66 protein-coding genes (2 of these 66 cut by a window edge) are annotated in these 53,268 nt (G+C 66.2%); 45 read left to right on the forward strand and 21 right to left on the reverse strand.

The window, feature by feature from the left end; all coding sequences use genetic code 11:
* The 3 genes in view from lnt to V473_RS04970 are tightly spaced (at most 11 nt apart) and all read right to left on the reverse strand, a layout consistent with a single transcriptional unit that may run on beyond the window.
* A protein-coding gene (gene lnt, locus V473_RS04960; RefSeq protein ID WP_201785473.1) for an apolipoprotein N-acyltransferase crosses the window boundary here: on the reverse strand, nucleotides 1-695 show its start. Its footprint begins 871 nt before the window's first position; only the first 695 of its 1,566 coding nucleotides appear in the window; its start codon is at nucleotides 693-695; the stop codon falls past the left edge of the window.
* 5 nt (nucleotides 696-700) lie between these two features.
* On the reverse strand, nucleotides 701-1,351 hold the full coding sequence (locus tag V473_RS04965) for a YqaA family protein (protein WP_066601168.1): 651 nt from the start codon (nucleotides 1,349-1,351) through the stop codon (nucleotides 701-703).
* 11 nt (nucleotides 1,352-1,362) lie between these two features.
* Entirely contained in the window at nucleotides 1,363-1,884 is a 522-nt protein-coding gene (locus V473_RS04970; protein WP_066605065.1) for a GNAT family N-acetyltransferase, read from the reverse strand.
* Nucleotides 1,885-1,974: 90 nt separating this feature from the next.
* Between V473_RS04970 and V473_RS04975 the strand changes: the two genes are divergently transcribed.
* The 7 genes from V473_RS04975 (at nucleotide 1,975) to V473_RS05005 (ending at nucleotide 6,293) form a co-directional block, all read left to right on the forward strand.
* Entirely contained in the window at nucleotides 1,975-2,217 is a 243-nt protein-coding gene (locus V473_RS04975; RefSeq protein ID WP_066601171.1) for a hypothetical protein, read from the forward strand.
* A 169-nt stretch (nucleotides 2,218-2,386) separates the two neighbouring features.
* Nucleotides 2,387-3,190 (forward strand): hypothetical protein, encoded by an 804-nt coding sequence (locus V473_RS04980; protein WP_244884407.1) that lies wholly within the window; start codon nucleotides 2,387-2,389, stop codon nucleotides 3,188-3,190.
* A 76-nt stretch (nucleotides 3,191-3,266) separates the two neighbouring features.
* Nucleotides 3,267-3,890 carry a DJ-1/PfpI family protein gene (locus V473_RS04985; RefSeq protein WP_066601173.1) on the forward strand — a complete coding sequence of 208 codons (624 nt, stop codon included), beginning with the start codon at nucleotides 3,267-3,269 and terminating at the stop codon, nucleotides 3,888-3,890.
* A 67-nt stretch (nucleotides 3,891-3,957) separates the two neighbouring features.
* Nucleotides 3,958-4,605: a glutathione S-transferase family protein gene (locus V473_RS04990; RefSeq protein WP_066601175.1), complete on the forward strand. Its 648-nt coding sequence runs from the start codon at nucleotides 3,958-3,960 to the stop codon at nucleotides 4,603-4,605.
* An 88-nt stretch (nucleotides 4,606-4,693) separates the two neighbouring features.
* The gene (locus V473_RS04995) at nucleotides 4,694-5,305 is read left to right on the forward strand and encodes a hypothetical protein (protein WP_244884339.1); all 612 of its coding nucleotides are present in this window, start codon (nucleotides 4,694-4,696) and stop codon (nucleotides 5,303-5,305) included.
* A gap of 229 nt (nucleotides 5,306-5,534) precedes the next feature.
* Nucleotides 5,535-5,822, forward strand: a complete 288-nt coding sequence (locus tag V473_RS05000) for a hypothetical protein (protein WP_066605074.1) — start codon at nucleotides 5,535-5,537, stop codon at nucleotides 5,820-5,822.
* 159 nt (nucleotides 5,823-5,981) lie between these two features.
* Nucleotides 5,982-6,293 (forward strand): hypothetical protein, encoded by a 312-nt coding sequence (locus V473_RS05005; protein ID WP_408021504.1) that lies wholly within the window; start codon nucleotides 5,982-5,984, stop codon nucleotides 6,291-6,293.
* Between the two features lie 126 nt (nucleotides 6,294-6,419).
* On the opposite strand, the gene V473_RS05010 is transcribed toward V473_RS05005, so the two are convergent.
* A complete protein-coding gene (locus tag V473_RS05010; protein ID WP_066601177.1) occupies nucleotides 6,420-7,097 on the reverse strand; it encodes a hypothetical protein in 678 nt (225 codons plus the stop codon).
* A 188-nt stretch (nucleotides 7,098-7,285) separates the two neighbouring features.
* On the opposite strand from V473_RS05010, the gene V473_RS05015 reads away from it, so the two are divergent.
* The 4 genes from V473_RS05015 to V473_RS05030 all read left to right on the forward strand — a co-directional run bounded on the left by V473_RS05015 (nucleotide 7,286) and on the right by V473_RS05030 (nucleotide 11,687).
* On the forward strand, nucleotides 7,286-8,611 hold the full coding sequence (locus V473_RS05015; protein ID WP_408021487.1) for a M28 family peptidase: 1,326 nt from the start codon (nucleotides 7,286-7,288) through the stop codon (nucleotides 8,609-8,611).
* Between the two features lie 99 nt (nucleotides 8,612-8,710).
* Complete coding sequence (locus tag V473_RS05020) at nucleotides 8,711-10,024, forward strand: DNA-packaging protein (protein WP_066601181.1); 1,314 nt, start codon at nucleotides 8,711-8,713, stop codon at nucleotides 10,022-10,024.
* 63 nt (nucleotides 10,025-10,087) lie between these two features.
* Nucleotides 10,088-10,426, forward strand: a complete 339-nt coding sequence (locus tag V473_RS05025) for a hypothetical protein (RefSeq protein ID WP_066601183.1) — start codon at nucleotides 10,088-10,090, stop codon at nucleotides 10,424-10,426.
* Nucleotides 10,427-10,550: 124 nt separating this feature from the next.
* Complete coding sequence (locus V473_RS05030; RefSeq protein WP_066601185.1) at nucleotides 10,551-11,687, forward strand: phage portal protein; 1,137 nt, start codon at nucleotides 10,551-10,553, stop codon at nucleotides 11,685-11,687.
* A 102-nt stretch (nucleotides 11,688-11,789) separates the two neighbouring features.
* On the opposite strand, the gene V473_RS23990 is transcribed toward V473_RS05030, so the two are convergent.
* Nucleotides 11,790-11,960, reverse strand: coding sequence for a hypothetical protein (locus tag V473_RS23990; RefSeq protein WP_169793910.1), 171 nt, complete (start codon nucleotides 11,958-11,960; stop codon nucleotides 11,790-11,792).
* 46 nt (nucleotides 11,961-12,006) lie between these two features.
* Between V473_RS23990 and V473_RS05035 the strand changes: the two genes are divergently transcribed.
* The 11 genes from V473_RS05035 (at nucleotide 12,007) to gp17 (ending at nucleotide 17,880) form a co-directional block, all read left to right on the forward strand.
* Nucleotides 12,007-12,321 (forward strand): DUF6127 family protein, encoded by a 315-nt coding sequence (locus V473_RS05035; protein WP_066605083.1) that lies wholly within the window; start codon nucleotides 12,007-12,009, stop codon nucleotides 12,319-12,321.
* Complete coding sequence (locus tag V473_RS05040; protein WP_066601188.1) at nucleotides 12,318-12,722, forward strand: HK97 family phage prohead protease; 405 nt, start codon at nucleotides 12,318-12,320, stop codon at nucleotides 12,720-12,722. The genes V473_RS05035 and V473_RS05040 overlap by 4 nt, the downstream gene beginning before the upstream one ends.
* Nucleotides 12,723-12,816: 94 nt before the next feature.
* Nucleotides 12,817-13,293, forward strand: coding sequence for a hypothetical protein (locus V473_RS05045; protein ID WP_148648325.1), 477 nt, complete (start codon nucleotides 12,817-12,819; stop codon nucleotides 13,291-13,293).
* The gene (locus V473_RS23995) at nucleotides 13,290-13,466 is read left to right on the forward strand and encodes a hypothetical protein (RefSeq protein ID WP_169793911.1); all 177 of its coding nucleotides are present in this window, start codon (nucleotides 13,290-13,292) and stop codon (nucleotides 13,464-13,466) included. The genes V473_RS05045 and V473_RS23995 overlap by 4 nt, the downstream gene beginning before the upstream one ends.
* Nucleotides 13,467-13,605: 139 nt before the next feature.
* Nucleotides 13,606-14,733: a phage major capsid protein gene (locus V473_RS05050; protein ID WP_066605086.1), complete on the forward strand. Its 1,128-nt coding sequence runs from the start codon at nucleotides 13,606-13,608 to the stop codon at nucleotides 14,731-14,733.
* Nucleotides 14,734-14,877: 144 nt separating this feature from the next.
* A complete protein-coding gene (locus tag V473_RS05055) occupies nucleotides 14,878-16,332 on the forward strand; it encodes a tail fiber domain-containing protein (RefSeq protein ID WP_066601192.1) in 1,455 nt (484 codons plus the stop codon).
* Nucleotides 16,319-16,480, forward strand: a complete 162-nt coding sequence (locus V473_RS24000) for a hypothetical protein (protein WP_165363645.1) — start codon at nucleotides 16,319-16,321, stop codon at nucleotides 16,478-16,480. Before V473_RS05055 ends, V473_RS24000 begins: the two co-directional genes overlap by 14 nt.
* Entirely contained in the window at nucleotides 16,477-16,755 is a 279-nt protein-coding gene (locus tag V473_RS05065; RefSeq protein WP_066601196.1) for a phage fiber-tail adaptor protein, read from the forward strand. Before V473_RS24000 ends, V473_RS05065 begins: the two co-directional genes overlap by 4 nt.
* A 2-nt stretch (nucleotides 16,756-16,757) precedes the next feature.
* Entirely contained in the window at nucleotides 16,758-17,291 is a 534-nt protein-coding gene (locus V473_RS05070) for a head-tail connector protein (RefSeq protein WP_066601198.1), read from the forward strand.
* Nucleotides 17,288-17,479, forward strand: a complete 192-nt coding sequence (locus V473_RS05075; RefSeq protein WP_066601199.1) for a hypothetical protein — start codon at nucleotides 17,288-17,290, stop codon at nucleotides 17,477-17,479. Before V473_RS05070 ends, V473_RS05075 begins: the two co-directional genes overlap by 4 nt.
* On the forward strand, nucleotides 17,476-17,880 hold the full coding sequence (gene gp17 / locus V473_RS05080; protein ID WP_066601200.1) for a tail completion protein gp17: 405 nt from the start codon (nucleotides 17,476-17,478) through the stop codon (nucleotides 17,878-17,880). Before V473_RS05075 ends, gp17 begins: the two co-directional genes overlap by 4 nt.
* Before the next feature lie 18 nt (nucleotides 17,881-17,898).
* Here the strand turns inward: gp17 and V473_RS05085 are convergent, their stop codons facing one another.
* Complete coding sequence (locus V473_RS05085) at nucleotides 17,899-18,222, reverse strand: hypothetical protein (protein WP_066601202.1); 324 nt, start codon at nucleotides 18,220-18,222, stop codon at nucleotides 17,899-17,901.
* Nucleotides 18,223-18,378: 156 nt separating this feature from the next.
* Here V473_RS05085 and V473_RS05090 point away from each other — a divergent pair, with 156 nt between their 5' ends.
* From V473_RS05090 to V473_RS05135, 10 genes are all read left to right on the forward strand, one after another.
* Nucleotides 18,379-18,786 carry a phage major tail protein, TP901-1 family gene (locus tag V473_RS05090; RefSeq protein WP_066601203.1) on the forward strand — a complete coding sequence of 136 codons (408 nt, stop codon included), beginning with the start codon at nucleotides 18,379-18,381 and terminating at the stop codon, nucleotides 18,784-18,786.
* Complete coding sequence (locus V473_RS05095) at nucleotides 18,783-19,109, forward strand: gene transfer agent family protein (protein WP_066601204.1); 327 nt, start codon at nucleotides 18,783-18,785, stop codon at nucleotides 19,107-19,109. Before V473_RS05090 ends, V473_RS05095 begins: the two co-directional genes overlap by 4 nt.
* Nucleotides 19,106-19,303 (forward strand): phage tail assembly chaperone, encoded by a 198-nt coding sequence (locus V473_RS05100; protein ID WP_066601205.1) that lies wholly within the window; start codon nucleotides 19,106-19,108, stop codon nucleotides 19,301-19,303. The genes V473_RS05095 and V473_RS05100 overlap by 4 nt, the downstream gene beginning before the upstream one ends.
* Nucleotides 19,304-19,386: 83 nt before the next feature.
* A complete protein-coding gene (locus V473_RS05105; RefSeq protein WP_066601207.1) occupies nucleotides 19,387-19,941 on the forward strand; it encodes a tail tape measure protein in 555 nt (184 codons plus the stop codon).
* Complete coding sequence (locus V473_RS05110) at nucleotides 19,941-22,271, forward strand: DUF2460 domain-containing protein (protein WP_066601209.1); 2,331 nt, start codon at nucleotides 19,941-19,943, stop codon at nucleotides 22,269-22,271. Before V473_RS05105 ends, V473_RS05110 begins: the two co-directional genes overlap by 1 nt.
* Nucleotides 22,268-23,098 carry a DUF2163 domain-containing protein gene (locus V473_RS05115; protein WP_066601210.1) on the forward strand — a complete coding sequence of 277 codons (831 nt, stop codon included), beginning with the start codon at nucleotides 22,268-22,270 and terminating at the stop codon, nucleotides 23,096-23,098. Before V473_RS05110 ends, V473_RS05115 begins: the two co-directional genes overlap by 4 nt.
* A complete protein-coding gene (locus V473_RS05120) occupies nucleotides 23,095-23,463 on the forward strand; it encodes an NlpC/P60 family protein (RefSeq protein WP_066601214.1) in 369 nt (122 codons plus the stop codon). Before V473_RS05115 ends, V473_RS05120 begins: the two co-directional genes overlap by 4 nt.
* Nucleotides 23,464-23,517: 54 nt before the next feature.
* Nucleotides 23,518-25,713, forward strand: a complete 2,196-nt coding sequence (locus V473_RS05125; protein WP_066601216.1) for a phage tail protein — start codon at nucleotides 23,518-23,520, stop codon at nucleotides 25,711-25,713.
* Between the two features lie 33 nt (nucleotides 25,714-25,746).
* Nucleotides 25,747-26,244, forward strand: coding sequence for a DUF2793 domain-containing protein (locus tag V473_RS05130; RefSeq protein ID WP_066605089.1), 498 nt, complete (start codon nucleotides 25,747-25,749; stop codon nucleotides 26,242-26,244).
* A gap of 200 nt (nucleotides 26,245-26,444) precedes the next feature.
* A complete protein-coding gene (locus V473_RS05135) occupies nucleotides 26,445-27,467 on the forward strand; it encodes an OmpA family protein (protein ID WP_066601219.1) in 1,023 nt (340 codons plus the stop codon).
* 201 nt (nucleotides 27,468-27,668) lie between these two features.
* Here V473_RS05135 and V473_RS24005 read toward each other — a convergent pair whose 3' ends face one another.
* Nucleotides 27,669-27,845, reverse strand: coding sequence for a hypothetical protein (locus tag V473_RS24005; protein WP_169793912.1), 177 nt, complete (start codon nucleotides 27,843-27,845; stop codon nucleotides 27,669-27,671).
* A 210-nt stretch (nucleotides 27,846-28,055) separates the two neighbouring features.
* Here V473_RS24005 and V473_RS05140 point away from each other — a divergent pair, with 210 nt between their 5' ends.
* Nucleotides 28,056-28,592, forward strand: a complete 537-nt coding sequence (locus V473_RS05140) for a superoxide dismutase family protein (RefSeq protein WP_066601220.1) — start codon at nucleotides 28,056-28,058, stop codon at nucleotides 28,590-28,592.
* Nucleotides 28,593-28,740: 148 nt separating this feature from the next.
* On the opposite strand, the gene thpR is transcribed toward V473_RS05140, so the two are convergent.
* On the reverse strand, nucleotides 28,741-29,298 hold the full coding sequence (gene thpR / locus V473_RS05145; protein ID WP_066601221.1) for an RNA 2',3'-cyclic phosphodiesterase: 558 nt from the start codon (nucleotides 29,296-29,298) through the stop codon (nucleotides 28,741-28,743).
* Nucleotides 29,299-29,421: 123 nt separating this feature from the next.
* Here thpR and V473_RS05150 point away from each other — a divergent pair, with 123 nt between their 5' ends.
* On the forward strand, nucleotides 29,422-30,156 hold the full coding sequence (locus V473_RS05150) for a Bax inhibitor-1/YccA family protein (protein WP_066605094.1): 735 nt from the start codon (nucleotides 29,422-29,424) through the stop codon (nucleotides 30,154-30,156).
* 155 nt (nucleotides 30,157-30,311) lie between these two features.
* On the opposite strand, the gene V473_RS05155 is transcribed toward V473_RS05150, so the two are convergent.
* From V473_RS05155 to V473_RS22770, 5 genes are all read right to left on the reverse strand, one after another.
* The gene (locus V473_RS05155; RefSeq protein ID WP_066601223.1) at nucleotides 30,312-30,941 is read right to left on the reverse strand and encodes a glutathione S-transferase family protein; all 630 of its coding nucleotides are present in this window, start codon (nucleotides 30,939-30,941) and stop codon (nucleotides 30,312-30,314) included.
* 67 nt (nucleotides 30,942-31,008) lie between these two features.
* Nucleotides 31,009-32,247 carry a hypothetical protein gene (locus tag V473_RS05160; RefSeq protein ID WP_066601224.1) on the reverse strand — a complete coding sequence of 413 codons (1,239 nt, stop codon included), beginning with the start codon at nucleotides 32,245-32,247 and terminating at the stop codon, nucleotides 31,009-31,011.
* Between the two features lie 70 nt (nucleotides 32,248-32,317).
* Complete coding sequence (locus V473_RS05165) at nucleotides 32,318-32,989, reverse strand: alpha/beta fold hydrolase (RefSeq protein WP_066601226.1); 672 nt, start codon at nucleotides 32,987-32,989, stop codon at nucleotides 32,318-32,320.
* A gap of 190 nt (nucleotides 32,990-33,179) precedes the next feature.
* Entirely contained in the window at nucleotides 33,180-35,498 is a 2,319-nt protein-coding gene (clpA, locus tag V473_RS05170; RefSeq protein ID WP_066601228.1) for an ATP-dependent Clp protease ATP-binding subunit ClpA, read from the reverse strand.
* A gap of 153 nt (nucleotides 35,499-35,651) precedes the next feature.
* Nucleotides 35,652-35,849, reverse strand: coding sequence for a DUF1192 domain-containing protein (locus V473_RS22770; RefSeq protein ID WP_082679100.1), 198 nt, complete (start codon nucleotides 35,847-35,849; stop codon nucleotides 35,652-35,654).
* A 103-nt stretch (nucleotides 35,850-35,952) separates the two neighbouring features.
* On the opposite strand from V473_RS22770, the gene V473_RS05180 reads away from it, so the two are divergent.
* The 7 genes from V473_RS05180 (at nucleotide 35,953) to V473_RS05210 (ending at nucleotide 42,907) form a co-directional block, all read left to right on the forward strand.
* Complete coding sequence (locus tag V473_RS05180) at nucleotides 35,953-36,957, forward strand: NAD(P)H-quinone oxidoreductase (RefSeq protein WP_066601232.1); 1,005 nt, start codon at nucleotides 35,953-35,955, stop codon at nucleotides 36,955-36,957.
* Between the two features lie 415 nt (nucleotides 36,958-37,372).
* Nucleotides 37,373-38,245, forward strand: a complete 873-nt coding sequence (locus tag V473_RS05185) for a UDP-2,3-diacylglucosamine diphosphatase (protein WP_066601239.1) — start codon at nucleotides 37,373-37,375, stop codon at nucleotides 38,243-38,245.
* Between the two features lie 57 nt (nucleotides 38,246-38,302).
* Complete coding sequence (locus tag V473_RS05190) at nucleotides 38,303-39,331, forward strand: glycosyltransferase family 4 protein (protein ID WP_066605097.1); 1,029 nt, start codon at nucleotides 38,303-38,305, stop codon at nucleotides 39,329-39,331.
* Nucleotides 39,332-39,445: 114 nt separating this feature from the next.
* A complete protein-coding gene (locus tag V473_RS05195; RefSeq protein WP_066601244.1) occupies nucleotides 39,446-40,129 on the forward strand; it encodes a DUF1013 domain-containing protein in 684 nt (227 codons plus the stop codon).
* A gap of 136 nt (nucleotides 40,130-40,265) precedes the next feature.
* The gene (locus tag V473_RS05200; protein ID WP_066601246.1) at nucleotides 40,266-41,972 is read left to right on the forward strand and encodes a long-chain-fatty-acid--CoA ligase; all 1,707 of its coding nucleotides are present in this window, start codon (nucleotides 40,266-40,268) and stop codon (nucleotides 41,970-41,972) included.
* Between the two features lie 41 nt (nucleotides 41,973-42,013).
* The gene (gene msrA, locus V473_RS05205; protein WP_066605100.1) at nucleotides 42,014-42,547 is read left to right on the forward strand and encodes a peptide-methionine (S)-S-oxide reductase MsrA; all 534 of its coding nucleotides are present in this window, start codon (nucleotides 42,014-42,016) and stop codon (nucleotides 42,545-42,547) included.
* Nucleotides 42,548-42,643: 96 nt separating this feature from the next.
* Nucleotides 42,644-42,907: a hypothetical protein gene (locus V473_RS05210; protein WP_066601248.1), complete on the forward strand. Its 264-nt coding sequence runs from the start codon at nucleotides 42,644-42,646 to the stop codon at nucleotides 42,905-42,907.
* 308 nt (nucleotides 42,908-43,215) lie between these two features.
* Here V473_RS05210 and V473_RS05215 read toward each other — a convergent pair whose 3' ends face one another.
* A complete protein-coding gene (locus V473_RS05215) occupies nucleotides 43,216-44,169 on the reverse strand; it encodes an L-threonylcarbamoyladenylate synthase (RefSeq protein ID WP_066601250.1) in 954 nt (317 codons plus the stop codon).
* Between the two features lie 123 nt (nucleotides 44,170-44,292).
* Between V473_RS05215 and V473_RS05220 the strand changes: the two genes are divergently transcribed.
* Nucleotides 44,293-45,111 carry an ATP-binding protein gene (locus V473_RS05220; protein ID WP_066601252.1) on the forward strand — a complete coding sequence of 273 codons (819 nt, stop codon included), beginning with the start codon at nucleotides 44,293-44,295 and terminating at the stop codon, nucleotides 45,109-45,111.
* A 40-nt stretch (nucleotides 45,112-45,151) separates the two neighbouring features.
* Here the strand turns inward: V473_RS05220 and V473_RS05225 are convergent, their stop codons facing one another.
* Nucleotides 45,152-46,477: a PQQ-dependent sugar dehydrogenase gene (locus tag V473_RS05225; protein WP_066601254.1), complete on the reverse strand. Its 1,326-nt coding sequence runs from the start codon at nucleotides 46,475-46,477 to the stop codon at nucleotides 45,152-45,154.
* A 51-nt stretch (nucleotides 46,478-46,528) separates the two neighbouring features.
* Nucleotides 46,529-46,702: a hypothetical protein gene (locus V473_RS24010; RefSeq protein WP_165363646.1), complete on the reverse strand. Its 174-nt coding sequence runs from the start codon at nucleotides 46,700-46,702 to the stop codon at nucleotides 46,529-46,531.
* A gap of 231 nt (nucleotides 46,703-46,933) precedes the next feature.
* On the opposite strand from V473_RS24010, the gene V473_RS05230 reads away from it, so the two are divergent.
* Nucleotides 46,934-47,143, forward strand: a complete 210-nt coding sequence (locus V473_RS05230) for a hypothetical protein (protein WP_201785474.1) — start codon at nucleotides 46,934-46,936, stop codon at nucleotides 47,141-47,143.
* Nucleotides 47,144-47,158: 15 nt separating this feature from the next.
* Here V473_RS05230 and argC read toward each other — a convergent pair whose 3' ends face one another.
* From argC to V473_RS05250, 4 genes are read right to left on the reverse strand one after another with little or no spacing between them, the layout of a single operon-like run.
* The gene (argC, locus tag V473_RS05235; protein ID WP_066601255.1) at nucleotides 47,159-48,103 is read right to left on the reverse strand and encodes an N-acetyl-gamma-glutamyl-phosphate reductase; all 945 of its coding nucleotides are present in this window, start codon (nucleotides 48,101-48,103) and stop codon (nucleotides 47,159-47,161) included.
* A complete protein-coding gene (locus tag V473_RS05240; RefSeq protein ID WP_066601256.1) occupies nucleotides 48,100-49,008 on the reverse strand; it encodes a C40 family peptidase in 909 nt (302 codons plus the stop codon). Before V473_RS05240 ends, argC begins: the two co-directional genes overlap by 4 nt.
* Nucleotides 48,968-49,363: a MarR family transcriptional regulator gene (locus V473_RS05245; protein WP_066601257.1), complete on the reverse strand. Its 396-nt coding sequence runs from the start codon at nucleotides 49,361-49,363 to the stop codon at nucleotides 48,968-48,970. Before V473_RS05245 ends, V473_RS05240 begins: the two co-directional genes overlap by 41 nt.
* A gap of 60 nt (nucleotides 49,364-49,423) precedes the next feature.
* Nucleotides 49,424-50,821, reverse strand: a complete 1,398-nt coding sequence (locus V473_RS05250) for a leucyl aminopeptidase family protein (protein WP_066601262.1) — start codon at nucleotides 50,819-50,821, stop codon at nucleotides 49,424-49,426.
* A gap of 140 nt (nucleotides 50,822-50,961) precedes the next feature.
* Here V473_RS05250 and V473_RS05255 point away from each other — a divergent pair, with 140 nt between their 5' ends.
* Nucleotides 50,962-51,162, forward strand: a complete 201-nt coding sequence (locus tag V473_RS05255; protein ID WP_066601263.1) for a hypothetical protein — start codon at nucleotides 50,962-50,964, stop codon at nucleotides 51,160-51,162.
* Complete coding sequence (locus tag V473_RS05260) at nucleotides 51,162-51,995, forward strand: DUF4163 domain-containing protein (protein ID WP_066601264.1); 834 nt, start codon at nucleotides 51,162-51,164, stop codon at nucleotides 51,993-51,995. Before V473_RS05255 ends, V473_RS05260 begins: the two co-directional genes overlap by 1 nt.
* Before the next feature lie 117 nt (nucleotides 51,996-52,112).
* On the opposite strand, the gene rimO is transcribed toward V473_RS05260, so the two are convergent.
* Nucleotides 52,113-53,268, reverse strand: partial view of a 30S ribosomal protein S12 methylthiotransferase RimO gene (gene rimO / locus V473_RS05265; protein WP_201785475.1) — the 3' portion only. 233 nt of this gene lie beyond the right edge of the window; 1,156 of the gene's 1,389 nt are visible here — the last part of the coding sequence; its start codon lies beyond the right edge, outside the window; its stop codon occupies nucleotides 52,113-52,115.

Raw genomic sequence — 53,268 nt, forward strand, 5'->3', positions numbered from 1 at the left:
TGGACCACGCGGACGCGGGGCGCGCCGGGGGGTGTGATCGGGGCGGGGGAGAGGAGGCCCCAGAGCGAGAAGCAGAAGAAGGGCAGGAGCAGCGCGATGGCGGGCCTTGCCTGCCGACGCCAGGCGAGCAGGCATCCGGCCGCCGTCAGGATGGTGACGGCGCCCAGGCCATAGGTGCCGATCACCGTCGCGCCGATCGCGGCGCGGGGCGCCAGCAGGACGGCGCCCAGCGGGTTCCAGGCGAAGCCGGTGAAGAGAGTCGCGCGCAGATATTCGGTGGCGAGCCAGGCGGCGGCGAGGAACAGGGGCGTAGCGTGTTCCCGCCTGCGCGGGAGCGCCGGGTTTTTGGACAGCCACCATGCGCCGAGCGTCGCAAAGCCGGGGAAGGCGGCGAGATAGAGCGACAGGAGGACCACCGCGCCATAGCCGAACCAGTGCGGCATCGAATCCTGGAAGGTGAAGGCGTGGGCGATCCAGTTGAGGCCACAGGTGAAATGGCCGACGCCGAACAGCCAGCCGCGGGTGAAGGCGGCGCGGCGGTCAGGCGCGCGTTCGATCAGGACGATCAGCGCCGCTAGGCAGGCGAGGGTGACGGGCCAGAGGTCGAGCGGCGCGAAGCCGGTGGCCGAGGCGAAACCGGCGAGCAGCGCGGCCAGTTTCGGCCGGGCGGCGACCATGGCAAGCAGCGCGCGCATGGGCGTTATCGGGCACCCGTCGCATTCAGCGTCGCCATGGTGGCGTGGCTGCACTTGTCGTCCTTCTTCACGCCGCCGGTCAGCATCGAGGCGGCGATGAAGCCGCCGACGATCAGGACGAGGAAAAGGGCGGAGAGGAGGGCGAGATATTTTTCGATGAACGCCTTGATCGGGCGGCCGAATTTCCAGAACAGGAAACCCACCAGCATGAACTGGAAAGCGCGGCTGACGATGCTGGCCCAGAGGAAGGTGAAGAGCGACAGGCCGACAAAGCCCGCCGTGATGGTGATGAGCTTGAACGGGATGGGCGTTGCGCCCTTGATCAGGATGATTTCCGCGCCGTAATCGCGCAGATAGCAGGCCGCGACCGGGAATTTGGCGGAGAGGCCCAGCGCGGTCAGGATCTGCTGGCCGAGGGCTTCGTACAGGAAATGGCCGATGCCATAGCCCAGCAGGCCGCCCAGCACCGAGGCCAGGGTGCAGATGAAACCGAAGCGCAGCGCCTTTTCCGGCCGGGCCAGGCACATGAGGCCGAGCAGCGGATGCGGCGGGATCGGGAAGAAGCTCGATTCCATGAAGCTGATGGCGAAAAGCCAGCGTTCGGCATGGCGGTGCGCCGCCTTCGCCAACGTCCATTGATAGAGCCTGGTAAGCATCGGTCGCGGGCCTAGCCGAGATCGTTTCGGGTCGCCAGCGCTTTTGCCAGCACCACCATCGCCAGCGGCGGATCGAGCGGAATGGGGAAGGGGCGCGTCTCGCCGGTCAGGGCATAGCCGCGGCGCTGATACCAGGCGATCAGTTCGGCGCGGCTGTCGATCACCGTCATTTCCATGAGGTGGGTGGCGAAGAGGCGGGCGGCGTGATCCTCCGCCGCGGCGATGAGGCGACGGCCAAGGCCGCCGGCCTGGCGCGCGGGATCGATGCAGAGCAGGCCGAGATAGGCGATGCCGCCGCCCCGGTCCGTAATCTGGACGCAGCCGATCGGCATTTCCCCCGCATCCAGCGCGACCACCAGCCGTTCGGCAGGGCTGGCGAGGATCGTGCGGAGTGTATCGAGGCTGGTGCGCGGGCCGGTGAGCAGGTCGGATTCGAAGGTCCAGCCGGCGCGGGCGGAGTCGCCGCGATAGGCGCGCTCTATCACCGGATGGAGCAGGGGCAGGTCGGCGGCGGTGGCGAGGCGGATGTCCATGGGCTTGCCCATAGCGATCCGGTGACGGCTTGGGCAAAGATATTGCGCCGGTTGATCGGGCGGATATTATGGCGGCGAAGGAGAGACGATATGCAGGGCATGGGCGAGGGCGGTTGTCCCTTCACCTTCAATACCGATCCCGCGACCTTCAAGGTCGGCGATCCGGTGAGTTACCGGGTGACGGGCAGCCTGGACGGTTTTCCGTTCGCCGGGGTCTTGCTGGAGGTGCATGACGACTATGTCGTGCTGACCAGCGACGAGGACGACAAGGCGAGCCGGATGCGGGCGACGCGGGAAAGCCGGCCGGTGGTGCGCGAAGAGGATGTGTGCTGATTAAGGGCTAAGGTAGCGCCGGCCGTTCGACCGACGGGGTTGATTGTCCGGCGTCGTCTGGGCATGGACTTACCCCATAGAGTCCTTTTGGTCGGCGCGTTTGACATTGCATTCCATTTTCAAGGTTCCCGCGATTCCGTGGGACAAGGTGCGGCAGCGCGCAGGCGGCATGGCGTTCGCGTTGGTGCTAAACCTGCTGCTGCTGCTCGCGCTGTTCACCTTGTCGCCGAACATGGAGCCGCCCAAGCAGGAGGATCGCTTGCCGGTGACGTTCGACGTAGAGACGGGGCAGAAGACCGAGCAGCAACAGGCCAAGGCCGAAAGGGCGGAAAAGCGCGAGCAGAACAACGCCGCGCCGCAGCAACAGGCCGATCCGGTGGTGCGCCCGCCCATCCCCGTCGAAAAGCCTGCGGAGCAGCCGCCATCGCCCTTCCCCTTCCTGACGCTTAGCCGCGAGCAGATGGCGTCGGCCGATATCGGCAACCTGCCCAAGGGCGCGCAGGGCGCGGGTCAGGGCAAGGGCGACAGCGCGGCGGTGGCCGGGCCAGGCGAAGGGCCGGGCGGGGTGCAGTTGTTCGAGGCCGAATGGTATCGGAGGCCGACCCATGCGGAATTGTCGTCCTACCTGCCCAATAATGCGCCGGCGCGGGGCTATGGCCTGGTGGCGTGCAAGACGATCGACCATTATCATGTCGAAAATTGCCAGACGCTGGGCGAGGCGCCGCTGGGATCGGGCTTCGCCAAGGCGGTCAGGCTGGCGGCCTGGCAATTCTTGGTGCGGCCGCCGCGGGTCAATGGCAAGGCGATGGTAGGCAGTTGGGTGCGTATACGGATCGACTATACGCGGACCATGGCGCCGGGCGGAGCGGAGCCGGACAGCAGCGCCGGGGCTGGGCCTGGATATGACGCCGGCTCTGAATCGCGGCCGGAGCCGAAGAGGCTTGCACCGGGAGTCGCCGGGCCGCAATTCTGAATGGTGCCAATTGCGCGCGAGCGGATCGCGCGGGCGCGTCGCCCTTCCCCTAGACAGAGGGAAAGGAGCCAAGGCGATGCGGGTTGCGGTTTTGACGTTTGACGGGTTCAACGAACTGGACAGTTTCGTGGCGTTGGCGCTGTTGAACCGGGTGCCGGGCTGGCGCGCGGAGATTTGCGGGCCGGGCGAGTCCGTCACGTCGATGAACGGCGTGCGGGTCGATGTGCAGCAGCCGCTGGAATATGCGGGGCAGGCCGATGTCGTGCTGGTCGGCAGCGGGGTCAGGACGCTGGAGATGGCGGCCGATGAGGCGCTGATGGCGCGGATCGCGCTGGACCCCGGCCGGCAGATCATCGGGGCGCAATGTTCGGGCGCGCTGATCCTGGCGCGGCTGGGGCTGATCGGCGACCTGCCCGCCTGCACCGACGTGACGAGCAAGCCCTGGGTGATCGCGGCGGGGGTGCGGGTGATCGATGCGCCGTTCGTGGCGCATGGGTCGGTCGCGACGGCAGGAGGTTGCATGGCGGCATATTATTTGAGCGCCTGGGCGATCGCCCGTCGTCTGGGCCTGGCGGGCGCTGGCGAGGCCGCGGCGCGGGATGTGATCGACTATGTCGCGCCGGTGGGCGAGAAGGCGGAGACGGTGGCGCGGGTGATGAGCGTGGTCGCGCCGTTCCTGCCGATCGCGACGGCAGCATAAAATAGTTGCATATTGATACTGAATCGGCAGGATGCGTGACCGACCCGATGACAGGAGGAGAGACGATATGATCATTCATGGCGCGCGGCCGTCGCCCTTTGTGCGCAAGGTGGTCGCCTTCGCCGCGGAGAAGGGCATCGCGGTCGAGGTGCAGACGGCCGGGTTCGGCCGGGGCGCTGAAGGCTTTATGAAGGGGTCGCCCTTTGGCAAGATTCCGGCGTTGGAGGATGGCGATTTCCTGTTGTGCGATTCGACCGCGATCATCACCTATATGGATGCCCTGCACCCCGGCGAGGAGATGATCCCGACTGAGCCGAAGGCGCGGGCGCGCACCATATGGTACGAGGAATTTGGCGATACGGTGGCGCAGGCCATCGGGCAGAAGATCTTCTTCAACCGGGTGGTCGCCAGGGCGTTGAAGCGCGAGCCGGACCTGGACGCGGCGGATGTGGCCGAGGCAGATGAGATGCCAACCATATATGATTATCTGGAGGGCGTTCTGCCGGAAAGCGGCTGGCTGGTGGAGGATCGCTTCACCCTGGCGGACCTGGCGGCGGCGTGTCCGATCATCAATGTGGGCTATTGTTCAGACGGGCTGACGGCGGATCGCTGGCCCAAGGTCGCGGCCTGGCTGGCGCGGGTGAAGGCGCGGCCGAGCGTCGCGGAGGCGATGGCGCTGGAAGCGGATACGGTTCAGGCGATGATCCAAAAATAACCTATATGGAACATTTTGATTGACATCGTCACGCTGATCTGGCAGAGATTGACACAGTGGAAAAATGTGAGTCGCCAAGGCGGCGAGAATGAAGGGGCTGGTCCGAAAGGATCGGCCCCTTTTGCTTGGCGGGCATGGCGACGGGGGATCGGGCATGGGAGCGGAGACAGGCGCGCGGGGCGGAATGGTGGCGCGACGGCAGCGCGTGGGCGGGACGGCGCGGGCGCAGAAGGGCAAGGCGCGCAAGGATGGCTGGACCAAGGTGAAGGAGCGGCGGTTCCTAGAGACGCTGGCCGAGACATGCAATGCCAGCGAGGCGGCGCGGGAAGCGGGCATGTGCCGGGCGAGCGCCTATCGCCGGCGGCAGAGCGACGCAGGGTTCGCCCGCGCATGGGAGGAGGCTTTGGACGTGGGCTATGCCGAGATCGAGGCGCTGCTGATGCGCGAAGTGCTGTTTGGCAGCGAGGTCGAGGAATTGACGCTGGATGGCGAGGGCGTGGTGAAGGGGCGCAAGGTGAAGCGGACGCGCAACCTGACCGTGGCGTTGCGGCTGCTGACGCTGCACCGCGACCGGGTGGACAGGCGGCGGGCCGAGGCGGGGCAGGGCGCGGCCGGGCGGCCCGACAGCCCCGACGCGATCGCGCGGGTAGAGGATGTGCTGGGTGCGATCGGACGCAGGCGCGTGGCGGTGGAGATGTGATGGGCGGTGTTCAACCAATGTCTCATCACCGGGACGCGGATAGGTCCGTTATGGAGGAGGGGGCCTGGTCCAGCCGTGCACCACCGCCAGGCCCCCACCGTTCAACCGGCATCTAAGCCCTGGGCCAGAGGGCGAAGTTGGGCTGGTCGGCCTGTTGCGAGTGTTTCTCAACCGGAACAAAGCGTTTCCAGGCCCGTTCGATGGCGCAGAATATGTGCAGGAGAGCAACATGGTTGACGTTCGTAACGATCCCTATGACGACCGCGTTGTCGTGAAGAAAAGCGGCGGCGGTCGCACGATCGCGATCATCCTGATCGTGGCACTGGCCGTGGTCGGCGTGCTGTTCGCCACCGGATTCTGGAAAGCCGATGTGAGCGGCGGCGACATGCCCGAAGTCAGCGTGAAGGGCGGCGACATGCCCAAGGTGGATGTCGATTCCAAGGCTGTCGTGGTCGGCACCAAGAAGGAAACGATCGAGGTTCCGACCGTGGGCGTGAAGGATAATGGGGAAGAATGATCGGCCCCAAAGCGCCGGACTGATAAAGATGCAATGATGAAAAGGCTCTTCCTGCGTGCAGGGGGAGCCTTTTCGCATGGATTGCTTTGCCCGACGCGCGGGCGCAGAGGATGGCGGATGATCGGACGGATGAAGGGAATGGCGATGCGGCGGTTGATAATGGTTGGTCTGTGCTGTGCGCTGGCCGCTTGCGGTGATGGCAGCGGCGACCGGGTGGTCGCCGACAACCGCCAAGAACCGGAAACCGGCGCGACGGCGGCGGTAGCGAAGCTGGACGACGGGCTGCGCAACGGCGTGTTCGAAAAGGCGATCCGGGCGAGCGGGGCGGCCTGCCCCAGCGTGACCGGATCGCAGCGCGCCGAGATCAGCCCCGGCGTGCGCGGATGGAAGGCGCAATGCGACAATGGCAGCGCGCATCTGATCCAGATATTGAGCGACGGCACGGCGAAGGTGACGAGCCGGACGCATTGAGTTGGAATTTTCGGGTGAGGGGTGGAGCGATCCGATGGGACGCTTCCGCCTCACCCGGCTTCGACCAGGCAGCAGACAGCCAAGTCTTCGCAGCCCTCTCCCCCGACGGGGAGAGGTTTTTTTGGTTCAGTTCGTCTTGATTTCGAGCGACGGATCGACCAGCGAGGTCTTGGTCGCTGCCGGGGTTGTCGCGGCCGGGGCGACAGCGGGCGTTGCGACCGGAACAGCAGCGGGCGCGGCGACGGGCGCGACGGCGGCGAAGGCGACGCTGACATCTTCATCGAGGAAGGCGGTGACCGGCGCGCCGAGCGGGATGCGGGCGCTGGTGCCGGTGGTGATGAAGCCGGCGATCGGCACGAAGGCGATGGCGGCGACGACGCCGGCGGTGCCGGTCGTGCCCTTGTCATCGAAGCTGCCGGTCAGGCGGATCTGGTTGCCATTGGCGCGGACATAGAGGATGCGGCCGTTGATGCGGCCGGACTTGCCCCACATGCCCTTGTTGCGGACGTCGGTGATTTCGCCGGTGACCGGGCTGCCGGCCGGGATCACGGTCTGGCCGTTCAGCGATACGGTTTCAGCGACTTCGAGCTGAACACGCTGGCCGATGCGCAGCTTCTTGCCCTCGGTCGTGAGCGCTTCGGACATTTTGAGCGGGATTTGCATACCGGCGCGCAGGACGTTGCCGCCGGGCGCGGCGACGATGGTGGCGACCGGCGCGGCGGGCGCCGTCGTGACCTGGGCCAGGACGGATGGCGCGCAGGCGCAGGCGATCACGCCCACAAGGGCGCTGGCAACGAACTTCATGTGTAAAACCCCCACGTATAAAGACTCAGTTCGCCCCCGAACTGAGGATGCACTGGTGCAGTCGGGCGGGGTCTATCGTCAAGGGGATAAATATTTGATCTATAGTGATGTCTATTGTGCGGGTGCGAGAATTTCGCTGAGCGCTTTACAGATGTGCAACAGGCGGTAGACCAGAGCGCATGACAAAGATGCTATTTTTGACCGCCGCCGCCGTGCTGGTTCCGATGCCGATCATGGCCCAGACTGTTGGCCAGACTGTTTCGGGGAGCCGGGCGCCCGATCCGGCGCGGATGAAGGCGACGGTGGAAACACTGGTCAGCTTTGGCACGCGGCACACGCTGTCGTCGGCGACCGACCCCAAACGCGGGATCGGCGCGGCGCGGCGGTGGGGCGCGGCGGAATTTGCGAAGATCGCCAAGGGTTGTGGCGGCTGTTTGACGGTGGAGACGATCGCGGATCGCTTTACCGGGCCGCGGGCGCCCGATGGGGTTGAGGTGGTCGACGTGCTGGCGATCCAGAAAGGAACGGGGAATCCGACCCAGGTCGTGATCGTCGCCGGGCATATCGACAGCCGCGTGACCGACGTGATGAACGTGACCAGCGATGCGCCGGGCGCGAACGACAATGCCTCCGGCACGGCGCTGGTGATCGAGGCGGCGCGGGTGCTGGCGGGCGAAAAGTTCGACGGGACGATCGTCTATGCGTTGCTGTCGGGCGAGGAGCAGGGGCTGTGGGGCGGCAAGTTGCTGGCGGCGACGGCCAAGGCGCGCGGCTGGCAGGTGCGGGCTATGCTGAACAACGATATTGTCGGCAATACGATCGGCCAGAACGGCAGGCAAGTGGCCGACCGGGTGCGGGTCTTTTCCGAGGGTATCCGCGCGGGCGACGACGCCAAGGCGAGCGCGACGCGGCGGGCGATCGGCGGCGAGGATGACGGGCCGTCGCGGGCGTTGGCGAAAAAGATCGACGGGATCGCGGAGGCCAATCCGCAGATCGGGCTGAACGTGTTCGCGGTGCGGCGCTTCGACCGGTTCGGGCGGGGCGGGGATCATTCGCCTTTCCTGGACCTGGGCTTTCCCGCGGTGCGATTTTCGGTGGGGATCGAAAATTATGACCGGCAGCATCAGGATCTGCGGACCGAGAATGGCCGCGACTATGGCGACACCGTCGCGGGGATGGATTTTCCCTATCTGGCGAAGGTGACGGCTTTGAACGTCGCGGCGCTGCGGCAACTGGCCGATGCGCCGGCGGCGCCGGCGAGCGTGTCGCTGGACGGGGCGCTGTCGATGGATACGCGGGTGTTTTGGGACGCGGTGCCGGGGGCGGCGGGCTATAGGCTCTATTGGCGGCGGGCCGATGCGCAGGACTGGACCGACAGCCGTGTCGTGACGGGCGCGACCGAGACGGTGCTGAAGGATATCGTCGTGGACGATCATTTCGTCGGCGTGGCGGCAGTGGCCAAGGACGGGGCGGAAAGTTTGGTGACGTTCGGCGGGATGGCGCCGCGGAAATAATCGGGTTCGCGAAAATATCTTTGGAAGGCCGCTTTCGGGCGGCCTTTTTTGTGTCTGCGGATTGCATGTTTGTGGACTGGCGGTTGGCAGGGGAGCGCGATGCAGGTTTCGGATCAGGTTTTTCTGGCCGGTGACGATCGGCGGGCCAGGGCGGCGATATTGAAGCGGCTGGACGCGGCGTCGGCCGAGCGGCTGGAGCGGGAATGGCTGTATCTGGCGCGGCCGGCGCAACTGCCGCCGCCGGGTGACTGGCGCATCTGGCTGATGATGGCGGGGCGGGGGTTCGGCAAGACGCGGGCCGGGGCGGAATGGGTGCGCGGGATCGCCGAGGCTGATCCGCAGGCGCGGATCGCGCTGGTCGGCGCGACGCTGGGCGAGGCGCGCAGCGTGATGGTGGAAGGGGCGTCGGGCCTGCTGGCGATCGCGCCCTGGTGGAACCGGCCTGCCTATGCGCCCGCGCTGCGCAAGCTGACCTGGCCCAATGGCGCGGTGGCGAGCCTGTTTGGCGCGGCCGAGCCGGAAGGGTTGCGCGGGCCGCAGTTCAGCCATGGCTGGGCCGACGAGATCGCCAAATGGGCGGGCGGCGAGGCGGCCTGGGATAATCTGATGATGGGATTGCGGCTGGGGACAAGGCCGCGGGTGCTGGCGACGACGACGCCGCGGCCGGTGCCGCTGGTGCGGGCGCTGGTGGCGCGCGATGGCGATGACCTTGTGGTGACGCGGGGGCGGACGGCGGAGAATGCGGCGCATCTGGCCGACGGCTTTGTTGACGCCATGACGGCCAGCTATGGCGGCACGCGGCTGGGGCGGCAGGAACTGGACGGCGAACTGATCGAGGAGGTGGAGGGCGCTTTGTGGTCGCGCGACCTGATCGAGCGGTGCCGGGTGGCGCATGTGCCGGGCGCGCTCAGCCGGGTGGTGGTGGCGGTCGATCCGCCGGCGTCGGCGGGCGGGGACGCCTGCGGCATCGTGGTGGCGGGGGTCGGCGGGGACGGGCGCGCCTATGTGATCGCCGACGCCAGCGTTGCGGGCCAGTCGCCCGAAGGCTGGGCGCGGGCGGTGGCGGCGGCCGCTTTGGTCCATGACGCGGATCGGGTGGTGGCCGAGGCGAATAATGGCGGGGCGATGGTGGAAAGCGTGCTGCGCGCGGCGGAGGCGGCGATGCCGGTGAAGCTGGTCCATGCGAGCCGGGGCAAGGTGGCGCGCGCCGAGCCGGTGGCGGCGCTCTATGAAGCCGGGCGGGTGATGCATCGCGGCGCTTTCCCCGCGCTGGAGGACGAGATGTGCGGGCTGATCGCGGGGGGCGGCTATGTCGGGCCGGGGCGGTCGCCCGATCGCGCCGATGCGCTGGTGTGGGCGCTGAGCGAGTTGATGCTGGGGAAGCGGGGCGAGGCGCGGGTGCGGGGGATTTGAGGGGAACCGGCGCAGGGCCGCCTACGTTTTTCCATCGATCATGATTGCAATGGAGTAAGTGCGATGAAGATGGCCAAGATATTGGCGGCCGTCCTGGGCGTGTCGGTGGCGGCGTCTCCGGTGCTGGCGGCGAGTTTGAACAGCAAGGACCGGGCGCGGGTGGCGCGGGCCGCGCCGCGCGATCGGGATGATGTGCGCTATTGTTTGTTGAAAGGCAAGCAGGGGCGCGACAAGGGTACGGTGATCGGCGCGGCCGGTGGCGCAGGCGTTGGCTTGCTGGCGGGCGGCAGTCTGGGCGAGACGCTGCTGGGTGCGGGCGCGGGTGCGCTGGCGGGGCGCGTGATTGGCAAGAGCGAGGGCACAAACAGCGTTTGCGACCGGGTGCTGGCGCGGAATCCATAGAAGATCGGGCGTTAAAGGGCGGGTTAAGCCCCCTTTCCCAGTTTCGGTAGGCGGCTGAGGCCGCTGACCTTCACTAACCCTCTCCCCTGTTGGGGAGGGGGTTTTTGCGTTTGGGGACATATCCATGAAATGGTTCGGGACGAAAGCTGCGTCTGGTGCGGTTGGGCCGGTGGATGCGCGGCCTGTGCTGGCGCGCGCCTGGGGATCGGGGGCGGTGGCGCTGGGCGAGTGGCCGGCGAGTTACGAGGCGCAGTTGCGGGCCGGGGTGATGGGCAATCCGATCGCGCAGCGGGCGATGCGGCTGGTGTCGGAAGGGGCGGGCGCGTGCGCGTTGAAGGTGCGCGGCGTCGAGGATGGCGCGCGCGTGCTGGCGCTGGTCGGGCGCGCGTCGGCTGGGCAGGGGCTGGTCGAAACGCTGGCCTGTCATTTGTTGCTGCACGGCAATGCCTATGTGCAGGTGATCGCCGGCGCGGAGGGCAAGCCGGCCGAGCTGTTCGCGCTGCGGCCCGAACGGGTGAGCGTGGAGGCCGATGCGCGCGGATGGCCGGCGGCATATCTGTATCGGGTCGGGGAGAGCGTGACCCGGCTGACGCCCGAAGATGGCGCGGGGCGGACCAATATGCTGCATATCAAGGCGCTGCATCCGCTGGACGATCATTATGGGCTGGGATGCGTGGGCGCGGCGGCGGGGGCGGTGGCGATCCATAATGCGGCGAGCGTGTGGAACAAGGCGCTGCTGGACAATGCGGCGCGGCCGAGCGGGGCGATGGTCTATGATCCGGGCGACGGATCGGTGCTGTCGCCCGACCAGTTCGAGCGGGTGAAGCGCGAGATGGAGCTGGCCTTTGCCGGGGCGGCCAATGCGGGACGCCCGATGCTGCTGGAGGGAGGCCTCAGCTGGAAGGCGATGAGCCTGACCCCGGCGGAGATGGATTTTGTGGGGCTGAAAGCGGCGGCGGCGCGGGAAATCGCTTTGGCTTTCGGGGTGCCGCCGATGCTGATGGGGCTGCCCGGCGACAATAGCTACGCCAATTATCGCGAGGCGAACAAGGCGTTGTGGCGGCAGGCGATCCTGCCGCTGGTGGCGAAGATTGGCGGGGCGCTGGCCCAAGGGCTGGGCGATTGGTGGCCGGGGCTGGGGATAGAGGCGGATCTGGACGCGGTGCCGGCTTTGTCCGACGAGCGGGCGGCGCTTTGGGAGCGGGTGGCGGGGGCGGATTTCCTCTCTGCGGACGAGAAGAAGGCGATGCTGGGGATTTGAGCGTCGCGCAGAGGCGCGGAGGGCGCGAGGAAGGAAGAGAGACTGGTCGCCCTTGGCGGCTTTCTCTTTGCTCTGCGGCCTCTGCGCCTCTGCGCGAAAAATCTATTCTGCCGGGCGGGCGAGGCTGTCGAGGCGGCAGAAGCCGGCGTCGCCGTTCCAGCGGCCGCCCTGGATCAGGCAGTCGCCGGCGCGGAAGAGGCCGAAATGCCAGGCGACGGCGCCGAGCGCGAGCAGGACGAGCAGAATCAGGATTTTGCGAGGCGTGCGTTTCATGCGCGCCCCAATAGGCATGGGCGGTCCCCATGGGAAGGCGGGATATATGAAACAGGACATGCTGGCGCGGTTGGTGGCGCAGGCGGAAACCGCGCCGGGCGGGGCGGACATGGTGATGATCCGCGCGCTGATCGAGGAGGCGAGCGAATTGGGCGCGGGGCGCGCCCTGGAGCGGCTGGGGCTGGCCGACCGGCGGGCGGAGGGCGACATGCGCGAACTGCGCGAATTGCTGTCCGCCTGGCGCGACGCGAAGAAGGCGGCGCGCGGGGCGGTGATCGGCTGGGCGGTGCGGATCATGATGGCGCTGGTGGTGCTGGGGATTGCGGTGAAGGTGGGGTTGCTGGGGCTGGTCAAGGCATGAGCGCGGGCGACATACGCTTTGCCGGCTATGCGGCGATTTTCGATCGGGTGGACCGGGGCGGGGATGTGGTGCGGGCGGGCGCTTTCGGGGCGATCGATGCGGCGGGCGTGCCGCTGTTGTGGCAGCATGGGCCGGCCAGCGTGATCGGTGTGGTCGAGACGGCGCGGGAAGATGGGCGCGGGCTGCGGGTGATCGGGCGCGTGTCGCAGCGGACCGCAGCGGGGCGCGAGGCGGCGGCGGCGCTGAAGGCCGGGGCGCTGGACGGGCTGTCGTTCGGATATCGGGTGCGCGAGGCGCGGGGCGCACGGCCGCGCGAACTGCTGGGGCTGGAACTGGTGGAAGTGAGTTTGGTGACGCATCCGATGCAGGATCTGGCGCGGGTGGTGGCGGTGGAGGGGTAGGGGTAGGGGAAAGCGCGCAGATGAGCGTCGACATCCCTACACTAATGCTCTCAAGCTATTGGCAAATGGCTGCCCACCTGCCTAAATGCGTATTATGAGCGAACTTCACGCACCATATATCGTCCAATGGGTCGCGAAAACGCTGTGGACGATACCTGCGCCGACCAAATCTTGGGCAGATATTGTTGGGCACTTGGTGTGGCCTTGTGTGACATTATTCTTGGTTTTACGATTCCGTATTTCCATAAGAAGGATGTTGAACATCCTCATCGAGCGATTAAAAACGGATCATGTCAAAACGCCTCTGTTCGAATTGACGCCTAACTCGCAGGTTATTGTTCTCGATCCTGAGGATGTCGCGGAGTCCACCGATCACTATGATTCAGATGACGTTCAACGGATTGAAGCCATATTCTCGTTCATCGCAGCCGACGATGGATGGGAAAAAATTTCAGATTGGGTCAACCAAAATTATGGCGAAGCGTTAGATATAGAGGATTTCGTAACCGACCCCGATCATGCTAAAGACCGCGAGCGAGCCTTCAGAGAAATTGAAGGATTAGAGATATGAACAAGAAGTTTTTCACCAAAGTTTCCCCCAAGGCTGTGGGCGGTATTCGCCGCCTATATGAAGCGCAGGGCGGTGAAGTCCACGCCAAGCTACAAGGCGATGGCTCGGCCATTGTGGTTGTGACGTTGGCGGAAAGTAAGGAAAAGCGGCGTAAAGCGCCAATCGCCGCATAATCGACCTAGCACCGACCCCGTGTCGGTATTCTGGCGGTTTATGAGAGGGCCGCGAGCGGTCCAGTAAAAAAGCACGACTTATTCAAGGGCGGTCCCATCCGGGGCCGCCTTTTTCGTTTCTGCAAGCGGGAGAATGTACATGACGGATCAGGTGACGGACGCACTGGAAGCGCGGTTCGATGCGGTGGTGCAGGGGGAGCGGATCGATGGACTGGAGGGGGAGATTGCGGCGCTGAAAGGGGCTTTGCTGGCCGCGCAGCGACCGGCGCTCGATGGCGTGAAAGGGGGCGCGGTCGATCCGGCGCGGGCGGCGTTTGTCGATCGCTATCTGCGGCAGGGGCATGAAGCGGGCGTGGAGCTGAAGAGCTTTTCCGGGGCTTCCGGCGCGGCGGGTGGTTATGCGGTGCCGCGGGAGATCGACCAGTTGATCGGATCGACGCTCAAGGCCATTTCGCCGATCCGCGGCATCGCCAATGTGGTGCGCACCGGGACGGCGGGGTATCGCAAGCTGGTGACGTCGGGCGGCATCGTGTCGGGCTGGGCGAGCGAGACGGGCGCGCGGGCCGAGACGGGGACGCCCGTCTTTAACGAGATCGCGCCGCCCAGCGGCGAGCTGTTCGCCAATCCGGCGGCGAGTCAGGCGATGCTGGACGATGCGCAGTTCGATGTCGAAGCCTGGCTGGCGAGCGAGATCGCGCGCGAATTTGCGGCAGCGGAGGGCGCGGCCTTCGTCAACGGCAACGGGACGAACAAGCCCAAGGGTTTCCTGACCTATACCACGACCAATGAGGTCGACGGCGTGCGCGCCTTTGGCTCGCTGCAATATCTGGCGTCGGGCGCGGCGGGCGCCTTTGCCGCGTCGAACCCGCAGGACAAGCTGATCGACCTGGTCCAGAGCCTGCGCGCGCCCTATCGCCAGGGGGCGAGCTTCGTGATGAACAGCGCCACGCTGGCGGCGGTGCGCAAGATGAAGACGAGCGACGGCGCGTTCATCTGGCAGCCGGGGCTGAGCGGCGGACAGCCCGCAACCTTGCTGGGCTATCCGGTGGTCGAGGCGGAGGACATGCCCGATATCGCCGCCAACAGCCTGTCGATCGCTTTCGGCAATTTCCAGGCCGGCTATGTCATCGCCGAACGCAGCGAGACGAGCATCCTGCGCGATCCGTTCAGCAACAAGCCGTTCGTGCATTTCTACGCCGTCAAGCGGATCGGCGGCGCGGTGGCCAATAGCGAGGCGATCAAGTTGATGAAGTTCGCCGCTTCGTGATGGGATGGGGGGAGGCTGCGTGTCCTTCCCCCTCTTCCAACTGCGCCTGAGCCCTGCGGGCTAAGGCTTCGTATCTTTCTCCGCTGGGGGAGAAGGTTCTGGGGGAGCGTCCTTGCGCTCCCCCTTTTTTGTGAGGGGGCGGGCGTGGCGATCACGGAACTGGAGATGGCGGACCTGGTGCGCGAGACGTGCCATGCGGGGGGCGCGGGGCCGCTGGCGCTGGGCGGGCCGTTGCCGGGCTATCGCGGCTTTGCCGCGGCGACTGGTCCTGGCGCGACCTTTCCCTATGTCATTCAGGGCGTAGCCGATCCCGGCCAATGGGAGGCGGGGACGGGCGGAATCGATGACGAAGGCCGCCTGGTGCGGGCGCCGCAAGCCTCTTCGGCGGGCGGCGGCGCGGTGGATTTCGTTGTAGGCGAGAAGCATGTCGGGCTGGCGCTGCACGCGGGTTGGGTCGCACAGGTCAACGATCATGGCCATGGGTTGGATGAGATTGCGGGGCTGGATACGGCGCTGGCGGGCAAGCAGGCGGCAAGCGACGAATTGAGCGCGATCGCGGCGCTGGCGACTAGCGGGTTCGGACGGGGATTGTTGACGCAGGCCGACGGCGCGGCGGTGCGATCCTATGTCGGGGCGCTGGGGGGCAGCGGCGAGGCGCAGATATCGGCCGGTACGCTGACGGTCAATGCCAGCGGCGCAGCCTTCACCCCGATCGCGAGCGAGACGATCACCGCCTATCGCAATGAAGGGACCGCCATCATGGCGGTGCGCGGCGATGGGATCGGCGCGTCGATGCGGGCCTATGCCCATGGCGCCAGTTCCGCGTCGATGCGGCTCTATCGGGCGCTGGGATCGCAGGCGTCGCCGGCCAATCTGGAGAGCGGCGCGGTGATCGGCGACGTCGCTTCCTTCGCCTATATCGGCGGCGCGTTCGAGGAAGTGACGCGAATGCGCGCGACGCTGATATCGGCGTCGCCGGGCGCGTCGAACAAGCAGGTCATGTTTTCCTGGCACGCGACCCGCGACGGGACGAGCGGGGGGCCGGCCAGCCTGATGCGGTTGCAATATGGCATGGTCGATTTCGCCGGCCATGTCGCGCCGTTGACCGACAATATCTATGCGCTGGGCGGCGCTACGACGCGCTGGAGCCAGGTATATGCGGCGAGCGGGACGATCAACACGTCCGACGCGCGGACCAAATGCGATGTCGGAACGGTCGACGATGCCCTGATCGACGCCTGGGGCGCGGTCGGCTGGCGCCGCTATCGCTTCGTCGAGGCGGTGGCCGAGAAGGGCGACGCGGCGCGCTGGCATCTGGGGCTGGCGGCGCAGCAGGTGCGCGATGTGATCGATGCGCGATTGGGCGAAGGCGCGGCGATCCGCTGGGGGCTGTTGTGCCACGATAGATGGGACGCGGAGCCGGAATTGCGGAGCGAGGACGGCGCGATCGTGCGGGCGGCGCGGGATGCGGGAGAGCGGTGGGGCCTGCGCTATGACGAATGTTTCGCGCTGGAGGCGCTGTGGCAGCGGCGCGCGATCGCGGCGCTGGCGGCGCGTCTGGATGCGCTGGAAACAGGAGGCGGCGATGCTGGCGGGTGAGGCGATCGGCGCGGGCGCGCTGGGCGCGGTGCGGGTGGCGACGCCGGGGCCGTGGGACTGGGGCGTCCGGCCGGGGCAGGGCGCGCGGGTGGCCGCGCGCGAGGGGGCGATGCGGCCCGATCAACATGAGGGGAGCAAGGTCCGATGAGCCTTTTTGTCAAAGACCCGCAGGCGCGGGTCGATCATGCGATCGACTGGTCCGCCTATCTGGCCGGGCAGAGCCTGGTCGCCAGCCTGTGGACGGTTAGCCCGGTCGAGACGGGCGGGCTGGTGGTGGAAGCGAACGCCTTTGAGGCGCAGCGCAGCAGCGTGCGGCTGAATGGGGGCGTGGCGGGGCGCATCTATCGGCTGACCAACCGCGTCACCCTGTCCGACGGGCAGGTGGACGAGCGGTCGGTGACGATGCGGGTGGAGGAGCGCTGAAGATGGTGGAGCAACCGGAGAGCGGGGCGCTGGCGGCATCGCTGGCGGAGTTGAAGGCCTATTTGCGGATCGAGACGGGGGCGCAGGATGCGGTGCTGGCCGGGTTGCTGCGTAGCGCGGCGGCGCTGTGCGAGCAATTTATCGGCCAGTGGCTGATCGCGCGGGCGGCGCGCGAGACGGTGGCGGGCGACGGCGGCTGGCAAAGGCTGTCGGCGCGGCCGGTGGCGGCGATCGAGACGGTCGAGGCGGTGGATGCCGACGGGGTGGCGGAGATGCTGCCGATCGACGCCTATGCGATCGATATTGATGCGGCGGGCGATGGGTGGGTGCGATCGACCCGCGCGGGCGACGGGCGGCGGCTGGCGGTGCGATACCAGGCGGGGCTGGCGGCGGAGTTGAACGGCCTGCCCGAAGCGCTGCGTCAGGGGATCGTGCGCCTGGCGGCGGAGCATTTCGTGGCGCGGGGCGGCGAAAGCGCGCCGCCGGCGGTGGTGAGCGCGCTGTGGCGGCCGTTCCGGCGGATGCGGCTGGCATGAGGGCGCGGCTGGTGGCGCTGGTCGAGGCGCGGGCGGCGCGGCGGCGAGCGCGGATCGTCGCGGCGCTGGAGGCGGCCGGGGTGGCGGCGGTTGTGGAGGGCGCGGCGGTGCGGGCGTCCGCGCCGGGGCTGGCGGCGCGCTGGTGGCGCGATCTGGCGGTGCGGGACGCCGGGAGGAATGGGCTATGAGTGCGGAAGTGGCGGCGCGGGCGGCGGTGATCGCCGCATTGCGGGCGGACGGGGCGCTGATGGACGGGCTGAACGACCTATATGATAGCGAGCCGGGGCGGGCGAGCGCGCCCTATGGCCATGTGGGCGAATGTATCGGCGCGGACTGGGGCGGCAAGGATGTCGAGGGGCGCGAGGTGCGGCTGACCATCGGTCTGCGGAGCGCGGACGAGACGCCGGCGCGGCTGGCGGGGATGATCGCGCGGATCGATCCGGCGATCGGCCAGGCGCAGGCGCGCGATGGATGGCGGATCGTCACCGCGCGGCTGGTGCGGTCGCGGGTGGCGCGGGATGGCGCGGGCGCGGCCTTGGAGTGGCGGGCGGTGATCGACTATCGGTTGCGGGTGGTGCGGGAGGGGTAATGCCCCTCCCGATGGAAGTCAGCCCGACTGGCTGTTTTCCTCATATTCGCTAGTGATCTTGTCGACATATTCCGCGATCTGTTCGTCGGCGTCGCTGTTGGCGGCGGCGTCGGGCATCTTGTCGGCCTTGTTCTGGGCGACGATCGCGGCGCGGAAGGCGGCTTCCTTGTCGGCGCAGGCTTTTTTCATTGCGGACTGGAAATCGCCGACCGGCAATTTCTTTTCCAGCGCGGGCTGAACCTGGGCGCTGAGGCATTTGGAAAACTCCTTGCGCCCGGCGCCGACAGCGTCAGCGGACGGGGCGGCGGCCAGCATCATCACGAGCGAAGCGGCAACAATCATAGAAACCTCTCCATAGCGGCGTCTTCACGTCGATGGCGGCGTGTCCACGCTGCGACCGGATGGTCGAATGCCATCCGAGTCTTTTATTTTTTCGCGATTTTCCGGGCGGCAGCAGGGTGCTTGTCGCGTCGGGGTCGCTTGGCTGGAGAATGCGCCATGGGCGTCGAAAAGGGAAGTGCGTTTCTGCTCAAAGTGAGCGACGGAAACATGCCTGCAACATATGCGACGGTGGCCGGGATGCGGACCACCCAGTTGTCGGTGAATGGCGAGGCGGTGAACATCACCAGCAAGGATTCGGGCGGCTGGCGCGAATTGCTGTCGGGCGCGGGGGTGCGATCGGTCAGCGTGTCGGCGGCGGGGCTGTTCACTGGCTCTGCGGCGGAGGTGCGCATCCGCAACCATGCGCTGTCGGGCACGATCGAGGATTATGAGCTGAGCTTCGAAAGCGGCGAGCGGATGCGCGGGCGATTTCTGGTGACGCGGCTGGACTATGCCGGGGACTATAATGGCGAGCGCAATTATGCGCTGAGCCTGGAAAGCAGCGGCGCGGTGGTGAGCGAATGAGCGGGGCGGCGAACCGGGAGCGGCCCAATGCAGAAAGGGGCGAGGCGGCGCTGGCGCTGGGCGGGGAGGTGCTGACGCTCCGGCCGAGCTTTGCCGCGCTGGTGGCGGCGGAGGCGGAATTGGGGCCGCTGTTCGATCTGGTCGAGCGGGCGGCGGAGGGCAAGCTGTCGCTGGCCGATCTGGTGGCGTTGTTCTGGCATTGTCTGGTGGATCGCGAGGCGGTGAGCCGCGAGGCGCTGGGCGAGGCGGTGGTGGCGGTCGGGCTGGCGAAGGTGACGCCGGTGCTGAAAGCCGTTTTGCAGCAGATATTGGCGGGGAAGTGACGCGCTTTGCGCAGGCCGCGGGGCGGCTGGCGGGGGTGGCCGGGTGGCTGCTGGGCTGGCGGCCGGACGAGTTCTGGCGCGCGACCCCGGCGGAACTGGCGGCGGTGTTGAAGGCGGCGCGGGGGGACGAGGCGCCGGGGGATGGCGTGGATGGCAGGGAGTTGGCGCGGTTGATGGGGGCGATGCCGGATTAAGCATGAAGGTAGGTGTGTGGGGCGCGCCCCCACCCCAACCCCTCCCCTGAAGGGGAGGGGCTTTTTAGGTTGGGAGGCGGGCTGTGGACGAGGAAATCGAGACGCTGGTGGTGCGGGTGCGGGCCGACACGCAGGGGTTGAACCGCGATGTCGAGGCGATGCGGGCGGGGCTGGAAGGGTCGCTGGGCGATGGGGCGGACCGGGCCGGGCGGCGGATCGAGCAGGGGCTGATGCGCGCGGTGCGGACCGGCAAGTTCGGGTTCGAGGATCTGCGCCGGATCGCGGTCAGTGTGCTGGACGAGATTGCAGCGAGCGCTTTGCGGTCGGCCGTGGGCGGCGGGAGCAGCGGGGGTGGGCTGGCGAGCCTGGGCGCGTCGCTGCTGACGTCGGCGCTCGGCCTGCCGGGGCGGGCGACTGGCGGGCCGGTGGCGCCGGGGCGGGCCTATATGGTCGGCGAGCGCGGGCCGGAAATGTTCGTGCCGACGAGCAGCGGGCAGGTAGTCGCGCATGGCGGCGGCGGGGCGCGCGACGTGCGGGTGAGCATCGCGATCAATGGGCGCGGTGGGGAGAGCGAGCCGCGGTTGCTGGCGCGCAGCGCGCGGCAGGTGGCGCGGGCGGTGAAGGGGGCGCTGGGCTGATGGGCAGGATCGAATATTGGCTGGCGGATACGCGGCGGGGACAGGAGACGCGCTGGATCAAGCGGTTCGCGGCGACGCACTGGACCGTCAATTTCCCGCGGCCGATGATGGCGAGCGTGGTGACGAGCGCGCCCGACGCATTGCGGGTGGACACGGTGTTTTACGGGTCGGGCGATCTGGCGGGGCTGATCTGGGACGCGGCGGACCAGTGGAGCCATCCCTTGCTGGCCTATGACACGGATCGGGATTTTAGGGACTGTGTGCTGTCGTTCCGCTGGCGCAGCGGCGGCGTGCGGACATTGGACGAGACGCATGGACCGACGCTGACGATCGAGGGGCGGGATCAGGACGGCAATCCGCGCGCCTGGTATGTGCGGTTGTGGAATTATGCCAATGGCGTGCCGGAAGATGCTGTCATTACGCTGGATTTTTCCGTCATCATGGGCGGTTACGACCTGCCGGACGACGATGATCCGGTGTGGGCGGGCGATGTCGATCGGATGTTTATTTCGCTGGTGCCGCCCGGTTATGACGAGGGCGACACGCCCTTTGCCGGGCCGCAAGAGGGATGGGCGGAACTGAGCGAGATCGCCTGTGACGGGGCGGGGTCCATGCTGACGATCGGCGACGCGATGCTGCCCGAACATGGGCTGTCCATGGCGACCGGCTATGACGATTGTTTCAACCAGACGCCGGAGCGGGTGGTCGGCGCGATCCACGCGCTGGGCTATCGCGGCGCGATCAACCATTATGTCGGGATGAGCCATTATTTCCGGCTCGAACGCTTGGGCGAGGGGCTTTACGTCAGTCTGACGGGCGGGGTGCTCAATGCGCCCTGCGCGGCCTGGCATCGGGATTTTGCGGCGCGGGCCAAGGCATTGGGGTTCGGCGTCATCTGGTCGCTATCCTATGAACTGTTCGATGCGCATTGCTGGAACGACTGGAAGCAGCGGGCCGAGAATGGCGATCCGGCGCTTACCGGATGGTCGCCGCCATCGACATTGTTGTCGCCGGCCCATGGCGGGGCGATGGGTTATGTGCAGCAGGTAGCCGGGGCCTTTGTTTCCATTGGGTTGGAAGCGAATTTGCCGATTCTGTTTCAGGTCGGTGAACCCTGGTGGTGGGTGATGCCGGGCGACGGGCGGATATGCCTGTATGACGATGCGGCGCGGGCGGCGCTGGGCGGCAGTCCGGTGTCGATCCCGGATGCGCGCGGCGCGCTGGACGGCGCGCAATGCGCGTTGCTGGATGCGGCGGGGGCCTTGCTGGCGGCGTCGACCGCAGCGCTCTGTGCGGCGGTGAAGGCGGTCGCACCGGGGGCGGTGACGCATTTGCTGGCCTATCTGCCGACCATATTGGACCCGCGCGCGCCGGAGGCCAAGCGGGCCAATATGCCTGTCGGCTGGGCATCGCCGGCTTTCGATGTGCTGCAACTGGAGGATTATGACTGGGTGACCGAGGGGCGGCCGGGGCTGACCGCGCGGGGCGTGGAGATGGCGACGGCGCGGCTGGGCTATCCGATCGAAGAGCAGCATTATTTGTCGGGCTTCGTGCTGTTGCCGCAGCAGGCGGGGCAATGGCGGGAGATAGCCGCAGCGGCGCAGGCGTCGGTGGCGCGGGGGACGGCGCAGACATTCGTCTGGGCGCTGCCGCAGGTGTGCCGCGACGGCTTTACCTGCTTCAGCATCGATGGGGAGGATGATATGCAAGCCTTTGATGATATTATCTTTCCGATCGCTATCGGGCGGGAGGCGAGCCTCTCGCCGGCCTTTTCCACGCAGATTGTCGAAAGCCCGTCGGGCCATGAGCGGCGCAGCAGCGACTGGGCGGATGCGCGGCTGTCCTTCGACGCCGGGCCGGGGGTGCGGTCCGAAGCGGACATTGCGACGCTGATCGCTTTCTTTCGCGCGCGCAGGGGCGCGGCGCGCGGGTTCCGCTTCACCGACCCGTATGACGATCGCAGCGGCGCGCCGGGCGTGGCGCCTTCGCCGATCGACCAGCGGCTGGGGATTGGCGACGGGGTGCGGGCGACGTTCCAGTTGATGCGCTATTATGGGGTCGGCGAGGAGGCGCAGGGGCGGATAATCACCCGGCCGGTGGCGGGGAGCATCCGGGTAGCGGCTGATGGGGTCGAGATGACCGAGGGGTGGAGCCATGCGGGGTTGGGCGTGATCGCGTTCGACGAGGCGCCGGATGCGGGCGTGGTGCTGAGCGCCGGTTATCGGTTCGACGTGCCGGTGCGCTTCGCCGAGGACCGGCTGGACATCAACCGGGCGACCTTCGCCGCCGGAGAAGCGCCGTCGGTGCCGTTGGTGGAGATACGGGAATGACCGATGCGGAGAAGCTGGGCCAGCCGCTCAATACGCTGGCCTTTTGCTGGCGGATCGAGCGGCGGGACGGGGTGACGATCGGGCTGACCAGCCATGATCGGGATCTGGTCATAGGCGGGCTGACCCATCGCGCCGCGCCGGGGATGACGCCGTCGGCGGTGCGCGCGGGCATCGGCCTGGATGGCGAGGATAGCGACGTGGCGGGCGCACTGTCGAGCGATGCGATCCGCGAGGCGGACCTGATGGCAGGGCGGTGGGACGGGGCCGCGCTGGAATTGCGGCTGACCCAGTGGGAAGAACCGGGCGCGCTGTGGCTGTTGCTGGCGCGCGGCGAGATCGGCGCGGTGGCGCGCAAGGGCGGGGCGTTTACGGCGGAATTGCTGGGCGCGGCGGCGGTGCTGAACGGGCCGGTGGCGCCATCGACATCGCCCGATTGCCGGGCAAGGCTGGGTGACGGGGCGTGCCGGGTCGACATGGCCGCGCGGCGCAAGATCGTGACGGTGAGCGGGGTGGAGGATGGCGAGGTGGCGATGGTCGATGAGAGTGGAGGGGGGCTGGTGGCGGGGGATTACGCCTTCGGCACTTTGCGCTGGCTGAGCGGAGCCAATGCGGGGCTGACGCAGGCGGTGGTCGACAATGGCGCGGACAAGGTGGTGCTGGCCGATCCGCCGGCCTTTGCGGTGGCGGCGGGGACGTTGGCTTTGTTGACGCAGGGGTGTGACCGGCAATTGGCGACCTGTGCGGCGCGCTTTGGCAATGCGCGCAATTTTCGCGGGGAGCCCTATCTGCCGGGGATGGATTTGCTGACCCGCTATCCCGGCGCATGAGCGCGGTGGTGGCGCGGGCGCGCGCTTTGATGGGGGTGCCGTTTCGATTGCATGGGCGCAGCCGCGCGGGGCTGGATTGCGTGGGGCTGGCGGCGCTGGCGATGGGACGGGAGGCGCATGGCGCCTATGGCTTGCGGAGCGGGGATATCGAGCGGGCGGAGCGCTGGCTGGCGGCGGCGGGATTGCGGCCGGTGGCGCAAGGGCAGCCGGGCGATCTGGCGCTGGTGCGGCCGGGGCCGTTGCAACTGCATCTGATGATCGGGACGGGGGCGGGGTTTATTCACGCCCATGCGGGGATCGGGCGGGTGGTGGAGATGCCGGGCGCGTCGCCATGGCCGGTCTTGAGTTGGTGGCGTGCGGCATGAAGTCGCGCGCTCGTTGTTTCTCGACTGCGCTCGAAACGAACGGAGGATAATATTATGGCGACGGTGGTGCTGACGGCGGTGGGGACCGTGCTGGGCGGGCCGATCGGCGCTGCGATCGGCGCGGTGATCGGCAATGTCATCGACAATCAGATATTGTTCAAGCCCAAGGGGCGCGAGGGCGCGCGGCTGTCCGACCTGCAATTGCAGACGTCGAGCTATGGCACGCAGCTTCCCAGGCTGTTCGGGACGATGCGGGTGGCGGGGACGGTGATCTGGGCGACCGACCTGAAGGAGACGAAGAGCAAGAGCGGCGGCGGCAAGGGGCGGCCGAGCGTGACCAGCTATGCCTATTCGGCGAGTTTCGCGGTGGCGCTGTCGGCGCGGGCGATCGGGCAGATCCGGCGCATCTGGGCGGACGGCAATCTGCTGCGCGGGGCGGCGGGGGATTTCAAGACGGAGATTTCCGCCTTTCGCGTCCGTGCGGGCGACGAGGACCAGCCGGTCGATCCGCTGATCGCGGCGGCAGAGGGTGTGGGCCTGACCCCGGCGCATCGGGGGATCGCCTATGTCGTGTTCGAGGATCTGGCGCTGGCCGATTATGGCAATCGCATCCCGTCGCTGACGTTCGAGGTGGAGGCCGATGCTGCGCCGGTGCCGATCGGTGCAGTGGCGGCGGCGTTGAGCGCGGGGCGGCTGGAGGGCGACGGACTGGCTGCGGTGGATGGCTTTGCGGCAAGCGGGGCGGACGTCCGGGCCGCGATCGCGCCTTTGGTCGAGGCGCATGGGCTGGCGCTGCGGTCCGGCGCCGATGGTTTGCGATTAATGGCCATAGGCGTTGCGGACGGGGCGATCGGGGCGGATGGGCTGGTGCGGCGGGTAAACGGGCAGGCGATCGATGCGGTCGAGCGATCGGGCGCAGCAGCCGATGGCGTGCCGGTGGCGCTGAGCCTGCGCCACTATGATGCCGCGCGCGATTATCAGACCGGGGTGCAGCGGGTGACGCGGCCGGGGCCGGGGCGGCAGGAACTGGGGATCGAACTGCCCGCGGTGATGGCGGCGGACGCGGCGCGGGCGGTGGCGGCGGAGCGGCTGGGCGCGGGTTGGACCGGGCGGGCGACGATGACGCTGCGCTGCGACTGGCGGGCGCTGGCGCTGAACCCCGGCGCGGTGGTGACGGTCGCGGACGCGCCGGGGCTGTGGCGGATCGAGGAACGGGAATGGGAGGCGATGGCGGTGCGGCTGGCGCTGCGCCGGGTGCCAGGAGGGGGCGGGATGCTGCCGACCGGGGCGTCTTCGGGTGCGATCGTGCGGCAGGCGGATGCGCCCCACGGCGCGACGACGCTGATGCTGGCCGACCTGCCGCAGATACAGGACGGGGCGGCGAGCGCGCCTTTGCTGGTCGTGGCGGCGAGCGGCGGGGAGGGGTGGCGCAGCGCGGCGCTGTTCGTGATGGGCGAGAGCGGGGAGGCGGTGCCGATCGGGCGCAGCGCGTTGCGGGCGGTGATGGGGACGGCGGACGCCGCGCTGCCCGATGGGAGCGCGACGCTGGTTGATCGGCGGCACGACCTGCTGGTGACGTTGCTGGCGGCGGACATGGACTTGAGCGATGCGGATGAAGCGGGGTTGGCGCAGGGGCGGAACCTGTGCCTGATCGGGCGCGAGCTCGTGCAGTTCGAGACGGCGGTGCGAACCGGACCGGCCAGCTATCGGCTGGGTGGACTGCGCCGGGGGCTGCGCGGCACCGAATGGGCGATGGCCGGGCATGAGGCCGGCGAGCCGTTCCTGCTGATCGAGGAGGAGCGATTGGTTCAGCCGCTGGCGGCGCTGGGCACGGTGGGGGAGGTCGGGGCGACGCTGCGGCTGGCGGCGGTCGGACTGGGCGATGTCGAGCCGGTGGAGGCGGCGATCGCGATCAGCGGCGAGGCGCTGATGCCGCCATCGCCGGTGCACCTGAGGGTGCGGGGGCTGGATGGCGGGCAGGCGTTCGACTGGGTCCGGCGCAGTCGCGCCGGGTGGCGATGGAGCAATGGCGGCGACGTACCGCTGGGCGAGGAGGCGGAGCGTTATCGCGTCGCGGTGATGGACGGGGCGAGCGTGGTGCGCAGCGCGGAGAGCGGGGCGCCGGGCTGGACCTATTCCGCGGCGATGATCGCGGCGGACGGGACGGCGGGGCAGTCGCTGATGGCGGAGGTGCGCCAGTTGGGGACGCTGGCGCAGGGGCGGGCGGCGATGATCGGCTTTATCGCCTGACGCTTTTCACGGATGATCGAGGAGGAGACGAGCATGGACGAAACGCCGCGTTGGGCGTTGCCGCTGCTATTCGCAGGGCAGGCGCAGAAGGAAATCCAGCATAATGAAGCGCTGGTGGTGGTCGATGCGTTGTTGCACGGACGAGTGGAGAGCGCCGACCTGAGCGCGCCGCCGGGTGCGCCGATGGTCGGCCAGTGCTGGATCGTCGCGGCCGGCGCGTCGGGCGACTGGGCGGGGCAGGCGGATACGGTCGCGCTATGGACGGAGGGCGGTTGGCGTTTCGTCGCGCCGCGCGCCGGGCTTCGGGTCGCGGCGGCCGACCGCGATCATGCCCTTTTCTTCGACGGGACACTATGGCGGAGCGATGCGGTGCGTGGCGATGGCGTCTATCTGGACGAAGAACGAGTGGTGGGACCGCGGATGGCGGCTATCGCGGCGCCGAGCGGGGGCGGCGTGATTGACGCTGAGGCGCGCTCTACGCTGATGGACATTCTGGCCGCCTTGCGCACCCACGGCCTGATCGCGACCTAATATTACGGGCCTGCGCATTTCTTGTTGCAGGCCCGCGTCAATAGTCTAGGATTCCTCCACATTAGCTTGGTAAAGCTGTGAAAGCCGGGCTAGTGCGTTATTTTTGCAACGGTTTCACTAATTGTGGACTTGCCATGAAACCTTCTTGCGAATACAGGGTTTCAGCAGTCCTTCGTGACACTCTTGAAAGGGGAATTCAAATGCGGAAGCTTGCCCTCGCGGCTGCGCTTGCGACCACCGTCCTGGCCACCCCGGCCATGGCGCGTGACAATAGCTGGTATGTCGGCGTCGACGCCGGCGTCCTGCTCGTCGAAGACCAGGACCTCACCTTCTCGTCCATTCCTCCCGGCGGTTCGGTCGTTCCTTCGATCGACTACCATAAGGGCTATGATTTCGACGCCAACATCGGCTACGACTTCGGCGGCTTCCGCCTGGAGGCCGAAGCGGCCTACAAGCGCGCCAAGATCGATTTCGACAAGACCGGCGGCGGCTTCGGCGGCGCAGCTTCGGCTTTGTCGTTCATGCTGAACGGTTTGCTGGACTTCGGTCCCGATGACGGCCTGCAGGGCTTCGTCGGCGGCGGTGTCGGCGTATCGCGCGGCAAGCTGGCTTCGGACATCGTGAACGACAGCGACACCGGTTTCGCCTGGCAGGCGATTGCGGGCGTTCGTTACCCCGTCACCAACAATGTCGATGTCTCGCTGAAGTATCGCTTCTTCAACCAGGACGACATCAAGGTCATCCCGGCTTATCAGAGCATCTACGGCGAAGCGGGTTCGACCGGCGACACCAAGCTGCGCACGCACAGCCTGCTGCTCGGCCTGACCTACAACTTCGGTGGCGAAACGGCTCCGCCGCCGCCGGTTGCCGAATGCAACCCTGGCCCGTACATCGTGTTCTTCGAATGGGACAAGTCGGACATCACGCCTGATGCCGCCACCATCCTGGACAACGCGGTTTCGGCCTACAGCAGCTGCGGCAGCGCACAGGTCATGCTGGCCGGTCACGCTGACCGTTCGGGCGCTGCTTCCTACAACGTCGGCCTCTCGCAGCGCCGCGCTGACTCGACCAAGGCCTATCTGGCCTCGAAGGGTATCCCTGATGGTGTCATCACCACCCAGGCCTTCGGTGAATCGAAGCCGCGCGTCGATACCGCAGACGGCGTTCGCGAAGTCCAGAACCGTCGCGTGGAAATCAGCTACGGTCCCGGCGCGGGCATGTAAGCCGATTTCCATTCCTCGGAATGGAAATAGAATGGGGGGCTGGTCGCAGGACCAGCCCCTTTTTCTTTGCGCGGCGCCAAGAGAAGATTGTCTGGCCGGCATCGATTGCTCAGGTGATTGCGAAGCCCCGACGCGCCACGTTCGGTCCGATGTCCGGTCATCAATTATGCAAGGCCGTGGCATGGCCGAACGGCGCGTGGTCTAGGGCCGGCCGGCGAGATGATGGGGCTGTTGCCGAAGCGTCGATCCCGCGCCATGGCGCGGCGAGGGGATGGCCGGTTCTGTCGCCGTCAAGCCGACGTCGCTCATGACCTTGCGATACTGTCCGCCGGCGGCCAGTTCCCCGACATCGAACAGGTTCCGGCCATCAACGGTCAACCCGACCTATCCGACGTCACCATTTGCCCCGCCAGGATGGGTTCATGGAAGCAGACGACCGCTTCGGCGATGTAAGTGAACCGGGTTGTGATCCTGATCCAGCTTCTTGCGAAAGCTTGTCAGAAGGGCGGTGACAAATTGGTGCGGTTGGGCAACAAAAGCGCTCCAGCGGCGTTAGCGCCTTATCTTGCCCTTTTCTGGGAGCTATCCATGAAAATTCTTCCGCTTCTCACCGCCTTGCCGATCGTCCTCGCCGCGTCGGCCTGCGCCACCACGACGGGAACCGCCAGCGCCGCGCCGACGGCTTCGGCCAAGCTGGCGGCCGCCGACGGATCGGCGCGCGGCATGGCGACGGTGACGCAGGCGGCCGACGGGTTGCATGTCGTGGTCAAGGCGATGGGGCTGACGCCCGGCATCCACGCGGTGCATATCCACACCACCGGCCAGTGCGCCGCGCCAGACTTCGCCAGCGCCGGCGGCCACTGGAACCCGACTGCGCGCCAGCATGGCAAGGATAATCCCGCCGGAATGCATATGGGCGACATGCCCAATATGACGGTGGGACCGGATGGCGCCGGCGCGATCGAATATCATATCGCCGACGCGATGATCGGCGAGGGGGCGACGCCTCTGCTCGATGCCGATGGCGCGGCGGTGGTGGTTCATGCGCAGGCCGACGACAATAAGAGCGATCCGGCCGGCAATGCCGGTGGCCGCGTGGCGTGCGGGGTGCTGGCGGCGGGTTGAGCGCGTCAGGGCGTGTTGCTGTAAACTCATGCGCACGCTGGCTGTTGACGCCGCATCGTCAAGCCATGACGACTTCAGGCTCCGCGATAGGAGCAAAGGAAGCGCTCTGGACCTTCGGGTTCGGGGCGCTTTTGCGATGGGCGGACCGTCAATCCAGCGGCGGTCGCGCCGCGCCGTTGGCGAGGTAGTCCGCTATCGCGTGATAGATCGCGCCCTGCTGACCCAGCCGGCTTTCGAACAGGGTGAAGCGATCGACCCTGAAGGGCGCGCGGTTGAGGGCGGCGTGGCGGGCCAGGAAGGGGTCGATCAGGCCGCCTGATCGGCCGAAGCGGGCAAGGGTGACATGGGGGAGATAGGCGCGGCTTTCGGGCGACAGGCCGATGGACACGCAGGCGCGGTCGATTTTCCGATGCAGCGCGGCCAACGGATCGCGCGGCTTCACGCCGGCCCAGAGCGTATCGACCACGCCCTTGCGGTCGAACGCGCCGACGCCTGTCAGATGGACGTCGAACGGGGCGAAGCGGATCGCGCCCAGCGCGTCGGCGATGTCGTTGGCGCGGTGGCGGTCGACTGCGCCGATGAAGCGCAGCGTCAGGTGCAGTTGATCGTCGCTTTGCCACCGTGCGCCATCGACCCCGTCCATCAGGGACAGGAGGTGGGCGCGCTGATCGGCGGGCGGGCGGATGGCGACGAACAGGCGGTGCATGGGGCCGATATAGGATGATCGACGCGATCCGTCACCGCTCGTGCCGGTTTGGCTTGAATCATGCGACCAATGCGCCGATAATAGGAATACCGGCAAGACATGCCGGTGAAGGAGACGATTTTCATGGCCAACTGGTCCGACCCCCGTTCCGACATTGCGGGCTTTGGCGGCGCCACCGCTGCGCGCGGCGAGGCGTTCGACGCCGGGCTTCGCAGCTATATGCTGTCGGTCTATAATTATATGGCGAGCGGCGTGCTGCTGACGGGCGTCGTCGCGCTGCTGTTCGCATCGAGCGGCATGGCGGCGTCCGTGTTCACCGGCCCCGGCATCCTGAAATATATCGTGATGTTCGCGCCTTTGCTGTTCGTTATGGTGCTGAGTTTCGGGATTAATCGCCTGTCCACCGTGGCGGCGCAGGGCCTGTTCTGGGCCTATGCGGCGGTGATGGGCGTATCGTTGTCCTACATCTTCCTGGCCTATACCGGCACGTCGATCGCGCAGACGTTCTTTGCGACGGCAGCGGCCTTTGCGGGGTTGAGCCTGTGGGGCTACACCACCAAGAAGGATCTGTCGGGTTTCGGCACCTTCCTGATCATGGGCGTGGTCGGTCTGCTGGTGGCGAGCCTGATCAACATCTTCATGCAATCGAATGCGATGAGCCTGGTCATCAGCGGCGTCGGCGTGCTGCTGTTCGCGGGTCTGACCGCCTATGACACGCAGAAGATCAAGAGCATTTATGCGCAGGTCGCGGGCACCGACATGATGGGCAAGTCGGTGGTGATGGGAGCGTTGAACCTCTATCTCGACTTCATCAACATGTTCATGTTCCTGCTGCGCCTGTTCGGCGATCGTCGCTGATCCTTGCGGACTTGTGCGTATAAAAGGCCCGGCGGAGCGATCCGCCGGGCCTTTTCGTTGATGAGACAATGGCCGGTCGTTTCGAGCGCAGTCGAACAACGCATGGGAAGCGCCAGCCGCTTCTCGACTGCGCTCGAAGCGAGTGGAGGGGTGGCTCAGCCCTCTTTCTGCATCGCGGCGATCAGGGCGCCGTCTATTTCTTTCTGCCGCTTATAGGCGGGGCGGTCGCGCAGGCGGGCGGCATAGGCTTCGAAAACGGGGCGACTAGGGATGGACTGGAAGCTGATGCCCCAGTCGATCTGCGAGCCGACATAAACGTCGGCGGCGGTGAATTGGTCACCGCAGATCCAGGCGTCACCCGATATCGCGGTTTCCAGCGCATCGATCGTGTCTTCGAACCTGCCATAGCCCGCTGTGCGCTCGCGCCCTTCGGGCAGGGCGAAGCCCATCGCCTTGTTGGTGACGGCGGCTTCGACCGGGCCGGCGGCGAAGAAGAGCCAGCGATAATAGGCATGGCGATCGGCCGGGGGCGGGGCGAGGTTGGCGGCCGGGAAGGCGTCGGCCAGATAGGCGCAGATGGCGGCGCATTCGGTGACGATCCGGCCGCCATGGACGATGGCCGGCACCTTGCCCATCGGGTTGATCGCCAGATAGTCGGGCGCCTTCATCGACGCGGCATAATCGAGGACGACCGTTTCATAGGACGCGCCGACCTCCTCCAGCATCCAGCGGGCGATCTGCCCGCGCGACATGGGGTTGGTGTAGAAAATCAGCTCTTGGGTCATGACGCGCTCCTGAATCGCAAGGCGGCAAGGGTGGCGCACGGACGGGCCGAGCGCCACCCCGTTTCGATCAGCAGCCCACACCCATGGCGCCGCCGAGCATCCCGCCCAAGCCGCCACGACACTTGTTTTTCTTCGGCTGGGGCGCGGGTTCGTCGCCTTCATCCGCGTCGTCGGCCTGGCTCATCATGTCCCCCATGTCCGGGCCGTTCAGCATCCACATTGTGTTGGCGCGATAGCGGACGCGGGCGATCCATTCCGGCTTCCAGGCGATCTTGGGATCTGCGGGGCGGGGCGGGTAGGCGAAGTTCGCTTCGGGACCATAGGCGTAGAGGCTGCCCATCAGCATCTCTCCGCCCGCCTGGGTGACCGCGGCGGGGACGGTGCAACTGGTCTGGCTGGGCGGCATGACGATTTTCTGCGCGATCATCTTTTGCACGGCGGCGGGCGACATCCAGTCCCAGACCGGGCCGCCGAACGCCTGGGTGGCGGAAGACGCCCACCAGACCATGTCGCCATTGCCCTGCGCGCCGAAGGCCCATGCATAATAGCCGGTCGCCTGGGGCAGGCTGTTCCAGCTAATGATCGTGGCGCCACCGGCGATCTGCCGGGCGGCGCCGGTGATGGCGGGCATGAAATCCTGTCTCAGGGTGAAGGCGATGTCGGGGCTGTAATTGCCGGCGATGCGATGGTCGCCGAGCAGGGAGCTGTTGGCGGGGACGGTCTTACGGGTCTGGCCGTTGGGCCAGTCGCCATAGGTCTTGCTGTTCGAGGCGCGGATTTGCCATTCCTGTGGAATCGATGCGCCGCTCATGTAGAGGCCGGGGGGCATCTGACCCTTCGCAACCTTGGCGAAGTCGATCACGACCGGCTGGCCGGGGCCGGGCGTCGCGCCGCAGCCCCAATAGATGAGCAGGCGGCCCCTGGGGCGTTCGCCGGGGATGGGCTGGTCGTCGCTGGGGATGACGCGCGGGGTGACGAGCGGGACCGAAGCGCCCAGGCCAGCGGTGGCAGGCAGGAAATGGTCGGCCGCGGGCGCGCCGCTGGTGGGCGCGCGGGTGGAGCCGAGGCGCAGGACGAGTTCGTGGAGCGGCTGGTTGCGGCCGCCGCCCATTATCATGCCCATGGCCGCGCCCATGCCGCCTCCACCACCGGCCATGGCGGCCATGCCGGACATTGTGCCAGCGTCGATCGTGTAGCGGGCGATGGGGCCGGACGCCTGCTGGCTGGTGCCGGGGGCGGCGAGGAGGGTGAAGGATGCAAGCAGAAACGCGCCGCGAGCGGGGCGCGAAGTCAGGAGTTTGCGCACAACATCTGTTCCTTGATCGTTACGGAAGAGATGCGACCTTTTTTCTGGGATGGGCGCTTGTAGCAGAGATTCAGGCGGCCGGGGAGGGTCGTTCGAACTGACCATGGCGCAGAAAATGCGTGATCTGGTCGGTGACCGGACGGCGGTAGATCATGGCGGTATGGGCGACGGGAAGAACGAGATGATCGGTCTGGCCGGGCAGGTGCGTAGCGGCGACGCTGACCTTGCCATCATTGGGTGCGCGGAAGACGAGGTGGGAGAGCGCGCTGATCATCGGGCGGTCGCCGGCTATAATGCCGAGAGGATAGTCGATCGGGCCGAACAGCGCATGTGTCGCGGCGTCGCGTCGGGTGCGCAGGAGCGCCCCCGAATTGTTGAGGATCGGGCGATCAAGGCGCAAACGATAGAGGAGATCTGCCAGTTCGCTGCCGCTGTTGGGCGTGCCGAGCATGACGACGCGGCCGAGATGGGCAGGACGGTGGCGGGCGAGATAGGCGCGCAGTAGCAGGCCGCCCATCGAGTGGCCGACGCAATGGAGGCGGTGGGCGGTGTAGGCGGGAGCGGCGGTGATACGCTGGTGGAGATGCGCCAGCATGCGGTCGATCGGCCAGCGCCAGCTAGGGTAGCCGATGTTCGCGACGGTGTAGCCGGCAGCGTGGAGGCGGCGGGCGAGGAGGGTGGTCTGGAGCGGGTGACCGCCGAAGCCGTGGAGGAGGAGGATGGATTCGGTCGGCTGGGTCATGGGGTTAGGTTCATCTTGCGGTGTGTCGGCGAAAGCAGGCGTTCAAGTCCGCGAGTGGCTTTCCCCCCTCATCCAACTTCGCCTAACGCGCTGCGCGCTTGAGGCTGCGTATCCTTCTCCCCGCGGGGAGAAGGGCAAATAGAAAGGGCGGCCGTTGCGGGCCGCCCTTCTTTATCTTGCTGGAAGGCGCTTATTTCGTGCCTTCGGTCGTCTTGGCCTTCCCGCCCTTCTTGCCCTTTTTGGGCGCCGCAGGGGTGATCTGGAAGGCCAAAGCTTCGTCCTTCATATGGACATGGACCTCGCCGCCATGGACCAGCTTGCCGAACAACAGTTCTTCGGCCAGCGGCTGCTTGATTTTTTCCTGCATCAGGCGGCCCATCGGACGGGCGCCGTACAGCTTGTCATAGCCCTTCTTGGTCAGCCAGTCCTTGGCATCCTGATCCAGGGTGATGTGAACGTCGCGGTCGGCCAGTTGCAGTTCCAGTTGCAGCACGAACTTGTCGATGACGCGGGCCACCACTTCGGTCGGCAGATAGTCGAACGGCACGATTGCATCGAGGCGGTTGCGGAATTCGGGGGTGAAGAGTTTCTTCACCGCATCCTCCTGCACATCTTCGCGGGTAAATTCGCCGAAACCGATGCTTTCCTTCGCCATGTCCGACGCACCGGCATTGGTGGTCATGATGAGGATGGTGTTGCGGAAATCGACGGTCTTGCCGTGATGATCGGTCAGGCGGCCATTATCCATCACCTGCAAGAGGATGTTGAACAGGTCGGGATGCGCCTTCTCGATCTCATCGAGCAACAGCACGCTATGCGGTTGCTGGTCGACGGCGTCGGTCAGCAGGCCGCCCTGGTCATAGCCGACATAGCCCGGAGGCGCGCCGATCAGACGGCTGACCGAATGGCGTTCCATATATTCCGACATGTCGAAACGCTGGAGCGGGATGCCCATGATCGATGCGAGCTGGCGCGCGACCTCCGTCTTGCCGACGCCGGTGGGGCCGGAGAAAAGATAGTTGCCGATCGGCTTGTCGGGATCCCGCAGGCCCGCGCGCGACAGCTTGATCGCGGAGGACAGCACCTCGATCGCCTTGTCCTGACCGAAGACGACGCGCTTCAAGTCCGTAGTCAGGGAACTGAGCACGGTCTTGTCGTCGGACGACACAGTCTTGGGCGGGATGCGGGCCATGGTCGCGATGACCTGCTCGATCTCCTTGGGCGTGATCGTCTTCTTGCGCTTGGACGGCACCACGAGCATCTGCATGGCGCCGACCTCGTCGATTACGTCGATCGCCTTGTCGGGCAATTTCCGGTCGTTGATGTAGCGCGCCGACAACTCCACCGCCGCCTTGATCGCGTCGGGCGTATATTTGACGTGGTGATGCTCCTCGAACGCGGTGCGCAGGCCGGCGAGAATCTTGATCGTATCCTCGATCGTGGGTTCGTTCACGTCGATCTTCTGGAAGCGCCGCAGCAGCGCACGATCCTTTTCGAAATGGTTGCGGAATTCCTTGTAGGTGGTCGATCCGATGCAGCGGATCGTGCCGCCCGACAGAGCGGGTTTCAGCAGGTTCGACGCATCCATCGCGCCGCCACTGGTCGCGCCAGCGCCGATCACGGTGTGAATCTCATCGATGAAGAGGACCGCGTGCGGCATCTTTTCCAGTTCGGTGACGACGGCCTTCAATCGTTCCTCGAAATCGCCGCGATAGCGGGTGCCGGCCAGCAGCGCGCCCATGTCGAGCGAGTAGATGACCGCTTCCTTGAGCACGTCGGGCACTTCGCCCTCGACGATCTTGCGCGCCAGACCTTCCGCGATCGCAGTCTTGCCCACGCCCGGATCGCCGACATAGAGCGGGTTGTTCTTGGACCGGCGGCACAGGATCTGGATCGTGCGATCCACTTCGGCAGTGCGGCCGATCAGCGGATCGACCTTGCCCCGGCCCGCTTTCTCGTTGAGGTTGACGGTGAACTGTTCGAGGGCGCTGTCCTTCTTGGCCTTGCCGTCCTGCACCTTCTTTTCCTCCTCGGAAGCGCCCTTTGTCTCCTGACGCTCGGGCGTGGGCGTGCCCTTGCCGACGCCATGGCTGATGAAGCTCACGGCATCGAGGCGGCTCATATCCTGCTGTTGCAGGAAATAGACGGCATAGGATTCGCGTTCGGAGAAGAGCGCGACGAGCACATTGGCGCCCGTCACCTCATCCTTGCCGGACGACTGGACATGGAGGATGGCGCGTTGAACCACGCGCTGGAAACCGCTGGTGGGGGAAGGATCGCTGGACCCCTCGACCTTCAGGCTGTCGAGTTCGGTATCGAGATACTGGGTGACGGCGTCGCCCAGTTCGCCGATTTCCACGCCGCACGCCTGCATCACCTTTGACGCATGTTCGTCATCAATCAGCGCCAGAAGCAGATGCTCCAGCGTGGCATATTCATGCTTGCGCTCCGACGCATGGGTCAGCGCATTGTGCAGGGTGGTTTCCAGAGCGGGTGCGAAAGAAGGCATGTCTGTTCTACTCCTGGCCCCAAAGAGGGGCGGTATCGAACCATATGTCGGCATTGCTCGACGCGGGATCAAGGCCATGGCCCTGACCAGCGGAATTGCCTGACTGCCCAAGCCCAATGGCGCCCTTATCGGCGCAGGGGGCACGGCGCGGGTTCATCGCCTGAATAACGCCTCGGCACTTGCCTTATGGTTAACGGCGTTTTCTTTTGTCGATCTGGTGCGCGCGATTTCCGTTTCCAGAGCGCGGATGCGGGCGTCCAGTTCGGCAACGGACAAAGGCCCCAGATCCTGCCTGAGCAGGCGGGCCAGAGGATCATCTCCCTTGTTCGGCAGATCGTCATCCAAGTCCATGACGCCAATGTTGACCCTGCGGGCCACTCTGTCAATAAGGGCGCTGGCTCCGTCCGTCGATTTCTGGTGCGGTGCAACATGGTTAATCACCGGGGACAGTAAGATGGCGGATGTGGACGCAATAGCGCGCGAAATGACGGCGATCGCGATTCCCACGCCGGGCGGGCCGGAAGCGCTGGTGCCGGAACGGCGGCCGGTGCCGGTGCCGGGCGCGGGCGAGGTGCTGATCCGCGTGGCCGCTGCGGGCGTCAATCGGCCCGACGTGCTGCAACGGCAGGGCAAATATCCGCCGCCGCCGGGGGCTTCGGACATTCCGGGGCTGGAGGTGGCCGGAACCATCGTGGCGGCCGGCAGCGGCGCGGATAAGCTGGTGGGGCAGAAGGTCTGCGCGCTGCTGGCGGGCGGCGGCTATGCCGAATATGCGGTGGCGCCGGCGGGGCAATGCCTGCCGCTGCCCGACGATTATGATCTGGCCGAGGCGGCGGCGTTGCCTGAAACGCTGTTCACCGTGTGGACCAATTTATTCGAGCGCGCCTATGCGGTGGGCGGCGATACGGTGCTGGTCCATGGCGGGACCAGCGGCATCGGCACGATGGCGATCCGCTTGTGCAACCTGTTCGACGTGCGCGTGATCGTGACCTGCGGGTCGGACGAGAAATGCGCACAGGCCAAGGCGTGGGGCGCGGACCATGCGGTCAATTACAAGACGCAGGACTATGTCGAGGAAGTGAAGACGATCACCGGCGGGCAGGGGGTGCAGGCGGTGCTCGACATGGTCGGCGGCGATTATGTGCCGCGTAACCTGTCCTGCCTGGCCGAGGATGGACGGCATGTGTCGATAGCGGTGCTGGGCGGGCCGAAGGCGGAAATCTTCATCCCGGCGATCATGAGTAAGCGGTTGACCATCACCGGATCGACGCTGCGGGCGCGGTCGGTGGGCTTCAAGAGCCTGGTCGCGGATGAGCTGATGCGGACGGTGTGGTCGTTCGTGGGCGAGGGGAAGCTTCGCCCGGCGATGGACCAGAAGTTCGCGCTGGCGGATGCGGCGAAGGCGCACGCGCGGATGGATGCGGGCGAGCATTTCGGGAAGATCGTGCTGGTGGTTTGATGGGGGTCATTAGCGAACCCGAAGGCTGTAAGCGTTGCGGACATCTCATCGGTTATCACTGGGATGGTGACGGGGAAATGTGGTGCACCGCCTGCGAGTGTAAGGGATATGTTGACCCCGATGAGCCAAAAGTCGTGAGCCGACGTCCTAATGCTGCGGATGATAAAAGGGAAATGTCACCCTGAACTTGTTTAGCTGCGCTGGCCTTCGGCTCAGGGTCCATTTTGCCAAATCGAGGGAAGGTTGGTGCCGCGCGATGGATGCTGAAGCAAGTTCAGCATGACAAATCAAATGAGGCGCGCTCCTCCGGTCAAGCCCCGCAAACCGTAGCATTTCCGTCATATTCTCTTCGGAACTGTAACATTGCGCGCTTAAGGATTCGCTCCCAAGGACATTGGTCTTTGGGGATCGTATCATGAACGCCATCACGCGCCTGCCCTTCCTGAGCGAGCTGGAAGAGGGCGCGGACGACCGCTTCCATATCCCTGAACGGGAAGGGCAGCGGCGCCGCTATCGCACCATCTGGATTTCGGACATCCACCTCGGCACGCGCGGTTGCAATGCCGCGATGCTGATCGATTTCCTCGACAATGTGGATAGCGACACCATCTATCTGGTCGGCGACATCATCGACGGTTGGCGGCTGAAGAAGCGCTTCTACTGGCCCGCCAGCCATAATGACGTGGTGTGGCGGCTGATGAAGCGGGCCAAGCGCGGCACGCGGGTCGTCTATATCCCCGGCAATCATGACGAGATGTTCCGGCAGTTCACCGGCATGAGCTTTGGCGGCGTCGAAATCCGGCGCAAGGCGATCCACACCACCGCCGACGGGCGGAAGCTGCTGGTGCTGCATGGCGACGAGTTCGACACGATCATGCTGGCGCATCGCTGGCTCGCCTTCGTGGGAGACGCGGCCTATACCACGCTGATGCGGCTCAACGTCGTGGTCAATGCGGTGCGGCAGAAGATGGGGCTGCCCTATTGGTCGCTCAGCAAGATGGCCAAGCACAAGGTCAAGAACGCGGTGTCCTTCATCTCCCGCTTCGAGGAGGTGGTGGCGCATGAGGCCGGGGCGCGCGGCGTCGACGGCGTGGTGTGCGGCCATATCCACAATGCCGAGATGCGTGAGATCGAAGGCATCGACTATTATAATGACGGCGACTGGGTGGAAGGCTGCACCGCGCTGGTCGAGCATGACGACGGGCGGATGGACGTGCTGCACTGGGCCGACGAGATCGCCAGGCGGGAGCAGGGCGAGCAGGATGTTCGGGCGCGGATGGCGGCTTGAGGATTCCCGCCTGCGCGGGAATATGCTGGATTTGACGGGATGATGGAGTTGATCCCCATGCGCATAGCGATCGTCACCGACGCCTGGAGCCCGCAGGTCAATGGCGTGGTGCGCACGCTCCAGACGATCCGCGCCGAACTGGAGCAGATGGGGCATGTGGTCGAGGTCATCTCGCCCGATCTCTATGGCTCCATTCCTTGCCCGACCTATCCCGAAATCCGGCTGGCGCTGGTGCGATCGACCGTCGTGGGTCAGGCGATCGCGGCGTTCCAGCCCGATGCGGTGCATCTGGCGACCGAAGGCCCGCTGTGCCTGGCGGCGCGGCGCTGGTGTCTGCGCAGCGGGGTGCCGTTCACCACCGCCTATCACACCCATTTCCCCGATTATGTCGCGCAGCGCACCGGCCTGCCCGCGGCCTGGTTCTGGCGCTATATCCGCTGGTTCCATGGGCCGGCGCAGGCGGTGCTGGTATCGACCCGATCCGTGCGCGAGCAACTCCGCACGCATGGCGTGCCCAATGTGCGGCCATGGGGCAGGGGCGTAGACCTGGCTGCCTTCACCCCCGATGCGCCGCCGCCCGCGCTTTACGCCTATCTGCCGCGCCCGATCATGCTCTATGTCGGGCGGGTCGCGGTGGAAAAGAATTTGGAGGCGTTCCTGGCCACCGACCATGTCGGGACCAAGGTGGTGGTGGGCGATGGACCGGCGCGCGCGGCGCTGGCGCGGGCCTATCCGCAGGCCCGCTTCATCGGGCCGATGTTCGGTGCTGAACTGGCGGGGGCTTATGCCGGGGCGGATGTGTTCGTCTTCCCCAGCCGCACCGACACGTTCGGGCTGGTGATGATCGAGGCGCTGGCCTGCGGCACGCCGGTCGCGGCCTATCCGGTGACCGGGCCGGTCGATATCGTGACGGCGGAATGCGGGGCGCTGTCGGAGGATCTGGGGCAGGCGATCGCCGCCGCATTGCCGTGCGATCGCGCCGCCTGCGCCGCCTATGGGCGCAGCTTCAGCTGGGAGCGCAGCGCGCGCGAGTTCCTGGCGGGGCTGCACGCCATCCCGGCCACGCTGATCGAAAGCGCCGCCTGACGCTTTTCCTTGCTCAGCCTGCCGTCATCGACTATCTCTTATCCGTCGTGGCCGCCCTGCTTGGGCGGCCCTTATCGTTTTTACGCCGGAGAAGACCCCGTGTCCCAGCCCCTCATGCCTCACGCGACCGCCAGCTGGCTGATCGACAATAGCGCCCTGAGCTTCGACCAGATCGCGGAATTTTGCGGGCTCCACATTTTGGAAGTGCAGGCGATCGCCGACGACACCGCCAGCATCAAATATACCGGCCGCGATCCGGTGCGCGCCCATGAAATCACCATGGAGGAAATCCATAAGGGCGAGAGCAATTCCGACTATCGGCTCAAGATGCTCAAAGGCCCTGAGCCGGTCCGCCGCACCAAGGGGCCGCGTTACACCCCCGTCAGCAAGCGTCAGGACAAGCCGGACGGCATCGCCTGGATACTGCGCAATCATCCCGAAGTGTCCGATGGCGCGATCGGCAAGCTGATCGGCACCACGCGCACCACCATCGCGGCGATCCGCGACCGCACTCACTGGAACATCTCCAACATCACGCCCAAAGACCCGGTGACGCTGGGACTGTGTTCGCAGCGGGAGCTGGACGCTCTGGTCGCCAAGACGGCCAAGAAGCTGGGCATCGAGGCGCCGACCGATTCGCGCCTGGATGGCGACCGCGAGGCCTTGATCGAGGAACTGCGGCGGGAGCGTCAGGAGACGGTGCGCCGCGCCGAAGAGGCGTTGAAGGCCGAGACGGACCTGATTTCGGCGACAGCCACGATCCTCGATCCGTTCAGCAGCAACAAGGGCGAGGTGTAATGCCGTAGCGTCATCGGCGACTTGCTCCAAGTCGCGGCGACGCAGCATTTTTCAGGGCCGCGCGGTTCACGCCGCGTGGCCCTTTTTGCGTTGGTTGACGCTTGCGTAAAGTGCCCGGTGCCCATACACTTCGGGCATGGAGAGCATAGAAAAAATCTGGCGAGAACGCTATCAGCACCCCACGGCCTGGGACCAGACATTCCCCCCGTTGTCGATGGGCGACATGGTCACGAACAGCGCAACGGCCCACCCCGACGCGCCGATGATCGATTTCATGGGGCGGCATTTCAGCTATGGCGCGGTGCTGGAGCAAATTCGCAGGATCGCCTGCGGCTTGCAGGCCATGGGCGTGCGCAAAGGCGACCGGGTCGGCCTCTATCTGCCCAACACCCCCCATTATGTCGCGGCCTATTATGGCGCGCTGATGGCCGGCGCGATCGTCGTCAACTTCTCCCCCCTCTACACCGCGGCCGAACTGGAACATCAGGTCGAAGATAGCGGCACGAAGATTTTATTCACCCTGTCGGCCAAGGCGCTGCTGCCCACCGCGCTGCAGGTGCTGGACCATAGCGCGCTGGAGACGCTGATCGTCGGGTCGGTCGCCGAGATGCTGCCGCCGGTCAAATCGCTGCTGTTCCGTTGGTTCAAGGCCAGCGAGTCCACGCCCTTGCCGGACGATCCGCGCATCATCCGCTACGACCGGCTGGTCGCCAATGCGGGGGGGTGTTCCGTGCCGGAGATCGACCCGGTCAACGACGTCGCGTTGCTGCAATATACCGGCGGGACGACCGGCACGCCCAAGGGGGCGATGCTGACCCATCAGAATCTGACCGCCAATGCGCGGCAGGCGCAGGCGATCGATCCGCACGCCAATGAGCCGGACCGGATCATCGCCGTGCTGCCCTTCTTCCATGTCTTCGCCAATACCTGCACGCTCAACCGGACGGTGGTGAATGGGGGCGAGATGGTGATGCTGCCGCGCTTCGACGCGGCGCAGGTGCTGGCGGCTGTGCAGCGGGTCAAGGCGACGTCGCTGCCCGGCGTGCCGACGATGTTCCAGGCGCTGCTGGACCATCCCGCCATCCGCAACATCGATTTCTCCTCCCTGCGGGCCTGCATTTCCGGCGGCGCGCCATTGGCGCTGGAGTTGAAGCAGAAGTTTGAGGCGGCGACCGGCGCCAAACTGATCGAAGGCTATGGCCTGACTGAAACCAGTCCGATCGTCTGCACCAATCCCTATGAGGGGTTGAACAAGAGCGGGACGGTGGGTCAGCCGGTGCCAGGGACGCGGGTGAAGCTGGTCGATCGTGAAGACCCGACCCGCCCGCCGGCCGAAGGCGAACCGGGCGAACTGCTCTTTGCCGGGCCGCAGATCATGAAGGGCTATTGGAACCGGCCGGACGCCGATGCCGAAGTGTTCGTCGGCGACTATGTCCGCACCGGCGATGTCGGCCTGATCGACGAGGACGGCTATGTGAAGATCGTAGACCGGTTGAAGGACATGATCGCGGTCGGCGGCTTCAAGGTGTTTCCAAGCCAGGTGGAATCGGTCCTGTATCACCATCCTGCGGTCAAGGAGGCGCTGGTGATCGGCATACCCGACCATTATCGCGGTGAGCAGCCCAAGGCGTTCGTGACCCTGAACGAAGGCGCGGAGATGGACGGCGGGGCGCTCATGGACTGGCTCAATCCGCAACTGGGCAAGCATGAGCGGGTCTGCGCGGTCGAGGTGCGGCTGAACCTGCCCAAGACGCTGGTGGGCAAGCTGTCGCGCAAGGAACTGGTGGCCGAAGAGCGCGCCAAGGCGGACGCGGCGCGGGCGGAGGCTGGAACCGCGGCGTGAGAATGCTTATCTGTGGCGTCGAACATGGATAAGGAATGAACATGGCGCAGGAAATCGCGACGCTGGCCGGTGGCTGCTTCTGGTGCACCGAAGCGGTCTACCAGAATCTCAAGGGCGTCGAGGGCGTGGAAAGCGGCTATATCGGCGGCGCGTTGCCCGATCCGACCTATGAACAGGTCTGTTCGGGCGCGACCGGCCATGCCGAAGCGATCCGCATCACCTATGATCCGGCGATCATCAGCTATGCCGACCTGCTCGACATCTTCTTCGCGACCCATAATCCCACAACCCTGAACCGGCAGGGCAATGATGTCGGCACCCAATATCGGTCGGCGATATTTCCCCATTCGGCGGAGCAGGAAGCGCAGGCGCGCGCGGGCATCGAACGAGCGCAGGCGGACCAGGCCGATCCGATCGTCACGACGATCGAGCCCGACGCGCCCTGGTATCCCGCCGAGGATTATCACCAGAAATATTGGGACCGGGTCGGCGACCGGAACCCCTATTGCATGGCGGTGATCCCGCCCAAGCTCGCCAAGCTGCGCAAGGGCTTCGCGGCCCGGATCGAGGGCTGAGCCGTCGCTACGGCCCGTCGCTTTTCGCGCCGTTCTTAGTGGGCTGTTCATGTCGCCCGTGTTAGGGAGGCGCGAACGACAAGTCGGGAATGGACGATGAAAAAATGGGTATTGCTGGCGACGCCCTTATTGCTGTTGGCGCTGCCGGGTTGCGTGCGCACGGTGGCGAGCGTCGTGACCGCGCCGGTGCGCGCCGGATCGCAGATCGTGGACTGGTCTACCACCAGTCAGGATGAAGCCGACCGCAATTATGGCCGCAAGATGCGCAAGCAGGAAGCGCGCGAGGGCAAGGAGCGCAAGAAGGCGGACAAGGAGCGGCGCAGACAGTGCCGCGACGCGGGTTATGACAATTGCGGGTGAGGCTGGGTTGAACGGGAATGCCAGGCGTTTGACCGGGGCGGAGCGTATGTCTGGTTTGGGTGGAGAGCGTACTGTCTACTTTGTGCGAGACTTCACGCGACAGGCAACGTAAAAATCCCGTCACCCCAGCGAAGGCTGGGGTCTCGTGCGGGGGCAAGCGGCGGTCCGGCTTGGCACATACTCAACCGCATCGCACTGTCGCCTGAGACCCCAGCCTTCGCTGGGGTGACGGTAGTGGGTCATCCGCTTGCCGATCATAAAGCCCGTCTGCTCAACGTCTGCTTTCTGTCGCGACCAACTAATCCCGATCAAGCCGCGGCCCGCCGCAGCCGGTCGTTGATCGCCGCGCCGATGCCCTCGTTCGGGATGGGCGCCACGGCGATGCGGGCGGCGGCGCTGGCGTCGGCGACGTGCAGGGCGGCGAACAGATGGGCCGCGGCCTCGCGCAGGTCCGCCTCCTGACTGAGGTTGATATGGCAGGGCATCAGCCCGAAGCCGATCAGATATTCGTCCTTTTCCGCCCGCAGCGCATTCAGTCGCACCGGCTTTGACGGCGCATAATGGCTTTCCAGTTGGCCGGGCGCCTCGATCTTCCCATCATCGGTCATCATCACCGGCAGCCCGGTCGCTTGCTCCAGCATGGCGGCGGTGACGGGGCCGGGGCGCAGCAGGCGGACGCGATCCTCTGCGGGCGCGGCGATGGTGGATTCCAGTCCCTCGCTGGTCGGTCCCTCGTCCAATATCATGCGGATTTTGCCGCCCAGGCTGGCCAGCACATGTTCGGCGCAGGTCGGGCTGATCGATCCGCTGCGATTGGCGGAGGGGGCGGCGAGCGGGCAGCCGCTTTCCCGGATCAGCGCGCGCATCGCCGGATGAGCGGGCAGGCGCAGCGCGACGGTCGGCAGCCCCGCCGTCACCAACGGCGACAGGCCGCTGTCGCTGCGCACCGGCAACACCAATGTCAGCGGGCCTGGCCAGAAATGGTCGGCGAGCAGACCCGCCACGGCCGAGAAATCGGCCAGCCGCTCCGCCATGGCGCGGTCGGCGACATGGACGATCAGCGGATTGAAGCTGGGTCGGCCCTTGGCGCTGTAGACCGCGGCGACGGCATTGCTGTCGGTGGCGTCGGCGGCCAGGCCATAGACCGTCTCGGTAGGCACCGCCACCGGCTCGCCCGCACGGATCAGCAAGGCCGCCTCGCGCAGGGCTTCGGCGCCATAGCGGCAGGATTTCGTCGAAAATGATGGATGAGCGATAGTCACGACCCCCGCGATATAGACCCCGGATTAGGCAAGTAAAAGGCCATTGCGTCAGGGAAATGACATCGACGCGCAGGGAGGAGCAGGGCGCTTGCAGCCGCGCGGATCGGCGGTTAAGCCGCGACCATGACCGACGCCCTCCTTATCCGTATCGCCGAAGCGCTGGAACGGCTCGCGCCGCCGCCTCCCTCGTGCGCCGATCTCGCCGCTTTCCCCGCCTATGTCTGGGACGGGCGGGCGATCCATGCGGTGGAGGCATTCGCGCCGGTGGACTATGCGCTGCTGACCGGGATCGATGCGCAGAAGGGCGCGCTGCTGGACAATAGCCGCCGCCATGCGGCCGGCCATGCCGCGCATGACGTGCTGCTGTGGGGCGCGCGCGGGACCGGCAAATCGGCGGCCGTAGCGTCCGTCGTCGGCCTGTTGCAGGAGGAAGGGCAGGACATCGCCCTGATGCAATGCGCAATCGATGAACTGGCGAGCCTGCCCGCGCTCTTTGCCCTGCTGCGCGGCACGACGCGCCCCTTCATCCTGTTCCTCGACGATCTGGGGTTCGAGGAACAGGGCGTGGGCGACGCGCGGGCGCTGCGGTCGCTGTTGCAGGGGGGCACGGCGGCGCGGCCCGCCAATGTCCGCCTCTATGTGACGTCGAACCGCCGCCATATTGTGCCGCGCCACCTGTCCGAACAGGACGATCCCATCAATCCGCGCGATGTGGTGGACGACAAGATGGCGCTGTCCGACCGCTTCGGCCTCAGCCTCGGCTTCCATGCGCTGGATCAGGACGCCTATGTTGCGATCGTGGGCGGCTATGCGGCCAAGCTGGACTTGGCGTTCGATCCGCTGGAGGCGATCCAGTGGGCGACCCAGCGCGGCAGCCGGTCGGGCCGTGTCGCCTGGCAATATGTGGTCGACCTGGCCGGGCGCAACGGGCTGAGTGTGTAAAGCCTGCATCCGTTCGCTCGAAGCGAACGGATGATCGCCATCACTGCGCCTTCGTCACCCGCCACACCACGCCCCCGACATCGTCGCTGACCAGCAGCGCGCCCTTGGCGTCGGCGGTGACGTCGACCGGCCGACCATGCGCGGCGCCATCCTTGTCCAGGAAGCCGGTCAGCAGGTCCACCGGCTTGGCCTTGCCCGCTTCGCCATCGGCAAAGCCGACATAGACGACCTTGTAACCGGCGGCCGGTTTGCGGTTCCAACTGCCGTGCAGGCCCACGATCGCGCCGTCGGTATAGGGCGCGCCCAGTTGCAGCTTGTCGGCGAAGGTCAGGCCCAGCGGCGCGACATGGTTGCCCAGCGCATAGTCGGGCCGGTGGGTATATTCGCGGATTTCCGGTCGCTGCGGCTGGACGCGGCGATCTTCATAACCGCCCCAGTAATTCCATGGCCAGCCGTAGAAAGCGCCGAACTCCACCCGCGTCAGATAGTCGGGGACGAGGTCGCCGCCCAGCATGTCGCGTTCGTTGACCACGCCCCACAGCGCGCCGCTCTTGGGTTCGAAGGCAAGGCCCACGGGGTTGCGCAGGCCCGATGCGAATATGCGCTTATAGCCGGTCTTGGGATTGACTTCGAGCACGAGGGCGCGGCCCTTTTCCACTTCCAGCCCATTGTCGGCGACATTGCTGTTGGAGCCGACGCCGACATAGAGCAGCCCTTCGGGGCTGGCGGCCAGGCTCTTGGTCCAATGCTGGTTGGGCGCCTGCGCGGGCAGGTCGATGATCTTGCGCCCCTTGGCGGTGATCCTGATATCGCCTTCCTTATAGGGGAAGGCCATCAGCGCGTCGGTGTTCGCTACATAGAGCGTGTCGCCGATCAGCGCCATGCCATAAGGGGAGTTGAGGCCGGTCAGGAAAGCGGTCTTGGTTTCCGCCCGCCCGTCGCCATCGACGTCGCGCAGCAGCGTGATGCGATTGGCGGACGGTGCGCCAGCCCCCGCCTTGTCCATCAGATAGCTCATCACCCGGCTGACGATGCCGTTCTTGGGCCGCGGCGGGCTGTTGGTTTCGGCCACCAGCACGTCGCCATTGGGCAGGCGCAGCAGCGAGCGCGGATGGGCCAGGCCATCGGCATAGCGCGCCACGTTCAGTCCCTTGGCCGCGACGGGCTTTTCATCGCCGGTCCACGGCTTCACCTCGGCGATATTGACCGTCGGAATCATTTCGTTGCGCGGGGTAGTGAACAGCGGCTCGCGCCCGGTATCCGCGCCCGGCGGGAGTTGCGCCGTGTTGCCCTGGGCCAGATAAAGGAAAATGCCGCCCGCGATCAGGAGCGCGATGAGGGCGAGGGCGATGATATGCTTCTTCATGCGCTCACATCTATGCGGACGCAGGGCGGCGGGCAAGGCGGCGTGTGCGGCTTATTTGCCGCGTTCGCGCAGCCACAGCAGGACGGCGATCAGCACGCCCGCGCTTGCGCCCGCCAGCAGCCCGATGCTGGGCTGGCCCAGCAGGCCGCCGCCGATCGTACCGGCCAGGATGAGGAAGGCGATGATCGCGCCAGCGCCGGTCGGGTTTTTCGTCTCCTTGGTCATGGCGGCCCCTTGCCATGGACCGCGCGACAAGGCCAGCGGCTTTGAAGGCCATCCCGGACAGCCCCGTTTCGGGAAGCATCGTCCCGTGACGGGATGGCTGATCCATATCGGGACTTCCCTAATGGACGATTTACCGTCCAAACCAGCCATTCACGCCAAAGCGTTGAAATGGCACGGTGATTGAACAGCGTGCTCCATAATAAGGTCGCCAGGAACGAGTCGGGGGTCGCAATGCAGGTGCCATATCTTTCGAACCGAAAGAGCTATGAAGACGCGACCGAGCTGATGGCGGCTTTCGGTGACAATGCCGGCTATGAAGCCGCCGCGCGTGCCGACCGCAGCCTGGATCAGGGCAATCATATCCATTTCTGCCATTGGCGTCAGATCGAGCGGCTGATCGTGCTGCTGACCTACGACCAGCCGCTCGGCACCATCCACTAAAATCCACGGCCGCAGTTACAACCGCAGGCCCGCGGTTTCGGGCAGGCCCGCCAGGATGTTGAGATTCTGCACGGCCGCGCCGGCCGCGCCCTTGCCCAGATTGTCGAGCGCCGCCACCAGCCGGGCCTGCCCGCTGTCGGCGTTGCCGCAGACGAAAAGCGCCAGCCGGTCGGTCGCGCCGACATGCTCCAACGCCACCTGGCCGATGCTCAGGCTGTCCTCCAGCGCCGCCACGCTGACGATTTGCGATCCGGCATAAGCGGCGGCAAGAGTGGCATGGATGTCGGCCAGCGCCGGCGCGCCCGGCATCGCCCGCAACTGCAACGGCACTTCCACGATCATGCCGCGATAGGCGTCGGCCACCGCGGGCGCGAACAGCGGCGGGTGGGTCAGCCCCGAATAGCGAGTCATTTCCGGCACATGCTTGTGGCCCAGGGCCATGCCATAGGGACGGAAGGCGCTGGGCGCGCCGGTATCGCCCTCATAGTCCGCAATCATCGCCTTGCCGCCGCCCGAATAGCCCGAAGCGCCTGACACCGTCACCGGCCAATCGACGGGGATCAGCCCCGCCAGCACCAACGGACGGACGAGCGCCAGAAAGCCGGTCGGCCAGCAGCCGGGATTGGCGACGAAGCGGCTGCCCGCCAGCACCTCACGATGACCCGGCTCCAATTCGGGAAAGCCATAGGTCCAGCCATTGGCCACGCGATGCGCGGTCGATGCGTCGATGACGCGGGTGCGATCATTGTCGATCAGCGCTACCGCTTCGCGCGCGGCATCGTCGGGCAAGCACAGGATGACGATATCGGCGGCGTTCAGCGCATCGCGGCGCGCGCCGCCGTCCCGCCGCTGCTCTTCCGGCACGGTGATCAGCGACAATTCGGAACGCCCCGCCAGCCGGTCGGCGATTTCGATCCCGGTGGTGCCGTGACCGCCGTCGATGAAGACGTTGATGCTCATGCGCTGATCCTCCGCCGGGCGATGATCGGCTGCGGGTGCGCGTCGGCCAGCCGGGCGACGACGTCCGCCAGCGGCTCCTTCACAACCGCCATCCAATAGGCGTTGGCGTGCAGCAGGGTCTTGGCGTCGGCCATGATGCCGACATGGCCGGGGAAGAAGACCAGGTCGCCGCGTTGCAGCGCCGCGTCGCCGTCGATCGGCATCCCGATGCCTTCGCATTGCAGGTCGGTGTCGCGCGGGACGCTGATGCCCGCCTGCCCCAGAGCGGCCTGCACCAGGCCCGAACAGTCGATCCCGCGATGGCCGCGTCCACCCCAGACATAGGGCTGGCCCAGATAGCGTTCCGCCACGGATACCCAGTCGGATGACTTGGCATCGATCGGCTGGGCATGGCGGATATGGACGAAGCCTTCGGCGCAGGCGATGAAGTCGCCCTGTACAACGCCGGAAAACAGCGCGCCGCTGGGCCAATGTTCGGCAATGGACGACTTGATGTCGGCGGCGCTGAACAGTGGCGCGCTTTCCACCATGATGCGATGGCTGGGCGTTTCCAGAATGTCGAGCGCATCGCGGCGAATATAGCCGACATAGCCGTCATGGCCGCAAAAGCCCCATGCCCAGTCGGTCATCACGTCGAGTGCATGGAAGGTTTCGCCGCGCAGCAATTCGCTGACGGCTTCGGCTGTCGGCGTGGGGGCCGATGTTATCGCGGCGCCGGGCGCAACGCAGGTGAGCGGCACGGCGCGGGCATAATGGGCGGAAAACAGGACGCCAGCCAGCGACAGGTCCGCCAGGTCGCCGCGCGCCGCATGGATGCGCCGATCCAGCGCGACCGACCGGCCATCAAGCTCGAAGCGGGTTCGTTCAGGCGGTCCGTTCCGCAGGGGTGTAATTATGCCGTTCATCGCGCGCGGTTCCTGCGATGAAATGGTGAAAGGCGTCAAGAAATTCCGCGCCTTTTGGCGTCCGGGTGATGAAAATATTACGACGGTCCGCCACATCGCGTTCCCGGCGGAGGTAGCCGAGCGCCGACAGCTTGTTCAGTGCGCGCGTGATGACGGGCTTTGAAACATGGAGCGCTTCGGCCAGGCCGCGCACCGTATGGGGACCGGACCCGATATAGACGGTCATCATCAACGCCATCTGGCGGTTGGTCAGGTCGGGTTTGCCCGATCGGACATAATCGACGAGGGTGCGCATCCATTGGCCAAGCGATTGCAGGCCGGGGCGGTCGATTTCGGTTGCGGATAGCGCGTTCATGTCACCTTAACGCACCATTCCCAATCCGGTTGCGTAACGGATGAGACGCAATCGCAGCCTTTATCCGGCCCGCCCATAGCGATGTTGCAGCAGGCGGAAGACCGCGCGCAGCCCCAGCGCCTCGCCGCCCTTGGGTCGGCCGGGCTTGGCGGAGGGGCGCCAGGCGAAGGTGTCGAGATGCAGCCAGGGCGTGTCGTCGGGCACGAAGCGCTTGAGGAACAGCGCCGCTGTGATCGCGCCGGCAAAGCCCCCTTCGCCCGCATTGTTGAGGTCCGCGATATCGGACTTCAGCATGTCGGCATAGCCATCCCATAGGGGCAGTCGCCAGGTCGGATCGTCCACCTCGCCACCCGCGACCGCCATATCGGCCGCCAGCGCATCGTCATTGGCGAACAAAGCGGGCAGGTCGGGGCCGACAGCCACGCGCGCCGCGCCGGTCAGGGTCGCGAAATCGACGATCAGTTCCGGCTTTTCCTCCCCCGCGCGGGTCAGGGCATCGCCCAGCACCAGCCGCCCTTCGGCATCGGTATTGCCGATTTCGACGCTCAGCCCCTTGCGGCTGCGCAATATGTCGCCGGGGCGAAACGCATTGCCCGCGATCGCATTTTCCGCCGCCGGGACCAGCAGGTGCAGCCGCACCGGCAACCGCGCCGCCATGATGAGCTGCGCCAGCGCCAGCGCATGGGCCGCGCCGCCCATATCCTTCTTCATCAGGCGCATTCCCGACGACGGCTTGATATCCAGCCCCCCGCTATCGAAGCAAATGCCCTTGCCCACGATCGCAATGCGCGGCGCGGCAGGGTCACCCCACCGCAATTCGATCAGGCGCGGCGCGAACCTCTTGTCAGCCGCCTTGCCGACCGCGTGGATCATCGGATAGCCCTGTTCCAGCGCATCGCCGCTGATGGTCGCCACATGCGCGCCAAAGGCGGCGGCGACCTTCTCCACCGCGGCTTCCAGATCGGGCGGCCCCATGTCGGCGGCGGGCGTGTTCACCAGGTCGCGGACCAGCGCGACGGCTTGGCCCAGTTGCACCGTCGGCGCGATCCGGGCGACATCGCTCGTCAGCAGGACGCGCGCGCCAGCCGACGCATCATCCCGGCGATAGCGGTCGAAGCGATATTGCGCCGTCAGCCACCCCAGCGCCGCGGCTCCCGCCGACCCCTGCGCCAGCCGATAGACGCCTTCGGGCAGGGTTTCGGCCGCCCGCGCCAGACACCATGATCCCAGGGCGTCGCCATGGGCCACCCCGGCGACCACCGACCAGTCATCGTCCCTCTCGCCCGGCAGAATCGCGACGTCATGGGGCTGGCCCCTGAATTTCTGCGCCGAAACCAGGGCGCGCGCCCGCGCCGGCTGGGCCGCGATCCATGCGTCATAACCCCTGGCGTCGACAAGCTGGATCGATCGGGCGGGTTGCTGGTTGTCGGCTTTGAGCAGGTCGGAAAAATCGGTCATTGCGCGGGTGTAAGGGAAAGGGAATGTGGATGGAAAGCGCAATTTTTTCATCGCGCACCCGGCACGTTCGGCCCTTTCTTCGTTTGCGCTGCGCACCGGGCGGGCCTAGATTCACAGGCATAGATAAAAGGAGACGGACAATGATTCACGGTGATGACCGGGGCCTTCAGGCCGCCAGGGCGCGCGCCTATGCGCTGGCCGAAACGGGCCAATTCGATAACAGCCATGCGGTGCAGCAAGCATTGATCGCGGAAGGCTGGCCCAATGCCGGCTTGGCGCTGGGCAGCGATTACGCGCGCAAGGCGGTCGGCGAACGCTGCCGCGCAGCGAAGGCGCATTGATGCGAGCAGGCGTGATTGGGGTCAGGGGACTGGTCCCGGCGGCGGCCCTGTTGGCCGCCGCCTGCACGCCTTCGCAGGATAATGGCGGCGGCGACGCGGCGGCCAATGCGGCCGCCTCCCGCTATGTGGGAAAGATGGTCGGCGTCGAAGCGCCGACGCCGCCGGCCAAGCCCTTTGCCGAGAAGGACAAAAATCCTTTCCTCGAATTTTCCTATGCCTATCCGGCGCAGGCCGCGGCGGTGCCCGTCCTAGTGGAGAAGTTCGCAAAGGACAGGGCTGCATCCAAGGCGGATGCGCTGTCCATGGCGAAGGAAGACAGCGCCGCCGCCAAGGAATTGGGCTTTCCGTTCCGGCCCCACAGCCTGGAAACCCAATGGCGCGTCGCTGCGGACACGCCGCGCTTTCTGGCGCTCCAGTCGGAAACCTATGTCTATACCGGCGGCGCGCATGGCATGACTGGCTTTGAGGCGCTGCTGTGGGACAAGGCGCGCAAGCGCGAGACGAGCGTCAAGGCGATGATGACGTCGCCCGCCGCCTTCGCAGCGGTGATCCAAGAACCCTTCTGCGCGGCGCTCGACAAGCAGCGCGCGGAAAAGCGTGGCGCGCCGGTGGTGCGCGGCGACGATGAATTCACCAAATGCATCGACCCGATGGAACAGGTTTTGGTGCCGACGTCGAAGGACGGCAAGCTGATCGACAGCATGACCGTGATCGTTGGTCCCTACAGCGCCGGACCCTATGCGGAAGGCAGCTATGACGTGCCGCTGCCGGTCGATGCGGCGATGCGCAAGGCGATCAAGACCGAATATCAGGATGGGTTCGTGGCCCGGTAACCTGTGGCGCAAAGTGACTGTGTTCCCGCGAAGGCGGGAACACAGTCCCGCCGTCTGAACTGGGTTCCGCCCTCGCGGGAACGCATGTCGTAATGTACGACCCTGACTTATCGCGTTTCAGTCCTGAACAGGTGCCCCATAAAGGTCATGCTCGTCGGCATCCTCGATCACGACGTCGAATATATCGCCTGCCCTCCGCCCTTCGCCGACATCGCGCAGGAAGACATTGCCGTCGATTTCCGGCGCATCCGCCTGGCTGCGCGCAGTCGCGCCGACGCTGCCATCTTCCTCGTCCGGCTCGCCCACTTCGTCGATGATGACGGGCAGCACCCGGCCGATCTTCGCCTGCAACTTGGCGGCGCTGATCGCGGCGGTTTTCTCCATGATCCGCTGGTAACGCTCTTCCTTGACCTCTTCGGGCAAGGCGCCCGGCAGGGCGTTCGCCGGCGCGCCCTCGACCGGCTCGAAGCGGAAGGCGCCGACGCGATCGAGCTGCGCCTCGTCCAGCCAGTCGAGCAGATATTGGAAATCGGCCTCCGTTTCGCCGGGGAAACCCACGACGAAGGTCGACCGGATCGTGATGTCGGGGCAGATCGCCCGCCATTTATGGATGCGATCCAGCACCTTGGCTTCGTTGGCCGGGCGCTTCATGGCTTTCAGTACCGACGGCGCGGCGTGCTGGAACGGGATGTCGAGATAGGGCGTCAGCAGCCCGTCGGCCATCAGCGGAATGACATGATCGACATGGGGATAGGGATAGACATAGTGCAGCCGCACCCAGGGCGCGACGTCATCCGCCGTGCGCAACTGCCCCAGTTCGCGGGCCAGGTCGGTCATGTGCGCGCGCACCTCGCGCCCCTTCCACAGGCGGGGATCGTGCCGCGTATCGACGCCATAGGCCGACGTATCCTGGCTGATGACCAGCAATTCCTTCGTGCCCGCCTGCACCAGCTTTTCGGCTTCGCGCAGCACCGCGTCGATCCGGCGCGACACCAGGTCGCCGCGGATCGAGGGGATGATGCAGAAGGAGCAGCGATGGTTGCAGCCCTCCGAAATCTTCAGATAGCTGTAGTGGCGCGGCGTCAGTTTCAGCCCGCCTTCGGGCACCAGATCGACAAAAGCGTTGGGGATGGGCGGCGACGCATCATGCACCGCATTGACCACCTGCTCATATTGATGCGCGCCGGTAACGGCCAGCACCTGCGGGAATTTCGCACGGATGACATCCGCCTCGTCGCCCATGCAGCCGGTCACGATCACACGGCCATTTTCG

The organism is Sphingobium cupriresistens LL01 (assembly GCF_001046645.1).
Lineage (GTDB): Bacteria > Pseudomonadota > Alphaproteobacteria > Sphingomonadales > Sphingomonadaceae > Sphingobium > Sphingobium cupriresistens.

Coding starts and splice junctions, on each gene's coding strand:
- V473_RS05075 (WP_066601199.1), top strand. CDS start 17,288: ATGAGGGCGCGGCTGGTGGCGCTGGTCGAGGCGCGGGCGGCGCGGCGG.
- gp17 (WP_066601200.1), top strand. CDS start 17,476: ATGAGTGCGGAAGTGGCGGCGCGGGCGGCGGTGATCGCCGCATTGCGG.
- V473_RS24010 (WP_165363646.1), bottom strand. CDS start 46,702: ATGACCAAGGAGACGAAAAACCCGACCGGCGCTGGCGCGATCATCGCC.
- argC (WP_066601255.1), bottom strand. CDS start 48,103: ATGAGCATCAACGTCTTCATCGACGGCGGTCACGGCACCACCGGGATC.
- V473_RS05005 (WP_408021504.1), top strand. CDS start 5,982: ATGGTTGGTCTGTGCTGTGCGCTGGCCGCTTGCGGTGATGGCAGCGGC.
- V473_RS05130 (WP_066605089.1), top strand. CDS start 25,747: ATGGACGAAACGCCGCGTTGGGCGTTGCCGCTGCTATTCGCAGGGCAG.
- V473_RS05095 (WP_066601204.1), top strand. CDS start 18,783: ATGAGCGGGGCGGCGAACCGGGAGCGGCCCAATGCAGAAAGGGGCGAG.
- V473_RS05185 (WP_066601239.1), top strand. CDS start 37,373: ATGAACGCCATCACGCGCCTGCCCTTCCTGAGCGAGCTGGAAGAGGGC.
- V473_RS05230 (WP_201785474.1), top strand. CDS start 46,934: ATGCAGGTGCCATATCTTTCGAACCGAAAGAGCTATGAAGACGCGACC.
- V473_RS05115 (WP_066601210.1), top strand. CDS start 22,268: ATGACCGATGCGGAGAAGCTGGGCCAGCCGCTCAATACGCTGGCCTTT.
- V473_RS05165 (WP_066601226.1), bottom strand. CDS start 32,989: ATGACCCAGCCGACCGAATCCATCCTCCTCCTCCACGGCTTCGGCGGT.
- V473_RS05125 (WP_066601216.1), top strand. CDS start 23,518: ATGGCGACGGTGGTGCTGACGGCGGTGGGGACCGTGCTGGGCGGGCCG.
- V473_RS05040 (WP_066601188.1), top strand. CDS start 12,318: ATGAGCGCGGGCGACATACGCTTTGCCGGCTATGCGGCGATTTTCGAT.
- thpR (WP_066601221.1), bottom strand. CDS start 29,298: ATGCACCGCCTGTTCGTCGCCATCCGCCCGCCCGCCGATCAGCGCGCC.
- V473_RS05085 (WP_066601202.1), bottom strand. CDS start 18,222: ATGATTGTTGCCGCTTCGCTCGTGATGATGCTGGCCGCCGCCCCGTCC.
- V473_RS22770 (WP_082679100.1), bottom strand. CDS start 35,849: ATGGACTTGGATGACGATCTGCCGAACAAGGGAGATGATCCTCTGGCC.
- V473_RS05120 (WP_066601214.1), top strand. CDS start 23,095: ATGAGCGCGGTGGTGGCGCGGGCGCGCGCTTTGATGGGGGTGCCGTTT.
- V473_RS05240 (WP_066601256.1), bottom strand. CDS start 49,008: ATGAACGGCATAATTACACCCCTGCGGAACGGACCGCCTGAACGAACC.
- V473_RS05190 (WP_066605097.1), top strand. CDS start 38,303: ATGCGCATAGCGATCGTCACCGACGCCTGGAGCCCGCAGGTCAATGGC.
- V473_RS05225 (WP_066601254.1), bottom strand. CDS start 46,477: ATGAAGAAGCATATCATCGCCCTCGCCCTCATCGCGCTCCTGATCGCG.
- V473_RS05200 (WP_066601246.1), top strand. CDS start 40,266: ATGGAGAGCATAGAAAAAATCTGGCGAGAACGCTATCAGCACCCCACG.
- V473_RS05110 (WP_066601209.1), top strand. CDS start 19,941: ATGGGCAGGATCGAATATTGGCTGGCGGATACGCGGCGGGGACAGGAG.
- V473_RS04975 (WP_066601171.1), top strand. CDS start 1,975: ATGCAGGGCATGGGCGAGGGCGGTTGTCCCTTCACCTTCAATACCGAT.
- V473_RS24000 (WP_165363645.1), top strand. CDS start 16,319: ATGCTGGCGGGTGAGGCGATCGGCGCGGGCGCGCTGGGCGCGGTGCGG.
- V473_RS05220 (WP_066601252.1), top strand. CDS start 44,293: ATGACCGACGCCCTCCTTATCCGTATCGCCGAAGCGCTGGAACGGCTC.
- V473_RS05140 (WP_066601220.1), top strand. CDS start 28,056: ATGAAAATTCTTCCGCTTCTCACCGCCTTGCCGATCGTCCTCGCCGCG.
- V473_RS04965 (WP_066601168.1), bottom strand. CDS start 1,351: ATGCTTACCAGGCTCTATCAATGGACGTTGGCGAAGGCGGCGCACCGC.
- V473_RS05025 (WP_066601183.1), top strand. CDS start 10,088: ATGAAGATGGCCAAGATATTGGCGGCCGTCCTGGGCGTGTCGGTGGCG.
- V473_RS05020 (WP_066601181.1), top strand. CDS start 8,711: ATGCAGGTTTCGGATCAGGTTTTTCTGGCCGGTGACGATCGGCGGGCC.
- V473_RS05260 (WP_066601264.1), top strand. CDS start 51,162: ATGCGAGCAGGCGTGATTGGGGTCAGGGGACTGGTCCCGGCGGCGGCC.
- V473_RS04985 (WP_066601173.1), top strand. CDS start 3,267: ATGCGGGTTGCGGTTTTGACGTTTGACGGGTTCAACGAACTGGACAGT.
- V473_RS05150 (WP_066605094.1), top strand. CDS start 29,422: ATGGCCAACTGGTCCGACCCCCGTTCCGACATTGCGGGCTTTGGCGGC.
- V473_RS05255 (WP_066601263.1), top strand. CDS start 50,962: ATGATTCACGGTGATGACCGGGGCCTTCAGGCCGCCAGGGCGCGCGCC.
- V473_RS05070 (WP_066601198.1), top strand. CDS start 16,758: ATGGTGGAGCAACCGGAGAGCGGGGCGCTGGCGGCATCGCTGGCGGAG.
- V473_RS04970 (WP_066605065.1), bottom strand. CDS start 1,884: ATGGACATCCGCCTCGCCACCGCCGCCGACCTGCCCCTGCTCCATCCG.
- V473_RS04980 (WP_244884407.1), top strand. CDS start 2,387: ATGGCGTTCGCGTTGGTGCTAAACCTGCTGCTGCTGCTCGCGCTGTTC.
- V473_RS04990 (WP_066601175.1), top strand. CDS start 3,958: ATGATCATTCATGGCGCGCGGCCGTCGCCCTTTGTGCGCAAGGTGGTC.
- V473_RS05250 (WP_066601262.1), bottom strand. CDS start 50,821: ATGACCGATTTTTCCGACCTGCTCAAAGCCGACAACCAGCAACCCGCC.
- V473_RS05195 (WP_066601244.1), top strand. CDS start 39,446: ATGCCTCACGCGACCGCCAGCTGGCTGATCGACAATAGCGCCCTGAGC.
- V473_RS05065 (WP_066601196.1), top strand. CDS start 16,477: ATGAGCCTTTTTGTCAAAGACCCGCAGGCGCGGGTCGATCATGCGATC.
- V473_RS05045 (WP_148648325.1), top strand. CDS start 12,817: ATGAGCGAACTTCACGCACCATATATCGTCCAATGGGTCGCGAAAACG.
- V473_RS05010 (WP_066601177.1), bottom strand. CDS start 7,097: ATGAAGTTCGTTGCCAGCGCCCTTGTGGGCGTGATCGCCTGCGCCTGC.
- V473_RS05000 (WP_066605074.1), top strand. CDS start 5,535: ATGGTTGACGTTCGTAACGATCCCTATGACGACCGCGTTGTCGTGAAG.
- V473_RS05035 (WP_066605083.1), top strand. CDS start 12,007: ATGAAACAGGACATGCTGGCGCGGTTGGTGGCGCAGGCGGAAACCGCG.
- clpA (WP_066601228.1), bottom strand. CDS start 35,498: ATGCCTTCTTTCGCACCCGCTCTGGAAACCACCCTGCACAATGCGCTG.
- V473_RS23995 (WP_169793911.1), top strand. CDS start 13,290: ATGAACAAGAAGTTTTTCACCAAAGTTTCCCCCAAGGCTGTGGGCGGT.
- V473_RS05090 (WP_066601203.1), top strand. CDS start 18,379: ATGGGCGTCGAAAAGGGAAGTGCGTTTCTGCTCAAAGTGAGCGACGGA.
- V473_RS05015 (WP_408021487.1), top strand. CDS start 7,286: ATGCTATTTTTGACCGCCGCCGCCGTGCTGGTTCCGATGCCGATCATG.
- V473_RS05030 (WP_066601185.1), top strand. CDS start 10,551: ATGAAATGGTTCGGGACGAAAGCTGCGTCTGGTGCGGTTGGGCCGGTG.
- V473_RS05135 (WP_066601219.1), top strand. CDS start 26,445: ATGCGGAAGCTTGCCCTCGCGGCTGCGCTTGCGACCACCGTCCTGGCC.
- V473_RS05210 (WP_066601248.1), top strand. CDS start 42,644: ATGAAAAAATGGGTATTGCTGGCGACGCCCTTATTGCTGTTGGCGCTG.
- V473_RS05245 (WP_066601257.1), bottom strand. CDS start 49,363: ATGAACGCGCTATCCGCAACCGAAATCGACCGCCCCGGCCTGCAATCG.
- V473_RS05155 (WP_066601223.1), bottom strand. CDS start 30,941: ATGACCCAAGAGCTGATTTTCTACACCAACCCCATGTCGCGCGGGCAG.
- msrA (WP_066605100.1), top strand. CDS start 42,014: ATGGCGCAGGAAATCGCGACGCTGGCCGGTGGCTGCTTCTGGTGCACC.
- V473_RS04995 (WP_244884339.1), top strand. CDS start 4,694: ATGAAGGGGCTGGTCCGAAAGGATCGGCCCCTTTTGCTTGGCGGGCAT.
- V473_RS05180 (WP_066601232.1), top strand. CDS start 35,953: ATGGCGGATGTGGACGCAATAGCGCGCGAAATGACGGCGATCGCGATT.
- V473_RS05050 (WP_066605086.1), top strand. CDS start 13,606: ATGACGGATCAGGTGACGGACGCACTGGAAGCGCGGTTCGATGCGGTG.
- V473_RS23990 (WP_169793910.1), bottom strand. CDS start 11,960: ATGAAACGCACGCCTCGCAAAATCCTGATTCTGCTCGTCCTGCTCGCG.